General features: G+C 45.8%; 52 protein-coding genes and 1 pseudogene (2 of these 53 running past the window's edge). 21 read left to right on the forward strand and 32 right to left on the reverse strand.

Annotation, left to right across the window (positions count from 1 at the left end):
• A protein-coding gene (locus V6668_RS29195) for an SDR family NAD(P)-dependent oxidoreductase (protein ID WP_036671654.1) crosses the window boundary here: on the forward strand, positions 1–718 show its 3' portion. 50 nt of this gene lie to the left of the window's left edge; the window shows 718 of its 768 coding nt (coding positions 51–768); its start codon lies beyond the left edge, outside the window; its stop codon occupies positions 716–718.
• A gap of 471 nt (positions 719–1189) precedes the next feature.
• Here the strand turns inward: V6668_RS29195 and V6668_RS29200 are convergent, their stop codons facing one another.
• From V6668_RS29200 to V6668_RS29210, 3 genes are all read right to left on the reverse strand, one after another.
• Positions 1190–1477: a hypothetical protein gene (locus V6668_RS29200; protein ID WP_390925617.1), complete on the reverse strand. Its 288-nt coding sequence runs from the start codon at positions 1475–1477 to the stop codon at positions 1190–1192.
• A gap of 167 nt (positions 1478–1644) precedes the next feature.
• Positions 1645–2994: a HAMP domain-containing sensor histidine kinase gene (locus tag V6668_RS29205; RefSeq protein WP_338707320.1), complete on the reverse strand. Its 1350-nt coding sequence runs from the start codon at positions 2992–2994 to the stop codon at positions 1645–1647.
• Positions 2994–3671, reverse strand: a complete 678-nt coding sequence (locus tag V6668_RS29210) for a response regulator transcription factor (RefSeq protein ID WP_036612327.1) — start codon at positions 3669–3671, stop codon at positions 2994–2996. The genes V6668_RS29205 and V6668_RS29210 overlap by 1 nt, the downstream gene beginning before the upstream one ends.
• A 253-nt stretch (positions 3672–3924) precedes the next feature.
• On the opposite strand from V6668_RS29210, the gene V6668_RS29215 reads away from it, so the two are divergent.
• From V6668_RS29215 to V6668_RS29225, 3 genes are read left to right on the forward strand one after another with little or no spacing between them, the layout of a single operon-like run.
• Entirely contained in the window at positions 3925–4743 is an 819-nt protein-coding gene (locus V6668_RS29215) for a polyphosphate polymerase domain-containing protein (RefSeq protein ID WP_338709013.1), read from the forward strand.
• The gene (locus V6668_RS29220) at positions 4736–5416 is read left to right on the forward strand and encodes a DUF4956 domain-containing protein (protein WP_100528189.1); all 681 of its coding nucleotides are present in this window, start codon (positions 4736–4738) and stop codon (positions 5414–5416) included. Before V6668_RS29215 ends, V6668_RS29220 begins: the two co-directional genes overlap by 8 nt.
• 27 nt (positions 5417–5443) lie before the next feature.
• The gene (locus V6668_RS29225; RefSeq protein WP_338707322.1) at positions 5444–7747 is read left to right on the forward strand and encodes a carbohydrate-binding domain-containing protein; all 2304 of its coding nucleotides are present in this window, start codon (positions 5444–5446) and stop codon (positions 7745–7747) included.
• A 229-nt stretch (positions 7748–7976) separates the two neighbouring features.
• Here the strand turns inward: V6668_RS29225 and V6668_RS29230 are convergent, their stop codons facing one another.
• Entirely contained in the window at positions 7977–8555 is a 579-nt protein-coding gene (locus V6668_RS29230; protein WP_338707323.1) for a class I SAM-dependent methyltransferase, read from the reverse strand.
• 26 nt (positions 8556–8581) lie between these two features.
• Positions 8582–9253, reverse strand: a complete 672-nt coding sequence (locus tag V6668_RS29235; protein WP_338707324.1) for an FHA domain-containing protein — start codon at positions 9251–9253, stop codon at positions 8582–8584.
• Positions 9254–9486: 233 nt separating this feature from the next.
• Between V6668_RS29235 and V6668_RS29240 the strand changes: the two genes are divergently transcribed.
• Positions 9487–9642 carry a hypothetical protein gene (locus tag V6668_RS29240; RefSeq protein WP_165980318.1) on the forward strand — a complete coding sequence of 52 codons (156 nt, stop codon included), beginning with the start codon at positions 9487–9489 and terminating at the stop codon, positions 9640–9642.
• 414 nt (positions 9643–10056) lie between these two features.
• Here V6668_RS29240 and V6668_RS29245 read toward each other — a convergent pair whose 3' ends face one another.
• Both V6668_RS29245 and V6668_RS29250 read right to left on the reverse strand, forming a co-directional pair.
• On the reverse strand, positions 10057–12645 hold the full coding sequence (locus V6668_RS29245) for a DUF2339 domain-containing protein (RefSeq protein WP_338707326.1): 2589 nt from the start codon (positions 12643–12645) through the stop codon (positions 10057–10059).
• A gap of 189 nt (positions 12646–12834) precedes the next feature.
• Positions 12835–13878: an LCP family protein gene (locus tag V6668_RS29250; protein ID WP_338707327.1), complete on the reverse strand. Its 1044-nt coding sequence runs from the start codon at positions 13876–13878 to the stop codon at positions 12835–12837.
• A gap of 112 nt (positions 13879–13990) precedes the next feature.
• On the opposite strand from V6668_RS29250, the gene V6668_RS29255 reads away from it, so the two are divergent.
• Complete coding sequence (locus V6668_RS29255) at positions 13991–14965, forward strand: aldo/keto reductase (RefSeq protein WP_338709014.1); 975 nt, start codon at positions 13991–13993, stop codon at positions 14963–14965.
• Positions 14966–15109: 144 nt separating this feature from the next.
• Here V6668_RS29255 and V6668_RS29260 read toward each other — a convergent pair whose 3' ends face one another.
• The 3 genes from V6668_RS29260 to V6668_RS29270 all read right to left on the reverse strand — a co-directional run bounded on the left by V6668_RS29260 (position 15110) and on the right by V6668_RS29270 (position 16773).
• Positions 15110–15571: a MarR family winged helix-turn-helix transcriptional regulator gene (locus V6668_RS29260; RefSeq protein WP_036612197.1), complete on the reverse strand. Its 462-nt coding sequence runs from the start codon at positions 15569–15571 to the stop codon at positions 15110–15112.
• A 132-nt stretch (positions 15572–15703) separates the two neighbouring features.
• Positions 15704–16381 carry a TIGR00266 family protein gene (locus V6668_RS29265; protein ID WP_017691614.1) on the reverse strand — a complete coding sequence of 226 codons (678 nt, stop codon included), beginning with the start codon at positions 16379–16381 and terminating at the stop codon, positions 15704–15706.
• The gene (locus V6668_RS29270; protein ID WP_017691613.1) at positions 16378–16773 is read right to left on the reverse strand and encodes a winged helix-turn-helix transcriptional regulator; all 396 of its coding nucleotides are present in this window, start codon (positions 16771–16773) and stop codon (positions 16378–16380) included. Before V6668_RS29270 ends, V6668_RS29265 begins: the two co-directional genes overlap by 4 nt.
• 164 nt (positions 16774–16937) lie before the next feature.
• Here V6668_RS29270 and V6668_RS29275 point away from each other — a divergent pair, with 164 nt between their 5' ends.
• From V6668_RS29275 to V6668_RS29290, 4 genes are all read left to right on the forward strand, one after another.
• A complete protein-coding gene (locus tag V6668_RS29275; protein WP_338707328.1) occupies positions 16938–18152 on the forward strand; it encodes an MFS transporter in 1215 nt (404 codons plus the stop codon).
• 195 nt (positions 18153–18347) lie between these two features.
• A complete protein-coding gene (locus tag V6668_RS29280) occupies positions 18348–19205 on the forward strand; it encodes an aldo/keto reductase (RefSeq protein WP_338707330.1) in 858 nt (285 codons plus the stop codon).
• 613 nt (positions 19206–19818) lie between these two features.
• Complete coding sequence (locus tag V6668_RS29285; protein ID WP_051447254.1) at positions 19819–20349, forward strand: hypothetical protein; 531 nt, start codon at positions 19819–19821, stop codon at positions 20347–20349.
• Positions 20350–20375: 26 nt separating this feature from the next.
• The gene (locus V6668_RS29290) at positions 20376–20993 is read left to right on the forward strand and encodes a hypothetical protein (protein WP_036612205.1); all 618 of its coding nucleotides are present in this window, start codon (positions 20376–20378) and stop codon (positions 20991–20993) included.
• A gap of 754 nt (positions 20994–21747) precedes the next feature.
• Here V6668_RS29290 and V6668_RS29295 read toward each other — a convergent pair.
• The 11 genes and pseudogenes from V6668_RS29295 to V6668_RS29345 all read right to left on the reverse strand — a co-directional run bounded on the left by V6668_RS29295 (position 21748) and on the right by V6668_RS29345 (position 35627).
• Positions 21748–22062, reverse strand: a complete 315-nt coding sequence (locus tag V6668_RS29295) for a pectinesterase family protein (RefSeq protein ID WP_162158981.1) — start codon at positions 22060–22062, stop codon at positions 21748–21750.
• Between the two features lie 228 nt (positions 22063–22290).
• Positions 22291–23509, reverse strand: a pseudogene (locus V6668_RS29300) (IS3 family transposase).
• A 152-nt stretch (positions 23510–23661) separates the two neighbouring features.
• The gene (locus V6668_RS29305; RefSeq protein WP_338707331.1) at positions 23662–25761 is read right to left on the reverse strand and encodes a glycosyl hydrolase family 18 protein; all 2100 of its coding nucleotides are present in this window, start codon (positions 25759–25761) and stop codon (positions 23662–23664) included.
• A complete protein-coding gene (locus V6668_RS29310; protein WP_076320129.1) occupies positions 25762–27333 on the reverse strand; it encodes a chitinase in 1572 nt (523 codons plus the stop codon).
• 384 nt (positions 27334–27717) lie between these two features.
• The gene (locus V6668_RS29315) at positions 27718–28773 is read right to left on the reverse strand and encodes a pectinesterase family protein (RefSeq protein ID WP_338707332.1); all 1056 of its coding nucleotides are present in this window, start codon (positions 28771–28773) and stop codon (positions 27718–27720) included.
• Positions 28770–29882, reverse strand: coding sequence for a glycoside hydrolase family 88/105 protein (locus tag V6668_RS29320; RefSeq protein WP_338707333.1), 1113 nt, complete (start codon positions 29880–29882; stop codon positions 28770–28772). Before V6668_RS29320 ends, V6668_RS29315 begins: the two co-directional genes overlap by 4 nt.
• Before the next feature lie 84 nt (positions 29883–29966).
• Entirely contained in the window at positions 29967–30935 is a 969-nt protein-coding gene (locus V6668_RS29325) for a LacI family DNA-binding transcriptional regulator (protein ID WP_338707334.1), read from the reverse strand.
• 39 nt (positions 30936–30974) lie between these two features.
• The gene (locus tag V6668_RS29330) at positions 30975–32570 is read right to left on the reverse strand and encodes an extracellular solute-binding protein (RefSeq protein ID WP_076251950.1); all 1596 of its coding nucleotides are present in this window, start codon (positions 32568–32570) and stop codon (positions 30975–30977) included.
• Between the two features lie 68 nt (positions 32571–32638).
• Positions 32639–33520 (reverse strand): carbohydrate ABC transporter permease, encoded by an 882-nt coding sequence (locus V6668_RS29335; protein ID WP_036612222.1) that lies wholly within the window; start codon positions 33518–33520, stop codon positions 32639–32641.
• A gap of 29 nt (positions 33521–33549) precedes the next feature.
• Positions 33550–34467, reverse strand: coding sequence for an ABC transporter permease (locus V6668_RS29340; protein WP_422395234.1), 918 nt, complete (start codon positions 34465–34467; stop codon positions 33550–33552).
• A 356-nt stretch (positions 34468–34823) separates the two neighbouring features.
• Positions 34824–35627: an AraC family transcriptional regulator gene (locus V6668_RS29345; RefSeq protein ID WP_338707335.1), complete on the reverse strand. Its 804-nt coding sequence runs from the start codon at positions 35625–35627 to the stop codon at positions 34824–34826.
• Positions 35628–35744: 117 nt separating this feature from the next.
• Here V6668_RS29345 and V6668_RS29350 point away from each other — a divergent pair, with 117 nt between their 5' ends.
• Together V6668_RS29350 and V6668_RS29355 are read left to right on the forward strand one after the other, a co-directional pair.
• Positions 35745–36968 (forward strand): MFS transporter, encoded by a 1224-nt coding sequence (locus tag V6668_RS29350; protein WP_338707336.1) that lies wholly within the window; start codon positions 35745–35747, stop codon positions 36966–36968.
• A gap of 78 nt (positions 36969–37046) precedes the next feature.
• A complete protein-coding gene (locus V6668_RS29355) occupies positions 37047–37829 on the forward strand; it encodes an ABC transporter ATP-binding protein (protein ID WP_036671717.1) in 783 nt (260 codons plus the stop codon).
• Between the two features lie 198 nt (positions 37830–38027).
• Here the strand turns inward: V6668_RS29355 and V6668_RS29360 are convergent, their stop codons facing one another.
• From V6668_RS29360 to V6668_RS29380, 5 genes are all read right to left on the reverse strand, one after another.
• Positions 38028–38756: a class I SAM-dependent DNA methyltransferase gene (locus V6668_RS29360; protein WP_036671718.1), complete on the reverse strand. Its 729-nt coding sequence runs from the start codon at positions 38754–38756 to the stop codon at positions 38028–38030.
• Between the two features lie 146 nt (positions 38757–38902).
• Positions 38903–40198 (reverse strand): glycosyltransferase family 2 protein, encoded by a 1296-nt coding sequence (locus tag V6668_RS29365; protein ID WP_036612238.1) that lies wholly within the window; start codon positions 40196–40198, stop codon positions 38903–38905.
• A gap of 160 nt (positions 40199–40358) precedes the next feature.
• Positions 40359–41234, reverse strand: coding sequence for a diguanylate cyclase domain-containing protein (locus tag V6668_RS29370; protein ID WP_036612242.1), 876 nt, complete (start codon positions 41232–41234; stop codon positions 40359–40361).
• Positions 41235–41346: 112 nt separating this feature from the next.
• Entirely contained in the window at positions 41347–42456 is a 1110-nt protein-coding gene (locus tag V6668_RS29375; protein WP_338707337.1) for a glycosyl hydrolase family 8, read from the reverse strand.
• A gap of 104 nt (positions 42457–42560) precedes the next feature.
• Positions 42561–43001, reverse strand: a complete 441-nt coding sequence (locus V6668_RS29380) for a MarR family winged helix-turn-helix transcriptional regulator (RefSeq protein ID WP_036612335.1) — start codon at positions 42999–43001, stop codon at positions 42561–42563.
• 212 nt (positions 43002–43213) lie between these two features.
• Between V6668_RS29380 and V6668_RS29385 the strand changes: the two genes are divergently transcribed.
• On the forward strand, positions 43214–43654 hold the full coding sequence (locus tag V6668_RS29385; RefSeq protein ID WP_338707338.1) for a GNAT family N-acetyltransferase: 441 nt from the start codon (positions 43214–43216) through the stop codon (positions 43652–43654).
• A gap of 173 nt (positions 43655–43827) precedes the next feature.
• Here the strand turns inward: V6668_RS29385 and rlmN are convergent, their stop codons facing one another.
• The 3 genes from rlmN to greA all read right to left on the reverse strand — a co-directional run bounded on the left by rlmN (position 43828) and on the right by greA (position 47217).
• A complete protein-coding gene (gene rlmN / locus V6668_RS29390; protein ID WP_338707339.1) occupies positions 43828–44922 on the reverse strand; it encodes a 23S rRNA (adenine(2503)-C(2))-methyltransferase RlmN in 1095 nt (364 codons plus the stop codon).
• 179 nt (positions 44923–45101) lie between these two features.
• The gene (locus V6668_RS29395; RefSeq protein ID WP_338707340.1) at positions 45102–46457 is read right to left on the reverse strand and encodes a sodium-dependent transporter; all 1356 of its coding nucleotides are present in this window, start codon (positions 46455–46457) and stop codon (positions 45102–45104) included.
• A gap of 283 nt (positions 46458–46740) precedes the next feature.
• A complete protein-coding gene (gene greA, locus V6668_RS29400; RefSeq protein WP_047840913.1) occupies positions 46741–47217 on the reverse strand; it encodes a transcription elongation factor GreA in 477 nt (158 codons plus the stop codon).
• A 290-nt stretch (positions 47218–47507) separates the two neighbouring features.
• Between greA and V6668_RS29405 the strand changes: the two genes are divergently transcribed.
• The 5 genes from V6668_RS29405 (at position 47508) to V6668_RS29425 (ending at position 52475) form a co-directional block, all read left to right on the forward strand.
• Complete coding sequence (locus tag V6668_RS29405) at positions 47508–48380, forward strand: arylamine N-acetyltransferase family protein (protein WP_047840914.1); 873 nt, start codon at positions 47508–47510, stop codon at positions 48378–48380.
• Positions 48381–48541: 161 nt separating this feature from the next.
• The gene (locus V6668_RS29410) at positions 48542–49228 is read left to right on the forward strand and encodes a 4'-phosphopantetheinyl transferase family protein (RefSeq protein ID WP_338707341.1); all 687 of its coding nucleotides are present in this window, start codon (positions 48542–48544) and stop codon (positions 49226–49228) included.
• A gap of 817 nt (positions 49229–50045) precedes the next feature.
• Positions 50046–50633: a matrixin family metalloprotease gene (locus tag V6668_RS29415; protein ID WP_051447258.1), complete on the forward strand. Its 588-nt coding sequence runs from the start codon at positions 50046–50048 to the stop codon at positions 50631–50633.
• Positions 50634–50686: 53 nt separating this feature from the next.
• Positions 50687–51313 (forward strand): hypothetical protein, encoded by a 627-nt coding sequence (locus V6668_RS29420; RefSeq protein WP_036612263.1) that lies wholly within the window; start codon positions 50687–50689, stop codon positions 51311–51313.
• Between the two features lie 256 nt (positions 51314–51569).
• Entirely contained in the window at positions 51570–52475 is a 906-nt protein-coding gene (locus tag V6668_RS29425; RefSeq protein ID WP_143781481.1) for a hypothetical protein, read from the forward strand.
• Between the two features lie 206 nt (positions 52476–52681).
• Here the strand turns inward: V6668_RS29425 and V6668_RS29430 are convergent, their stop codons facing one another.
• The 3 genes from V6668_RS29430 to V6668_RS29440 form a co-directional block, all read right to left on the reverse strand.
• The gene (locus V6668_RS29430) at positions 52682–52813 is read right to left on the reverse strand and encodes a hypothetical protein (protein WP_338707342.1); all 132 of its coding nucleotides are present in this window, start codon (positions 52811–52813) and stop codon (positions 52682–52684) included.
• Between the two features lie 143 nt (positions 52814–52956).
• Positions 52957–53703 carry a Bax inhibitor-1/YccA family protein gene (locus tag V6668_RS29435; RefSeq protein ID WP_036612268.1) on the reverse strand — a complete coding sequence of 249 codons (747 nt, stop codon included), beginning with the start codon at positions 53701–53703 and terminating at the stop codon, positions 52957–52959.
• A 208-nt stretch (positions 53704–53911) separates the two neighbouring features.
• The gene (locus tag V6668_RS29440; protein ID WP_036612270.1) at positions 53912–54268 is read right to left on the reverse strand and encodes a nucleotide excision repair endonuclease; all 357 of its coding nucleotides are present in this window, start codon (positions 54266–54268) and stop codon (positions 53912–53914) included.
• A 673-nt stretch (positions 54269–54941) separates the two neighbouring features.
• On the opposite strand from V6668_RS29440, the gene V6668_RS29445 reads away from it, so the two are divergent.
• The 3 genes in view from V6668_RS29445 to V6668_RS29455 are tightly spaced (at most 12 nt apart) and all read left to right on the forward strand, a layout consistent with a single transcriptional unit that may run on beyond the window.
• Positions 54942–56393, forward strand: coding sequence for a PLP-dependent aminotransferase family protein (locus V6668_RS29445; protein WP_047840916.1), 1452 nt, complete (start codon positions 54942–54944; stop codon positions 56391–56393).
• Positions 56394–56405: 12 nt separating this feature from the next.
• A complete protein-coding gene (locus tag V6668_RS29450; protein WP_047840917.1) occupies positions 56406–57326 on the forward strand; it encodes a D-alanine--D-alanine ligase in 921 nt (306 codons plus the stop codon).
• Positions 57323–57671, forward strand: partial view of a GNAT family N-acetyltransferase gene (locus tag V6668_RS29455; RefSeq protein WP_235193849.1) — the 5' portion only. Its footprint extends 110 nt past the window's final position; the window shows 349 of its 459 coding nt (coding positions 1–349); the start codon lies at positions 57323–57325; the stop codon falls past the right edge of the window. Before V6668_RS29450 ends, V6668_RS29455 begins: the two co-directional genes overlap by 4 nt.

Below are 57671 nucleotides of genomic sequence, written 5' to 3' on the forward strand. Positions count from 1 at the left end.
CATTGGTAAAGAATTGGCACGCCGCCTTGCTGAGCGCAAAATTAACTTGGTTCTGGTGGACCTGAATGAAGAAGCTATCCAACAGACGATTACTGATCTGAACCTCGACAAAGAGCACGTCATCGCCGTAAAAGCGAACGTATCCCAAGAAGCAGACGTGAAAAACTATGTGCAAAAAGCATTAGATGCTTTTGGTCGAATCGATTATTTTGCCAACAATGCCGGAATTGAAGGTCCAACAGGGCTGATCGAAGACCTGAGTGTTGAAGCACTCGACACCGTATATAACGTCAACATTCGTGGAGTATTCCTGGGTCTGCAAAATGTCATTCCAGTGATGAAAAAACAAAAATCCGGTGCGATTCTTAATACCTCTTCCCTCGCGGGTCTGATGGGTGCACCTGCTGTATCTCCATATATTATGTCCAAACATGCCGTAGTTGGTCTCACGCGTACCGCTGCAAATGAATTGGCACCTTATAATATCCGGGTTAACGCTGTATTGCCAGGCACAATCAACACACGTATGATGCGCCAGATCGAAGCTAATTCCGGTAACGTGGAAGATTATCAATCAGCAACCGTGTCCAGCATTCCAATGGGCCGTTACGGTGAACCGGAAGAAGTGGCTGCGGTAATGAACTTCCTGTTGTCCGAAGAAGCATCCTATGTAACAGCTTCCCTTTACACCGTAGATGGCGGTATGGTGGGTCAATAAGAAGCTATAAACGGTGGGATTGATAGGGATTGGGTCGATAGAACTTCAAGTCCATCCTTAAAAAAGTTATACCGACAGGTGTTCCCGAAGGGATGCCTGGTCACTACAATCTAAAAAAGGCCTCAACACCACAGTATTGTGGAGTTGAGGTCTTTTTGACAGTACAACACTTGCCATGCATTAGGCTGCATCTGTGAGATTTCACTTTTGAAACAGCCATTTAATGTCTCGTTGCACCATGTGATCACTCTAAGTTACTCTAACGAACCTAGGGCACCTTATTTCGGCAAAAAGCGCTTATTTCCCGAACTAACGAATCTCAGACACGCTAATTCCGCGGAAATGCTTTAACTGCATGGGAAAGTTCTAAAATCCATAGAATAACGTGTCTGAGATTCGTTACATTCCCAAACGAGCGAGAAATACTCGAATAGCGCGTGTGAGATTCGTTAGATTTTGCCCACGCTTAACTTAATCGACGTATCCCGCATGACCCTTGTCCATCAAGTAGTCCATCTCCGCATCCAGGATGCTTTCCACGGTCAACTCATCCAGCTTCACATCTTTACGACTAAGGATATAGTCAGCCAGATCATCGCCGTCAATATCCACATCGTTACCTTTGGAATTTTCGTGCGCCTTGTTGATGTACGCTTGCTCATGCTTCAACACAAGGGCGATATTCTCCTGGCTTGCCTTCGTTTTATCTGCAATATATTGCATCATTTCTTGTTCATTAATTGCGTTTGCTTCTGCCACGTTCAGTCATCTCCTTGATTCATACATACTGTTGCCATTGTAGCATAGGTTAACCCATTACAGGCAGAACTTATGCCTGAAGAACAATTATAGAGCGGGAGCGAAGAATTAGTGTTGAGCCGAAACGTAGGTAGCATTTTTTCATACGCTGGCTCATCACTCTGCCCCTACGACAACCGCACGTAAAATGTAGCACCCTCTCCAACTACACTTCGAGCGTATAGCTCTCCTTTGTGCTGATCCACAATGGAACGAGCAATCGCCAGACCCAGACCATGCCCACCATGCTTGCGGGCTCTTGAAGAATCCGTACGATAGAATCGATCGAAGATCCGATCCAGATGTTCGGGTGCAATGCCTTCACCTGTATTGGACACGGCCAGCATGACATCATTATTCTGTTTCTGGAGCGTGACGTTTACGGCGCCTTTTGGACCGGAATACTTCACCGCATTATCGAGCAGGATCAGAATGACCTGTTTGATCTGCTCACTGTTCCCATGAACCGTAAGATTCGGCTCAATGTTGTAGTCGAGGGAAATGTTTTTCTCAAAAATAACGGCCTCCATCGGCAAAATAATACTCTCCACCGCATCGCTCATATTGAACTTCGCATGAATCATCGTGGAGCGTGAGTCATCCATCTGTGTCAGATAGAGCAGATCATTCGTAAGTCCCGTCATGCGCTCGGTTTCCGACTTGATATAGTGTAGCCACTTCGCCTGGTTTGCTATGGTATCCTCCTGATTTGCAAGCAGTACGTCAGCATTGGTATTGATGATCGCCAGAGGTGTCTTCAGCTCATGTGAAGCATCCCCGATGAATTGTTTTTGCTTCTCAAACGCTTCTCTGACTGGTGCAATGGAGCGATTCGCAAAATAACGGCTCAGGAAGTAGATCACAATCAACATCACCAGTCCGACAACAGCAAAGGTATAAATCAAATTCGTAAGAATACCTTGTTGCGCCGTCACATCAATGAATACGATCATGTGCCCGGCACCGCTCGGATCAACCACATAGGCCCAGTCCGTTCCATCCAGCGCAAATTGCCCCGTCTGCCGTTCCGAATCACCAACTTTATTCTGGTCAACCTTTTGTAACGCCTCGGTGTAGAACGTATCTTCCATATCAAATCGGGAATGTGTATCCGTAATCTTCCACTGATCATCCGTCTTAATCATGAACGAAACGGAACGTGCCGGAGGTGAGTTGGGATCCCCTCCCGGGCCTCCATTATCACCACCCATGGCATCGGAGGGAAACGAATCTGAACCGGAACTTGAACCTGAGCCTGTACTACCCCCTGTACCGGAACCCTGCCCTTCCCCGCGCGGTATCTTGGATGAATTATAAGGACTGTGATAGAAATCAGACACCTTGTACAACTCCATATTTGTCTCACGTTGCACATTCTGATAAGTAATCGTATAGATCGTCGCAAATGCCACCAGCATCATAATGGAGATGGACACCAGATTCACGATCAAGAATCGATTTCGAAGTTTCTTGAACATCAGGACGTCACCTCAAGTACATACCCGACACCCCGAATCGTGTTAATGCGGACGGCAGAGTTCAGGAAGGTTAATTTTTTGCGTAAAAAAGAGATATATACTTCCACATTGTTATACTCCACTTCCGAATCAAATCCCCATAACTTCTCAATAATCTGCTCTTTGGAGGTAATCGCCTGTTTGCGGGCAATCAACAGCTCCAGCAGTTCATTCTCCTTCAGATTCAGCTTGATCTCCTTCCCCTGAACGCTCAGCTTCAACTGAGTTGTATTCAGCTCAATATCACCGAATTTCAGTCCATCCTCGGGAACCACTTCGCCCTTCCGTCGTAAGGCTGCACGAATCCGGGCCAGCAATTCCTCTGTGGCAAAAGGCTTGGCGATATAATCATCGGCACCATAATCGAGGCCTGTGACTTTGTCCGATAGTTCACCTTTCGCAGTAAGCAGAATGACAGGCGTATGATTGCCTTCACTGCGAAGTTTCTTCAGGACGGTGATCCCGTCCATCTCCGGCATCATGATGTCGAGTAGTAACAGGTCGTAGATACCGCTCTGCGCATAATCCAATCCTGATCTGCCGTCGTGGACCATGTCCACGGAGTAGTTGTTTTTTTTCAAAATCTGCGATACAGCCTCTGCCAAATGAACCTCATCTTCCGCAATTAATATTCTCATCATCTATTCATTCCTCTGCTTGAATTATTTCTCTCAATGGACTTGTTTTATATGTTCTTATTCTATCAATCAAACCTTGAATCAATCTTAATTCATTTTGTGTATGCGCACTATTATAGGAAGGTAAAAAAATGTTAACGCAATGTAAAACCATTTAAGATTCATTCAAGGTTGGGGCTCTAAGATACAGACATGGAAGCAATACACGATGCAACAAAACATACAACCCACCGACGAAAGGAATGAGTCCCACATGGCGATTGAAGTATTCAACCGATATGAGAGCAAGTATCTTCTGACGGATGAGCAGTACGCACATTTCTACAATGACCTGCTGAAATACATGGAGCTGGATGCCTACAACAAGAAACATGAGTACTACTCCATCAGCAACCTGTACTTCGACACTCCGCAGGATTCACTGATTCGAGCCAGTCTCTCCAAACCAAAATACAAGGAGAAGTTGAGACTGCGGGCTTATGGAATCCCTGAAGAGAACGCCAAAGTGTATCTGGAGATCAAAAAGAAAGTATTTGGCCTGGTGAACAAACGCAGAACAGCCTTGAAGCTGGATGAAGCTTACGAATTCGTCCGTTCGGGACAGGCGCCAGAGCTCGCGGATTACATGAACAGACAAGTTGTCGAAGAGATCAAATATTTCCTTCGGGTATACGATCTGGAACCGAAAGTGTATCTGGCGTATGAACGCAAAGCACTCTTCGACAAGAACAGCCGCGATCTCCGCATTACCTTTGACACCAACATTCGTAGCCGCAGATACGATCTGAAGCTGGAACAGGGAGATTACGGTGAACCGCTGGTGAAGGACGGTCGATGGCTGATGGAAGTAAAAGCCGAGAAAACCGTTCCGCTGTGGCTGTCACAACTGCTTTGTGAGCATGGTCTATACCGTACCGGATTCTCCAAATACGGCAACGAGTACAGACATCTGGCGAGAACAACGAACCTGAATTACCAAACGAAACGCATTCTTGTGCCAGGTACCGATTTCAACCCATCCATAGAACAAGATAAAACGATTATAGAAAGAGAGCGTGTCCTATATGCTTGATTCATTGTTCAGTTCAGCCCTAACCGATACTAACCTGACGTTTAACAACGCAGTCATAACCATTGGTCTTGCCATTATTCTGGGATTAATCATCAGCCTCACGTACATGAAGACTAACCAAAGCACATACTCCCAGAGCTTCACCTTAACGATGGTTGTTCTGCCCGTTATTGTCGCCATTATCATCCTGCTCATCGGCAGCAACATCGCTCGAGCATTCAGCTTGGCAGGTGCCTTCTCGATCATCCGATTCCGAAGTGCCCCTGGTGATCCAAAAGACATTGCTTACGTATTGTTCACGATGGCTTCCGGTCTTGCCTGCGGTGTAGGCGCTTTTGGATACGCGGTGCTGTTCACCATTATCCTGTGTGTACTGATGTTTGTCCTGAGTCGCTTCAACTTTGGTGGCAAGAAAAGTCAGCTGAAAACGCTGAAAGTTACCATCCCTGAGAACTTGAGTTATGAAGAAGCACTTAATGAAGTGTTCCATACATTCAACGTACCTTTTGATCTGAAAAAAATCAGAACCACTGAACTCGGCAGTCTGTATGAGCTGGTCTACAGTGTAACCATTCATGAAAGTGTTAGCCAAAAGGAATTCCTCGATGCGATCCGCACCCGGAACGGCAACCTGGATATCTCATTAACCATGAGTCCAACAACGGAATATTAATTTATAATTCGAAGGGAACGATCTAATATGAAGAAAAACATGATAACAGGTAGCAAACTTTGGTCCATCGCCATGATTACCAGCCTACTCGCAGCATGCAGTTCACCAGCAACCACAAGCACAACGGCCAATGCCGCAACGTCAACGACAGGAACAACCAAAACGGTATCTGTCAGCGAGCAAACTTCAGTGAAATATGCAGATCTGGTCTCTCTGGATGCTGACGATACCAATATTAGCTGGAGTGAGGCAGATTCTACAGCGATTAAGCTGAACGGAACAACTGCAACGGTGACCGGTTCGGGTGCTAAAGCCGCGAATGGTTCGGTAACCATCTCGGAAGCAGGCACTTATGTACTTAGCGGTGAGCTAACGGATGGCCAGATCGTGGTTAACGTTGCCGATAAGGGTACTGTGCATCTCGTATTAAACGGAGCAACCATTCATGATAACGACAGTGCCGCAATCTACATTCAGAAGGCTGGTAAAGCGGTAATTACGCTCGAAAAAGGAACCAAAAACACCGTATCGGATGGTAAAACGTATGTGTACGCTGACGCTACGACAGACGAGCCGGATGCTGCAATCTTCAGCAAAGCAGATCTTACATTCAATGGTGCAGGTCAATTGACCGTCACAGGTAACTATAATGAAGGTATTACGAGCAAGGATGATCTGAAAATCATTAGTGGTAACATCCGTGTCAAAGCAGCCGATGACGGCATCAAAGGTAAAGATATGGTCGCTATCCAAGCGGGTACGATTACCATTGAAGCCGAAGGCGACGGTATTAAATCAACCAATGACACAGATACCACTAAAGGCTATGTTGCTATTGCAGGAGGTTCCTTTGATATCCAAAGTGGCAATGATGGCATTCAGGCCGAAACCGCACTTGTTACGGATGGCGGCACATACAACATTGTAACGGGCGGCGGTAGCGCCAATGCACCAGCCAAAGTAGAAGAAGGTCCATTTGGCGGCGGCGGTGGATGGGGTGGCGGCACACCTCCTACGGATATGGGCACACCACCGGATGGCGAACCTCCTGCAGATATGCCGGAGATGCCTAATAACAGCGGTACGAATGCAGGTGCTAATACAAACGGCGCAGCAGCATCCAACTCTGCCAACACAACAACAACAACAACAACGGATAACAATGCCGATGCTGACACAGCTACAACAGCAACGGAGTCCACAAGTGCCAAAGCGCTCAAAGCAGGTACAGATCTTACGGTTAATGGCGGTACGTATACCATTGATTCCATGGATGACTCCCTGCACAGCAACAATAACGTGACCGTCAATGACGGAACATTCAACATTGAATCTGGTGATGACGGCATTCATGCCGATCAGGCCCTGACGATTAACGGCGGAACCATCACGATTGCGAAGAGCTATGAAGGACTTGAAGGTGCAATCATCACCCTGAACGATGGGGATGTGGATGTAACGGCATCCGATGATGGGGTAAATGCTGCAGGTGGCGAGACGGAGACAGCTACGAATACAGCGGCAAGTACAGATAGCGCGACTACAGCAACCGATGCAGCCACGACATCCAACATCTCTGTAACCGAAACGACAGGTACAACATCGACTACCGATCAGGCATCCCAAGGTACAGCTGCTAATCAGCAAGGACGTGGACCAGGCGGTATGGGAGCAGTGAGCAATAACGAGTTCCACATTAACGGCGGCTCCCTCACCGTGAACGCAGGTGGTGACGGACTGGATTCCAATGGTTCCATTAACATGACTGGCGGAACGGTTATTGTGAACGGACCGACGGATAGCGGCAACGGAGCATTGGATTATGACGGTACATTTGAAATCAGCGGTGGATACCTCGTGGCTGCCGGAAGCTCTGGTATGGCACAAGGAACATCCGATGCGTCTACGCAAAATACCATTGTGATGACATTCCCTGCAACGCAAAAAGCTGGAACACTTGTACATGTACAAGATAGCGAAGGCAACAACATTCTGACATTCGCTCCGGCAAAAGATTATCAAACCGTGGTTGTCAGCTCACCAGATCTTGTGAAAGATGGCTCCTATGTAATCTACTCTGGTGGTACGTCTACAGGTAAAGCCGTGGATGGACTCTACACAGGTGGTACCTATAGTGGCGGAACTCAAGTGGTTGCATTCCAATCGACCAGTAATGTGACTTGGGTGAATGAATCTGGTGTAACTACAGCCAATACAGGTATGGGCGGTCCTCGTGGCGGCGGTGGACAAGGCGGATTCGGAGGCGGCAGAAACAGATCCCAATCCGGTACAACCACGGACACAACAGGTACTACCGATTCTGCAAAATAATACGTGCGGTAAGCAATAATCAAGCAATCTCTTGCCCCAACTCAAAGGCGAGACAAAAAGGCCCCGATTCACTTCATAGTGAGTTCGGGGCCTTATTCGTATCCTCATTCTTACGTGGTATCTGCATTACTATGATATGGAGCACACTCTTTCATCCATTAACGTTATGGCAGAAGGTTTACAGCACTCCAGCCGAGCAAACCTGGTGATCACTTTCCTGTTCTTTTCTTTAAAAGGAATACACATACACCTTGGTGCGCAAGGCATCCCGGCATGTAATGGTGCGTAGCGGTTCCTTACCCGGCAGCGCAAAACAGACACTAATCACCTTGGCACCCGGCGGAAGCTCTCGACTGAACTTGTCCAGAAGCTTAGTCATAGCACCCGGGAACAGATAACAGATCACACAATCCGCATGTTCATAGGAACTGGTGTAGATATCCCCGCGCATGAAGCGCAGCCTGCTCTTGAGAGAGTGCTGTTTTCCCTTGGCTCGACGTAAGCGAACACTGAGATAGGCAATCAGTTGGGAAGACCATAAGGGAACGATAGAATTCTCAATCCCGGTCAGCCTTTTGCCAGGGCAATGCCTTACAACATCCAGTCCCAATGTGCCCCATCCAGAGCCTGCTTCAAGCACATCCCCGTACCCCGGAATACGGTTTACCTCTTGAATGACCACCTTCCTGACACGGCCGGATGTGGGCATCGGCGAAATCCCGTTTTTCCAACTGACAAGTACGATGGATATGACACCTATCAATGTAACCACGGCAATCAGCCATGGAATCAGGTAAATGATGAACATGAACTCATCCCTTTGTTATCACTCATTCATTCCGGCACATGAGACTTCATATATACACCCTTTTTGTAAACGGACTTGATGGTAAAATGTACACCCAGCTTGCGATTCGTCCGATAGATTAGCGAGTTAATCTCGTCGATCCCTACCGCTTCACTCTCCAGCATACTACGCTCTGGCCACACCTGAGCCACAATCTGTTCCCTTGTCACAAAGTGGTCCAGTTGACTATACAGCAACTTGAACAGCTGATACTCCTTCTTGGACAGCGGAATCTCCACTTCACCGATCTGTACGGTTTGCAGGTGATCCAGTAAACGTACGCCCTCACCCAGCAGATCCGACACACGATATTCCCTCGTCTCTCCAAGATCCCCTTCAACGCGAAGCTGGATCAGGCCGTTGACCAACGTCAGGCTGTCTCCTTCGCCAAACGGATATTTCTCATAGGGAACGAGGCGCTGCCCGTTCAGTTCGGTTCCATTTTTGCTATCCAGATCTTCGATCCATAACTGTTGCTGTACATCATAATGAATGCGGCAATGCCGCTTTGATATCATCTGATTATAAACAGACAAGTCCAATTCACTACCGCCTGTGTAACGTCCCACCGTAATGGAGCGACCTTGGCTTACATAAGCGAATGAGCCGTCACTTTCCTGTCCTGGCGTACGAATGACGATTTTTGCCGTCTCCCGCATGTTATTCTCCCACCTTCAATGATCACTCACTCGATCTCTATAAACATTTCATAACAATAATGATAAATTCATCAGATTTGTTCCATTGTTTGCACCGCTATAGTTCAATATAGTGGTATACAGGAACGATTTATGTTCGGTTCTACTTACTCTACTATACCAGACGTTGTGCTTTTTTTCTCATGACGGCCGGATGTCTACTTTAGCTCATTCAACAAGAGAGGTACCTTCTAATGAACAAAAAAAACATTTTCATATACGTATTGCTCGCCTTTGCCCTGTCCATGACATTAACCGTGCTCTCCCGTATGAATGATGATGGCGGAGAATCACTGAAAGGCACATCGGCTTCCGAAACCTCATGGTTACAAATGAAGATCCAACCCTAAGTCTACTCTATTATAACGTGATCTCCGCGCAAAACGTTTCACGAATGTCATATTAGGCTAAGCCATAGACTCAAATCAATAAGGCCCCAGATTGCTGTTCACAGCAGCCCGGAGCCTCATTTTAATCCAAAAAATCTATACTACACAAAAGATCATCTATCCGTTGATCAACAGAGATAACGACTTATTTCCCAAAGCGAAGTGAAGTGGACAGCGGACATTCCCACCATCTTACCCACATTCATGTCATTGCCGATTCTTTCTCGCGCCGAATTTCCTCCAGCCATACACGACAAGAGCTACAGGGCCAGCGAACCATAACAACTGCCAAAGCATAATTTTCAGGTCGAATCCCATTTCAAGAATCCCTCCTCCGATAATCGCAAAGGTAAATACAATCGTTCAAAACCCAAATCAATCTTGGTCTTCCTCCGGTACAGTCGGCTCGTCGTCAGGCTTCGCTGTCACTCTGGACTGTACTTCCTCTATCCGGCTGGACACCTTCTGATACAGGTAAGAGATCCCCAGCAATAGTACGCCGAAGCTGAAATAGGCAAAGATTTTGCTACCCGAGGTAAGCATCCCCACATCATAGAACACCATCTTCCCCGTAGCGAACAACGTTAGGCCAAGGCCGAGGCGCCGAATCATGACATATTTTCTACGGAATCCATAGGCAATATAGAGAATCGCCAGCAGCAGATAGATCAGGCTGAACATCAGCCCCACATCACCCCACTGGAACTGAATCGTCAGGAATACGGTGATGACACCGAGCAGATACACCCCTGCGATAACCGGGTACCATTCAATGCTCTTGAACTGCCCGCGGATGCCTGCAATCAGCAGATCCCTTCCTGCAAAGAATACCCCTACGTTAAAGATAATTAACACCAGCAAACCAACAATCTCTGCCGCTGTATGCTGTTGAACTTCCGGCTGAAGCGCTGGCATGGTTAAGGTTACGGCCAGTGCAATACAGCAGCCAATAGCATGCAAGAAAGTGGTATACACCTGCACGTATCGATCACGCAGCAGCTTCACCTTGTTCAGTCCATAGGCCAACGCAATGGTGAGCGCTGCGAACATGAGTAACTTGTAGAACATGTATAACAGGAACGTCCCATCGACAGCTCTGGTATACAATTCATTCGACTCATACAGCACGTATAACCACAGATTCGCAAGTGTCACATACTTGAATCCGTTCAGGAAACCCAGCTCCAGCGGGCTGTAATTGAATCTCTCTCTGGAAGATGAGTTGCTGTGAACTGCCCAGGCATAATACAGTGTAATAAGCAAGGTTCCTAGCGTGATGCTGGTGTATTTTAACATAAAGTAAGAACGTTCCCCGATGAAGAATAGCGCCAGCAGATCATAGTACACAAAAGTGATTAGACATAGAAGAACAATGCCCCATCCGGCACGTTCCACCGACTTGAGCCGTTTCAGATGTCCAAGCGTAACCAACAAAACTCCTTCGATCAACCAGCCCATCGATAGCCACTTGGCCCCGAATTGGAACGGAATAATCAGAATGGCAAAGGTCAGGGAAGTGACATAGAAGAGTAATATCGTCTGTTTCTCCTGAGCCATATGGCGCTGGACGAATCGTGCGAGGCCCAGATACACCACGCAGAAGATCAACGCCAGCAAGCCCTGAGCATCATTCCAACCAGCCACATCAAATAATACGTATAACATCAGACAGCTCATGCTCGTATTCATGGCGAGTAGAGCGAAATCCCACCAGGTTAACTTCATCCGGTGTTTGAACGGATATGCCAGCGTAATGCCCAGATATAATGCAAACGTCACAATGGAATACAACATGCCAATTTTCTCACTTGGCGACAGCCATAAGAGGATGAGCATGGATGGTGTGTTAAACAGGAAACTGATATAGTGCACCACCGGCCACCGTTTGCCAAACGAAATGAACACAATAATGCCGTTTAAGAGCAGCAGATAGATCATGGCTACATAGACAGCCGGACCTTCAAGTCCGAACGAGAACATGTAGGAGAATAGCGGAAGATATCCGCCTACCAAACCTAGTGAACAGATGGTCTTCGACTGGTATCTCAAGGACAACAATACGGAGATTGCCGATACCAATACAGACAGGGCAAGTCCCGTATATAACCCAATAATATGCAGTAAAAAGTAACTATAGAAGACGGAGCCGAACAACACGGATATCCCACCGCCGAGCAGCCCCATCGCAAACGTCTGCCTTTTGCGGCGGAACAGCCACTCTCCTCCAGCGAGCATCAGTGCACCGAGCATGAAAAATGCTCCGCTCTTCATCTCGTCATTGAACCAGGTCGAGTACGAGTATTGAAACGCTGCTCCAACCCCCAGAATGAGGAGCAAGATGGCTACTTTGTTGATCCAGCTGAGTCCAATCTTCATCTCCATGCGATTCTGCTTGATCCGGCGTTGAATAGTCTCTTCGCTCAACCCTTCCTCCGCCATGTGCTCATAACCACGTTCCATGTGCCCACGCAGAGCCTCTTCTCTATCCCGTACGGCTCGTCTGTGCGATTCAATGCGCTCATTCACCTCTGCTGCAAGGTAAGCTATCCTCTCCTTCACCTCGTGGGAATCCTCTTGCAACTCCTGTGCGGCCTGGTTGTACAGCGCGTTTAGATTGGATTTGGTTCGATGTTCAAGGAATGCAATTCGATCATTATGTACTGCTGTTTTCCCTTGAAAATAGGTCTCCATCTTCTCTCGCGATACCCGGATTAGATTCAGCTTCTCATCCAGCATCTGTTCGGATAACGCCATGCGAAGACGTGCATTCTCTTCTTCCATCTTGCGTGAGCGAAGTTCGAGCTGTTGCAGCTTGAGTTTGTGAGCTTCATACTGTTCCTGTAACTGTTCATTCTGAACGATCAGGTCATCGGACTGGTATTCCTGGAGCAAGGCATGATACTCCTTCGCCAGTTGCTTTTGTTGCTCCTGAACCTGTTGAAGCCGATCCTTAAACTCCTTCATGAGCTTCCTCCGTTGGTTGATGTTTAATCTTTTCCCTATATTTTACTATATGTATGCCATAAAAAGAGGTTTAAACATTAGATATATCTGTGCAATATTTCATCCGTAGGATCTCAAACGCAAAAAAGCCGGGAAGCAACTGCTTCGCCGGACTTATATTCATATGAGCATTTGCACAAGAATCGATGCTTATGCCGCATCACTCGTCTCCGATTGGTCCGCTGACTCGGGTTCAATTATCTCGTTCGCATCTGGGTCCAGCCAACTGGCGATCATGCCACGCACATATTGCAGATCGTCCTCAGACAGATCGTAGTACCATGTGCCACTGCGCGTTGCACCCTCACCCTTCAGCATGTAATTGCTGATCGTTGGTATGCTATCTTTCATATATAAGGACTCGGCAAATTTCACGATAAAGTCCGAGGTCATGTTGGTTGTAAAATTCGATCCGGCAATCTGGATTACGTCCGGGATCTTGGTCAGATTTTTGACTTCCAGCGCACGATTCATGAAGGCACTTAGGAAAATCCGGTGACGCATCGTCCGATTGAAATCGGAATCTTCCCGGTAACGCACATATCCAAGCGCTTCTTCACCGCTATAGATTGGTTTATTCGCTTCAACAAACAGCTTCTCATGAATTTTGAGCTTGTTCTCGATGTTCTTCTTGATCGGCAGTTCCACACCACCAACCGCATCAACAATATCCTTGAGCCCGTTGAAATTAATCGCGGCATAGAAATTCACTTTGTTCCCCAGCAAATTCTCCACCGTATCCATTGCCATCTTGGCTTCACCATGGGCATACGCTGAGTTAATCTTTGACTTCACATCCCGGCCGACAATCTCGGTATAGGAATCACGTGGAATGGACAGCAGCAGCACTTTATTGTCTTCTGGACGCACGACGGAATAGATGATGGTATCCGAACGACTTGGTTCGTTATCCCGTTGGTCAATCCCTAGCAGTAACAACGAGAATGGGTCCGTATGTTCCACAACAGGGGCATCCTTATCGCCAGCTGGTACAAAGGAGTCATCCAAGGCTTCCCTCACCGTAGCTGAAGCGAACAAATTAAAGGCAAACACGACGAGTTGCTTTCGATAGATAAATCCGAGTCCTCCCAACACAAGCAGCACACTTAGGGTGATGATCAATGGTTTCTTCCATTTCTTCTTCGGGTTCTTCGGCTTCCGTCTTGTTAAATGTGCAGCACTGTTTTCCATCATATCTCCTTTAATAACGGGTTCTTAGATTCATTTAACTATATTAATAACACGTTTTCAATAGATTACGTTATAATCTGCATTACATAAATGAATAGAGAAGGAGCGATGAATGATGGAGTATCGACGTTTGGGCAATAGTGGTTTACGTGTGTCGGCACTGGGGCTTGGCACCAATGCGTTTGGCAAACGCGCGGATGAAGCAGCTTCTACCCGCATTATTCATGCAGCGATGGATCAAGGCATCAACTTTATCGATACCGCCAACATCTACGCAGGCACGGAATCGGAACGCATTATTGGACAGGCTCTCACAGGTCGACGGGAAAACGCGGTGCTTGCTACCAAGGCCGGATTACCCCGGCATGATGGTCCTCATGGGCGGGGTTCCTCCCGCTACCATCTGCAACAAGAGCTGGAACATAGCCTGCGGCGCCTGCAAACGGATTATGTGGATCTGTACCAGATCCATACTTTTGATCCGCATACACCGCTGGATGAGACACTGCGCACACTGGATGATATGGTTACTTCCGGCAAAGTCCGCTACATCGGAGCCTCCAACTACGCAGCTTGGGAGCTGATGAAAGCTCTGGGCATCAGTGAACAGAAAGGTTATGTGCGCTACATCTCCACCCAAACCAGCTACTCCCTGGCAGACCGTACACCCGAGCTTGAACTGGTACCGATGTGTCTCGATCAGGGTGTAGGCATTATCCCGTATTTCCCGCTGGCAGGTGGTATTCTGACCGGTAAATATAACGGACAGACCCGTGTGCCTTCTGGTTCCAGAGCAGACACCGATCCGTCCTTCAACCGTTTCCTGCTGGAGCATAATATCCAACTGAGTGAACAAGTGAGTGCTAAAGCTGCCTCATATGGATGCTCCCCGAGTGTGCTGTCACTCGCATGGCTACTGACACGTCCAGCTGTATGCACAGTGATTGTGGGCGCTACACGCACCGAACAGCTGGAACATAATCTGGCTAGTCTGGACATGTCACTGCCCGATGAGCTGTTGGCCGATCTGGACCAGATTAGTGACTCTTTCCGTCGCCGCGAGCCGTTTGCGTCCTATCGAATCGATTGAGCAACCCAAATAGACCTTCCGACAAGATGAAGTCAGGAGGTCTATTTGTATTTTACAGAGTTGTTACAATTATTAATAATCAGAAAATTTTCCAGTTCCACTACATTCTGTAGTTTAATACATTAAAAAAAGATATATTACGGATCAACTCTCTGTTTTTTGGCGAAGAAACTCCTGCATGATCTCCAAATACTCTCCCTTACGTTCATCCAAAGTTTCGAAAAATGCCTTGTCCGATTCCTCGACCAGATGGATTCCCTCCACAGCCAATCGGGTTCCTTCTTCCGTTGTTGTGATAATATTGGCACGCGTATCTGTCTGATGACGAGCGCGGGTAATTAATCCCCTTTTTTCAAGCGCACGTAGAACCTGAGAAGTCACGTTAACATCCACCTTGGCAAACTGAGCAATTTGAACCTGAGTCACTCCCTTGCCTTCCTCATCGTGTTCATTGAGCCATAAACAGGCGTGCAATAATACAAATTGAGGTTGTGTCAGTTCGAGGGGCTCCAGCACCCTGCGTACTTCCTTTTGCCACATGGCTGTTACCTGCCATAACAGATATCCCGGACTTTCTTGTGCGTTTTTATACCGTGAGCTTGTCATCTCATACCTCCATGATGTGCGACCTTATGCAACAGAATATATACCCGTCAGTCAATGAAGTAAATCCATTATTCATATAACGATGATGGAAACATATCCGTTGCAACTCTGTGTGTTCTTTCTTAAAAAAAATTAGCGCGCAGGTATAAACTGCTTCACCCATTGTCCGAATCCTTGCGGATTGCGGCTCTGTATAAGAATAGTTCCTTCTCCCCGGAACCGACATACCAGTCCTTCTCCACTTGTTACACTGGATAACCAGCCCTGTGAAGCTTTCTCAATACGGTAATCTACATAATGAGGCCATGCCACCAAATGGGCGTTATCCACGATCATTTCTTCACCTGCTGCCAGATTAATCGCATGGATTGCACCATAGGAAGACAGAAATACAGTGCCACGTCCACTGATCTCAATAATGAAGAAACCTTCTCCCGAAAAGAGACCTTTTTTCAGGTTTTGCATTTTGGTATTCACCTGAATGCCCTCGGTTCCTGCCAGAAATCCGTCTTTCTGCACATAAAGTGAATAGGAACCGTCCAATTCAACAGCTTCTACATCGCCCATGCTTGAAGGTGAGAGCAGAATCTCTGCCGATCCGCCCGCAGCCGTCAGTTCCTGAAAGAAAAACTTCTCCCCGCTCAACATCCGACCGAACCCGGCAAACATCCCACCTTCTGCTGAACCCTTCAGTTCAACCGTAGGAGTCATAGATACCATCGCACCACTCTCGGCCTTGAACCGCTCTCCCCGCTGCAAATGTACCTTGAGCATCGCAAAAGCACCATCATATAAAATCTCATAGTTCACGGTTGCACCAGCTCCCTATTGTCAGAGTTAAAATCATTGAGTCCATTATCTTCCAGAACTGCTGATTTGTCTCCGTATTCCTTCACAATATGTTGATCTCCCCAATTACAGAGCGCATTGAGAATCGGTTCAAGACTTCTCCCGTAATCACTCAATTCGTATTCTACTTTGGGAGGGACCTGATTATATACGATGCGGTTTACGATTCCGTCGTTTTCAAGCTCTCTCAGCTGCTGTGTTAACATTTTCTGTGTAATTGCGGGCATAATACGCTTGAGATCACTGGTTCGTCTTTTCCCATGTGTCAGATGACAGAGAATCACGCATTTCCACTTGCCACCGATCACCTCTAGGGTAGCTTCAACCGAGATGTTATATTTTTTTCTAACCATAACTTGCTTCCTCCCTGATGAATTGAATTACATCCGTCGCATGCTGTATAGGCACCAAAAAGTACGTAGGGTACTAAAAAGTACGTACTATTCAATCTATACCGAATAACTCATAATAGCATTTGCCGGTACGTAAATCTACATTCGGGGGAGTGGAGCAAGAAATGTTACAAGATTCAAAACGCAGCACATGGGCATTGCTTGCGCTGGCCATTAGTGCATTCGCGATCGGTACCACAGAGTTTATCAGCGTTGGGCTACTGCCCCTCATTGCAGATAACCTGGGCATTTCCGTAACTACAGCGGGACTGACCGTTACTTTATATGCATTAGGCGTTACCTTTGGGGCTCCTGTTCTGACCTCACTGACGTCTACCATATCACGCAAAACGCTATTGCTTGCCATCATGATTGTCTTCATTGCGGGTAACACGATGGCTGCACTATCGACGGGCATCACCATGTTACTCATTGCACGAGTAGTATCCGCTCTGGCACACGGGGTGTTCATGTCCATTGGCTCCACGATTGCAGCCGATCTGGTGCCTGTCAACCGTAGGGCGAGTGCTATTGCCATCATGTTCTCCGGTCTTACCATTGCCACAGTAACCGGTGTACCTCTCGGTACACTCATCGGCCAACATTGGGGCTGGCGCGCTGCCTTTATCCTGATTGTTGGGGTTGGCATCATTGCAATGATCGGGAACCTGATACTCCTGCCATCCACGTTGAAGCGAGGAACACGGACGGCATTTCGGGATCAGCTGAAGCTCGTTACAGGTGGACGCTTGCTGCTTGCTTTTGCCATCACGGCTGTTGGGTACGGAGGAACATTTGTTGTCTTTACGTATCTGTCCCCGTTGTTGCATGATATTAGCGGATATTCCGAGAAAACAGTAGCGTTCATTCTGTTGTTGTACGGAATAGCCATCGCTATTGGCAACATCATCGGCGGCAGAGCAGCCAATCGCAACCCGCTCAGGGCGCTCTTCTACATGTTCATCATTCAGACCATCATTCTCGGCGTGATGTACTTCACCGTCCCGTTTAAGTTGGCAGCACTGCTCACCATTATGGGTATGGGCCTGCTCGCTTTCATGAATGTGCCTGGTCTTCAGATGTACGTTGTAACCTTGGCTGAACGATATGCACCACAGGCCAAGGATGTAGCCTCAGCCTTTAACATCGCCGCATTTAATGCAGGGATCGCTATAGGTGCCTATTTGGGTGGAGTGATCAATGATTCCATCGGTTTGATTCACACGACATGGGTCGGTGCCTTGATGGTTCTCGTAGCTGTAATTCTGACCGCTTGGGCTAAAATGCTGGAAAGCAAGGATCAACATGCATCAGTCGAAATGGAGAAAGCTTCGTGCTAATTTCCATCCGACCATAGGTCTCACTCTTATATATATCAGTTCCAGCCTTCGAGGGGAACCGGTTTCACAATGTATTTTATTATACTATAATACGTTGAACCCAATTTGATCTACTATGATTTAATTTTGTATGATAAAACAACAAAAATTCAGCTTAATATAACTGATTTTTACACAATTTAAGGAGGAAATCTCATGACAACAGCTCAAACTGCACAACATTTACAATCCACAGTAACTCTGCATAACGGTGTTTCTATGCCTTGGTTCGGACTTGGTGTATTTAAGGTAGAAGAAGGATCTGAACTGATTGAAGCCGTGAAAAATGCGATTAAACATGGATACCGCAGCATTGATACTGCTGCAATATACGGCAATGAAGCCGGTGTTGGTCAAGCGATTGCAGAAGCTTTGCAAGAAAACAACCTGAAACGCGAAGAACTGTTTGTTACATCTAAAGTATGGAATGCAGACCTTGGATATGAAGAGACACTTGCCGCTTTTGATACCACCTTGAACAAACTGGGACTGGAATACCTGGACCTGTATCTGATTCACTGGCCTAAGGCAGGCAAGTACAAAGCAGCCTGGAAAGCAATCGAGGAACTGTACGCGGCTGGTCGCATTAAAGCTATTGGTGTAAGCAACTTCCAGATTCATCATCTTGAAGACCTGATGCAGGATGCCAAAGTGAAACCGATGGTCAATCAGGTGGAATACCACCCTCGCCTGACTCAGGTTGAGCTTAAGGCTTTCTGTGAGAAGCATGGTATCCAGCTTGAAGCTTGGTCGCCTCTAATGCAAGGTCAGCTGTTGGACAACCCAGTCCTCACGGCGATTGCTTCAGACAAAGGCAAATCGGTTGCACAAGTCATCCTGCGTTGGGATCTGCAAAATGGAGTCATTACGATTCCGAAGTCCACCAAGGAAAACCGGATTATCGAAAACTCCTCCATCTTCGACTTTGAACTTTCAAATGAAGAGATGGATCAGATCAGTGCTCTGAACGAAGATGTACGCGTTGGACCTGATCCGGACAACTTCGATTTCTAAATTGAATCGAATTGCTGTTATTCTGTGCTGATTTGCAGGTAAAATAAAACAGTGAAAAGCCTCCAGACTTCTCGTTACGTACGAGAGTTGGAGGTTTTTCACTGTTTTTTGTTTCTCAACAGATGACATTGTCACTTCTAAAATTCTGAAACCTCAATCTCTATAATCAATCAGCTTGACTTTCAATTTGATCCGCAACAAATTCATTCTCGCATTGTCAAATTTATAAGTGACATTGAATTCACACACATATGTGGTGGTAGACCGGCCCACAGATCCCCTGAGGTTCAATTTCTTCCGAAAAAATAAATGTATACACCACCAAACCCAAGGCTATCTTGCTCGTGATAATCTGGAACTGGATCAAATTCATAAAGTTGAATTCTTTTCCTTGCACTTTAACCGAAAGATGTTTTTGTTTGACTGCTAGTGGATTTAAAAGAGTAAAATAGCACCTACTTTTTCGTTTAGTTTTTTAATTTTCAAAATTATTCCTTTTTTTCTAGTAGATCGCAACCTTTTGTTGAAGTATGACGTTAAATATATGTGGAATAATTTCCCAAACCACTCAGAAAAAAAAGCAAGAATAAAAAAAACTATGAGGTGATAATGAATGAAGGTTAATTACGTAAAAAATGGTATTATCACATTAGCTCTCGCTGTACCACTTATGTTCAGTTTTAACCTTACAACAAGCGCAGAACTTACTAACTCCGGTAGTCCAGACGCAGGAATTAGCGTAAAGTCTCCAGATAACCTGAATGATACCTGGAAGACACCAATCAATGAAGGAATTATTGCTTGGAACGGTACTCCTACTCCAGTTACAATCGGATACTTGAGTTCATCAACCAACACAATTACAGCGGCTTCTTATCCAGATACCTGGTATGGCCTAAATTCACAGTGGTTTTCCCCAAAGTATAGATACACAATTCAATTAAACTCAAGAACAATTGTCAGAGACGCCACTAATTTCTCCAATTTCGTTAAAGGAGCGACCGTTCATGAATTTGGGCATTCCTTCTTCTTGAAAGATAACCCGAATACAACTAAGGCGTCTATTATGAAATATAGCAATGATTTTAACACAGTCACTACCCCTAGACAGTATGATATTGACGATGTAAATACTGCTTACTAATTTAAAAGGATTGGGAGGAAGATAGCATGAAGAATTTTACATCTGTAGCTTCAGCATTTTGTATTACTGCAATGTTACTCGCCGGATGTGGAACAGCAGAGCCATCAAAAGAAGGATCCGCTGCAACAGAAACAGCAAAAAAAGAAGTGGTGCTGATGGATGCCTCTTTTCCAACTTACAACAACATTGATGAGTTGGCTAACCAGGCGGATTTAATTATTGAAGGAAAGATTTTAAAATCATCTTTTAAACTTATAAATATCGCAGAAGAACCTGCTGATCCTAATGATGAAAAATTAAACCCAGGTGGGGATATATCAGACAGCCCCGCTATTCCATATACGATCTATGATGTTGAAGTACAAAAAAACTATAAAGGGGAAGCAGCCGAAAAAGAAATCATTCAAGTCAAACAAGTAGGGGGAGAGGATCAAGAACATACATTTAAGGTAGAAGATTCTGAAGAACTCAAAACGAATGAAAACTACGTTATGTTCCTAGCGACGTTTGAAAATTCACCGGCATCACTGTTAAATCCAGTTCAAGGTTCATACACGGTAGAAGATGATGGTACGATTAAAGGGAATGAAAAAAACCAAATCAAAATTGAAATGAACAATTTGTTGAAGTTAGAACAACAGTAAATACTCGAAAGAAGGCACTGACTGGATTAATTTCAGCGCCTTCTTTTTATCCCTCTACTAGCCATTATTTTTCGAAAAACAATAATGGCGTATAGCGCTTGAACAACATTATAATCATCATGATCGGCAATAATGCGAACTTCCGGATTTTGCTCTTAATGAGTTTGGACGTACTGGTATACCTCCGCTACCGTTTCTAATGGATCTGGCGGAAGATACTTTCGCCACGCTTTAAAAATCTGTACGCCTTAAACATCAAATTTCCCCAATTTAACAAAACCATGATGTGAAAGATACACTTCTATAAATCTAACTTCCATTTTGGAATCATTATTATATGAATCGTTCTTGAATCCCCTCTCTAGAAATAGATCGGTAGTATAATCATTGCTCATTATGAAAAAGCCATCTTCGGCACTACTTTTAAGCAGTTCCACATTCAAATTCTCCCACAAAAATTTTTACGATTAATACAACTAGTGTTACCTGAGCGCCAATGTAAGACGTTATAACCTGTAACGCCTACATTAACGTTGAAGCAATCTAGGCCAGCGTCACCGAGTCTACTGTTACGCCTGTAGAACAATCGCGTTGGAGGCGTTACAGCGATAAGGCCCCTTGGCAAGTATCGTTCCAGTACCCCGTGTATCAGTTTTTGTTAATGTAAGCCCACAAAAAAGGCCATCCACCAAGTCCATAAGAGATTCGAAAGACAACCTTTCATTATAAATATCGCAAAGTAAATATACTTGGCTTAATGCCGATTAATCCCTCTCTCCCCAAAAGGCTGCCACCCGTCCTCACCAGACAAAATAAGCGGCAACGCATATTCGGCGGCTTCCTGTTCGCTCAGCACTTTTGCCCATGAAACTCTCGTTGTCGCTTTTCCCGCCCCAGGCCCGAAACTGTTATATTCCACATACTGAACGGTCTGCTCTGCATCTGTCTTGTTCCAGTTGTGCCATCCCTCCCGCTTCACATGAGCGCCGATCCAGCAGTTCACTTGTCCATCCGCATCCTCCGCTTCAGTCAGGCGATGCTTCGTAACGATCTCGTAGCCCTTAAACACCACCGTAGCCGAGCCAAGAATAAAATCGATATCACCTTCGATGTAACAGTCCTCGAAATACTACCGAAGTTTGCGCCGCACTGAACGAAGATGTATGCATTGGACCTGATCCGGACAACTTCGATTTTTAATGAATAGCCTTTTTGGAGCCTGCTTTGTTTGACATAGCATAACGAAAAACCACCGGACCAGGTGAAGTGACCCCGTAAAGTTAGACAGATTATAACGTTAAACAACTTGTTGGGCATTAGTCCGGTACCGTACCGGACTAATGCCTTTTAGTTTTGCCTTGATGCGTTTGTTGATGTAATAATCGATGTATTTGGATAGCTCTTGTTTAATATGTGAGATATTTTCAAATTTCTTTAAAAACAAGAACTCGGATTAATGATGCCAAAGAAGTTCTCCATGACGGCGTTATCGTAACAGTTACCTTTCCGGGACATACTTGCGTGATGCCAACTTCTTTAAGGGTATGACGATATGTTCTCATCTAGTAGTGCCAGCTTGGTCCGAATGAATAAGGAGTTTATCTTCATTTGTTAAACTGCAAAATGGTCGGTCTAACATCGTGGAAACAAGCGAGTAGACCGGTCTTGAACCAATCGTATATGTAATGATTTCTACGTTATACAGATCAAGTATGGGAGATAAATATAGTTTTTCTCCGAACAATTTAAACTCTGTAATGTCCGTTAACCCACTTCTCGTTTGGCCTTTCAGCGCGGAAATTGCGTTCTAATAGGTTCGGTGCAATCTTGCCAATCGAATCTTTATACGAACGATATTTCTTCATATGTACCAAATACTTTAATCCCAATACTTTCATCAAACGCTGTACCTTTTTATGATTCACATGGTGTCCACGATTGATTAACTCATCGCGATTACGACGATAACCATAGCGTCCCTTATGCTCCTCATAAATCGCTTGTATCATGTCTTTTAGCTCTAATTCTTGTCTACCGTACCAAATGCTTTTACCACGTAATAATACGTGCTACGAGGGATATCTGCTAGTTGTAGAAGTGCTTTCACCGAAAATTCGTTCCTTAGTTCATAGACTACTTGCGCTTTGTCTTATTTGGTGAGTTTTCCTTGTTTCGAACTAAGGCATTCAACTTTTTTTTAAATAAGCATTCTCCATTTTCTAACGCTCTACCTCTGCTTGTAAAGCCTCTACAGATCCTTCTGTGCTTTATATCCTTTTTTCATGGATGGGCGCCCCTTTTTCTTTGGTTGAAGGGCGTCTAGTTTAATCTGTGTAGGATATGATGTATAGCCCTTTATAAAAAACTTTTTCCCTATGATGCTCATATTGTCTAATCCAGTTTAAAAAGACAGAATCGTGAAGCCCGCTCGATTTTGCAATGCTTTTCAAGCTTTCTGATCCCTTTTCATAACGCATAACGGCTTGTATTTTTTCATCTGAACTGAATTTAGTCATAAAAAAACTGCACCTCCAATTGGTAGTTGTGTCTAACAATTGGGGTGCAGTTCAACCAGAAACCGGTGTTTTTTCGTTATGTTCTCTTCCCTATAACCAAGCCTCGCTAAAACTACATGTTTCAATTCAAAATGTGGTAATCCATTTTTTAACTATTGAACCTGCCACAATGCAGGGACATTGGATGGTTCCCACCCAGACAAGGATGTGTGGGATTGCAAACATTTATACGTCTTACCGCTATAGGTGACCAGCTGTCCTACAGTATAGGCTGTATTCGCCTGCCAGGCGGAAACGCCCGGATTTGTCGTTCCTGCTGCCGTTTTCACAGTCACCGCATTGCTCGCAGCAGAACCATTCCCCGCCGCATCCTTTGCTTTTACCGTAAATGTATACGAGGTATCCGCTGCAAGCCCGCTGATCGTTGCTGTCGTTCCGGTCACGGATGTCGCCAGAGCCGCTCCATTGTACACATCATAACCCGTTACACCCACGTTATCCGTGGATGCCGCCCAGCTCAGCGTTATACTGGATGTTGTTTGCGCGGTTGATGCGAGGTTCGTTGGTGCAGTTGGCGCCTGCGTATCTCCACCCGGCTGAGCTGTCGTGCTTACAGTTACAGCATTACTGGCTGCAGACAGATTACCTGCCGCATCCTTTGCTTTTACCGTAAAGCTATAGGATGTACCCGCTGACAGTCCGCTGATTGTTGCGGTCGTCCCGTTGACGGAGGTCACAAGATTGGCACCATTGTAGACGTTATAACCGGTAACACCCACATTATCTGTTGAAGCATTCCAAGCTAGCGTAACCGAGTTGGCCGTCACGCCTGTCGAACGGGCATTACCGGGTACGCTTGGCGCCGTCGTATCTGCTGGAGGCACTGTACCTCCGGTAGGCAGATCGGCTTTCAGTTTATTTTGAAGTGTTTTGTTCCGGTCACCGCTAAGTTCCCAGAACATCGCTCCGCCGAGTCCTTTGCTTTTGATATAAGCGGTTTTATATCCAATAGACTCCGCATCGTCATAGCTAATAAATCGCTTGTTGGTCGCATTATAGAGATATGGCACCTTGGCTGTGTCATTCCAGTAACGCGTGTACCCGTTTTTGTTAATGTAGTTGGTCTCCAGATCATACAAATCAAAGGAGCCTGCTTCCCATGTTCCAACGGAAGAACCTCCCGCACAGGTCTGATACTGACCATTGCCCGCCTGTGCGCATCCATCCCAGCCGCGGCCATAGAACGGAACACCAAGCACAAGTTTAGCGGCTGGTACGCCTGCATTCAAATGCCCTTGTGCTCCGGCAGCCACATTAAATGTATTGGCATCCGGCACCCCAGCAGCCGAAGCCGCAGGGTCATAGTTCAACGGCGCGTTATGCGCGCTGACTTTTTGCCAAGCCCCGTTAAAATCGTATGTCATAATATTAATCCAGTCGACGATGGCAGCTATATTGGCAAGCTCAGTATTCGCAGCATAGGTCGTCGATGCACCGCTTGCAATCGTAAGCAGATACTTCTTGCCGTCCACAGCTCCGGCAGCATCCAGCTTCTCACGGATTTTGCTCAGAAGCAGTGTGTAATTTTGCTTATCCTCAGGACGTTTGCTGTTACCATCAAGTCCGCCTGATACCGGGTACTCCCAGTCCAGATCTACCCCGTCAAAATTGTATTTCCGCAGGAAGTCGACGGCAGAGTTTGCAAATACCTCTCTCGTTGCAGCAGTCGCAGCTACATCGGAGAAGCGGTTGGACCATGTCCATCCTCCCACGGAGATGATTGTCTTCAGATTAGAATTGATCTGTTTCAGCTTGTTAAGCTGATTGATATTGCCTGCAATGGGCTGATCCCACGTATCGCCTGCAAATGTCTTGCCGGTATCAATCCATGGATCGCCAAGCACGATCGTTCCATTGGGTACATTGATTGTCTGGCTCTTCTCATTCTGACACGACCAGGTCACCGGGTTAGGGCCCGAAGGGTCCGGATTTCCATGAATACCGTTCCAGCAAATATCGGCAAACGCATAGTTGATATGCGTGACTTTGGTTGGGTCGATGTCCGTTACATTATAGTTTCTCCCATACGCAGCCCAGGACGGGTAGTAACCAACAATTTTATAAGAATCTGCAGCTGCTGCCGTAGCGGGTTGGAGCACAAAAGAAGGAATAATGACGGATAAGAGCAGGGATAGACCCAGGAGAAACTTCGCGGTTTTCTTGACAGCAGTGTGTTTATTTAAATGTATCATCTAATATACAACCTCCTTTGTCGTTTGCGTACTCAGCCTGGTCAGGAACGGACGATGTGCGCTCGAAAACTGGTTATTCGTATATACATCCCAGTTGATTGACCAGGTCATAATCCCTTTTATCCCCGCATAGCCCGCAGGCTGGAGCAAGGTATAGGAACCGCCGTATGACACACCTTTGATTAGGTAATTCAGTGCCTTTTGCAGCTCGGCTGGCGTTGTATAACCACCTCCAGCAGCCTGCTGGGAAGCCGGTACACCGATGGCAATCTGATCCGGTCGTAAGGGACTAAAGAAAGGGCCTGTGCTGCCGCCTACATGAAAGCCTTGAAGCAACATCTCCGCCATGGCCACATGGAAATCAGCTGTTCCTTGGGCGTAAGAGCGCCCATCCAGCCCCACCATGGAGCCCGTGTTATAGTGTTGCACATGAAGCAGGGTCAGGTCATTACGCAAGGCATGGATGACTGGCAAGTATGCTCCCCAAGGACCGCCGTAGCTCAGATATCCACCCTGTACATAGGCCGTCTCCGGCGCAGCCGTCAGGATGAAATTGGCGCCGAAGTGTGACTTAACCGCTTTCACGCCTTGGATGAGGTTAACAATTTTCGGTGTAGTTGGACTACGGAAATCGGTATCCCCTGCATTCAGAGACAGGGAGCTTCCTTCCAGATCGATATCTAAACCATTGAAACCATACGTGGAAATGATTGATTTTAACGAATCTTCGAACTGCTGTCTCTTGTTCGCGTCGGTAAGCTCAATGGTACCGTTGGCTCCCCCCATGGAAAGAAGTACTTTTTTCCCCTGGCTTTGCAGATAGGCAATATCGGATTTGAATTCGGCTACCGTCGCATTGTATGGAGTAAAAGCAAGCGTTCCGCTGCCATGTGAAATCGGTTCGGCAAAGGAGACATTAATGACGTCATAGGCGGTTGATACGTTACGAAGTCTGATATTCGTTGAACCATTGTCGAAGTTATGCCAGTAGCCGATCAGCCATTTGCCGCCGGTTGGCCCCGGATTGGATGATCCATTGGAAGTTGTCACACTGAGGGAGGTACTCGCAGCGGATATATTGCCTGCGGCATCTTTGGCTTTTACCGTAAAAGCATAAGTCGTGCTGGCTGTCAGTCCCGTGACTACAGCTGTTGTAGTTGAAGTACTTGTCACAAGAACGCCGTTCCGGTACACCTCATACCCCGCTACGCCCACATTATCCGTGGATGCATTCCAGGAAAGACTCACAGAGGTGTTCGTGACGGAGGATGAAGTCAGACCCGCAGGAACAGAAGGTGGTGCCGTATCTGGCGTCGGCGTTTCCCCTCCCGAACCTTCCCCGACGTATTTCCACAACGCGGGCACAACAGAGGGCTCCCATCCGGTCAAAGCTGTGTGTGCCTGAATACACTCATAATCTTTATTTTGATATGTTACGAGGTCTCCTTTCTTGTATGCAGTGCCTGCCTGCCACTGGGCAGCGGCATCGGCCCTCGGTGCAAACCACGAAATAAGTAGAAGAAATGCCAAAGCAAATGTAATGACCGGGCGGAATCGAACAGCTTGATTCAAGCAAAATCCCTCCTGTACTAAGGATACGTTCACCTTGCAAACAAAACTTCAATTGTCCACCTGCATCTGATCTGTGATCGATTAGAGCCAGCCCCATTCAGCCATCTGATGTTGCGTGTCACTTCACTCCCTTCCCTTACCAAAATGGATCTTCCCTCTCGTGTTCTTTTTTTGCAGGCACCATCCAAATTTTACAGGGAATTTACAGATCCTCACCCTGTATTTAATCAGTAAAATGCAAAAGAGATAAGGGATAAAATAGTTCTATTGGGGGCGAAAAATGTAATATAGCGCACAAAAAAGGTTTTCTTTCAACTCCTTAGGAGACTTGAAAGAAAACCTGTGTTAGATATTTCGCAGAGAAGAGGGCGTATCTTACTGCCGCTACTCCCCTCTCCTTTCCAAAGGCTGCCATCCATCCACGCCGGACAGAATCAGAGGTACAGTGTACTCGGCCGCTTCCTGTTCGGTCAGTATTTTGGCCCAAGGCACACGATCAGCAGCACTTCCGGCACCAGGTCCGGCGCTGTTATATTCAGCATACTGAACGGTCTGCTCTGCATCTGTCTTGTTCCAGTTGTGCCATCCCTCCCGCTTCACATGAGCGCCGATCCAGCAGTTCAGAAAACAGACTTTGGCATGATGACGCCACGGTCTGCCCAGATACACCGACTGCGGAGGAGCATTGCTGGTCAGATCACAGTCCAGAAACACATAGCCGTAACGCACATCCTCCGGCGTAGAGGCTGCGGTAATCCAACCGTTCACTTGTCCATCCGTAGCCTCCGCTTCAGTCAGGCGATTCTTCGTAAAGATCTCGCAGCCCTTAAACACCACCGTAGCCGAACCAAAAATAAAATCGATATCACCTTCGATGTAACAGTCCTCGAAATACTGCCGCAGTTTGCGCCGCTCGGCACCATCGCGTGGCCCGCCAAAATAACTGCGATCCATGGGCTGCTCCGGCAGCGGGCCGGTGAAGATCGTATCCTGGTGACCGATCAAACGACAGCGGCGAAAGACCGCCCGGTCTCCATCCACATAAACGGCCAGGGCCTGACCAACCTGCTTGCCCGGCCCGGCAGCATTTACGAAGGAAATCCCCTCTGCCGTGAAATCATCGGCACCAACGAAAGCCGTATAGGAATGAAACGTATGATATGGCGACCCGTCCGGAAACTTCTTGAGTGCATGATCATCATACGTAATGATCGTCTGCTCCGCCCCCTCACCAATCAGGTGGATGCCCGGCTTCTCCATATGCAGCTTCTCATGATAGACACCAGCCTTCACTCGAATTGGAACGATTCCGATGCCATTCTCCGGCAGCGCATCAACTGCGGCCTGAATCGTCACATAATCCCCTGTCCCATCTGAAGCAACAGTCAGACAGGGAGCTGATGATTCCAATGCTGTATTTGGCAATCTCTGCTGCGTCATGGCAGTCGCTCCATTTCCAGTGCTGCCAGCAGAAGCGGAGCCACACCCATAAAGGAATCGCTTACAACCGCTTCGGTTACATAGTAGTTGTACGAGCCATCCCGATCCAGGCTTAGTCCTGCGCCATGACAGATCCCGTTTAACCGAACGCCGTCAGCCGTCTCCTCCACCAATCTGGAGGACAGTCCCTGCCATCCCTTCTCCGCCGCAGCTCTGAAATGCGGCTCCAGATACCTTAGTCGCACACCCTTCGCAAGTGCATATACAAACATGCTTGACCCGGATGCTTCCAGATAGTTGCCTTTGCGGAAGCCCTGATCCAGCACCTGGAACCATAACCCGCTCTCCTGCTCCTGCACGCGTACCAGAGCATGACACATCCGTTCGAAGATGCCGATGATGGTTCCGCGCTTTGGATGATTCACGGGGAAATGCTCCACGCTGTCTACAATCGCCATGGCATACCAGCCCATCGCCCGGCTCCAGAAGTGTGGTGAGCACCCTGTCGATGAATCTGCCCAGACCTGCTCCTTCGATTCATCCCAGCCATGATAGAGCAGCCCGGTCCGCGGATCACGGGTCTGGCGTTCGATCAGCAGAATCTGATGTGCCACTTCGTCCCACAGCTCAGGTAGATCAAACGTCTTGGCATACTCTGCAAGGAAAGGCGACGACATATACAATCCATCCAGCCACATCTGGAATGGATAGATTTTTTTGTGCCAGAAACCGCCCTCCGACGTGCGGGGTTGCCCTGCGAGCTGTGCTGCCAGGAGATGCGCCGCTTCTGCGTAACGCTGATCTTCAGCACCATCCAGTAATGCAAACAGGTTTTTCCCCTGATTAATCTGATCCAGATTATATTCTTCCAAAGTATAGGTGCCAATAGAGCCATCCGGCTGGATATACAGGTCCATATGTTTTTTCATAAAATCAGCATACTCTTGTTTGCCATAATACTGCCCGGTTCGTGCCATTGCCATCAAGGTCATGCCTTCCACGTATGCCCATCGTCCCGAAGGGAACGCATGATAACCGTCCCCGTCACATTGCTGGATGATCGTTGCTGCAATTCGCTCAGACCAGGATAACTGTGTCTGTACCTGCATAAGCAATTCCTCCTTGAATGTTGTACTCACCTAATACATGTATGATTAAAGGATAACCGCTTCACTCTTCATAGGTTGCTGTCCTTATTGCCGGCACATTGCCGTTGAATTGCGAAGGTTCAGCTTGGGCTGAATAACCACCGGAACATCGACCTGTTCATCACGGATCAACGAGACAATCAACTCTGCTGCCTGCACGGCCAGTTCATCCAGAGGCGGGCCAATTGTAGTCAAGGCCACTTCGGCATATTGCATATCCGGCAGATCATCATACCCGATTAACGAGATATCGCTTGGAACGCTGTAACCTGCCTCAAGCAAAGCCCGGAGCGCACCTCGGGTGACTAGGTTGTTCAGTCCAATAAAAGCTGTTGGCGAATCCGCCCCAAACGCATGATTACGTATGGAAAAATACCCGTCTTCCCAGGAGGAATACGCTGGCAGCACATGGTCTTCGTTAAAAGCCAGACCCGTACGCTGCAACGCTTCCCGGTAACCCTCCAACTTGACGTGCTGGGAGTTGCCGATGAATCCGATTCGGCTGTGGCCCAGCGATTTCAGATGCTCCACTGCTTTGAACAGCCCTTCTTTGCGATCAATCTTGATGTAAGGAGAGTTCGGCGCTTCATCTGTACCCAGCACAAAACATGGCATGTTGAGTGTTGCGAACTTTTTCCAGAACATCTCCCGATTGTCCAGTGCATAGTCCCACAGAATACATCCGTCCACGCGCAGCTGGCTGAAGACATCCACGCCATCATCCGCCACAACCAGGATCATCTGATATCCCCGCTTCTTCAGCTCGGTGTGCAGACGGCCGGAGATGTTCGAGAATAACGGATTGCTCAGCTCATCCAGCACAAAACCGATGATGTTGCTCCTGCCGGTGGAGAGCTGCCGAGCCAGCATGTTTTTCCGATATTGATGTTTCTCCGCGACCGCAAGCACCTTCTGCTTTGTTGCCGGTTTGATTCGGGGATCATCATTCAGCGCCTTCGATACCGTGCTATAGCTCACCCCCGCCAGTTTGGCAATGTCTTTAATGGTTATCAAAATCAATCAACACCTCTCATACGCCTGAAGCCCTATTTCCTATTTCTGTGCAGATTTATAACGATCATATTGTGCCTGTCTGCCCGCAATAACCTGCTCTATATTCATCTTTTTCAACGTCTCAATATAACTGTCAAACTGGTCCAGACTGGCGTCCCCGCTAATAAACTTAAAGTTCATCTCTTCCACATATGTCGTGATGTCAGGCATCGCCATGCTTTCCACACTCGCTTCATCCGGCAGGGCATAGACAAACGGGAACGGTTCGCGCACATACGGCTCCAGTTCTTTATCCATCTTCGCATGCCAAGGGGCTACGACGGAATCAGCAGAATCGGTGGATTGGATGTTCGGCAGATTCACCGGACCAATGCCAAGCTTCTGGATGTATTCATTGTCCTTGCCTTTATCCGTAAATGTCTTCACGCCATTCTCTTCCGTATACGTGTCATCCTTGATGCCCCACGTATAATACGTCTGTGCTTCCTCACTTACGGCATAGTCCAGGAAACGGAAAGCAAGTTCGGGATTTTTACTATCACGTGTAATGCCAAAGATGCCACTCACTGGTGTACGTCCTACATAGAACTGATCCCCATGCGGTCCTTTCAGTGGTAAAATGCCTTTGATGATTGGCTCTTCCGGGTTGTAATCCTTGAACAACGGACTGTAGACCATCGACATATACCAGCTAAAATTAAACGTTGCTCCCGTCACATCCTGAGAGATGCGCGACGTGACCTGATCACTCGTGGTACTCGCATAATCCACCCCAAGCAGACCTTCCTTGTACAGTCCGTTCAGATAGGTCAAGTACTCCTTGTAGGTAGGCTCATAATAGCTGAAATGTACCTTGCCCTGATCGTCTGCATAGAACTGGTTGGACAGATCGAGACCAAACGCGGGGCCAAAGGCCATGGATACAAATTTTGCTTCCATGGACAGTGGAATCTCATCGGCTTTTCCGTTGCCGTTCGGATCCTCTGTCTTGAATTTGCGCAGCATCGCCGTGAATTCATCCAGCGTGGTCGGCTCGCTTAATCCCAGTTTATCAAGCCAGCGCACATTGACCATAAATACCGGCATGTAGTTGCGTGTTAACGTCTGCTGCGGGATATAATACATTTTACCATCTGGCGTTGTTAAACTGGCTTTGACCGAAGGCGACTTTTCATATATTTTTTTGAGATTCACGCCGTACTTCTCTACCAGTTCATTAATCGGAATGAATAGACCGCTGTTAATGTACTTCATCAGCTGATCCTGATCCGGCAGGTACACGATATCGGGCAAGCCGGTACCAGCAGCCAGCCTCGGATTGACGGCATCCGCATAGTTCTGCGGCGGAATCAGATCCCAATCCACCGTCACACCAGCGTTGCTCTCAATTTTCTTCACGATGGCTGCGGTGGACAAGTCCACATTGGTCGTCCAAGCGTTGGTGCCGAGAATAGACAGCTTGGCATCCGGTTGATCCGTCACCGGCCCTGCTCCGGTATAATTGAAGGCTGGCTCCGAACTGGACGGGGTGCTACCCGCATCGGTTCCCGCCCCTGTTCCGCCGCTACATCCCGCCAGGCTGATTGCCAGTATCGCTGCGATTACACTTTTTCTTCCTGCCCCTTTAAATCTCATCCATCATTCCTCCTTGGTATGAACCATTTTGAACTCCCTTGAATGACATGACACTTAAGTAAGTAAAGCTATCCTTTCACGGCTCCGAGGGTAATTCCCTTAACGAAGTACCGTTGGATAAACGGGTAGATCGTAACAATAGGCAGAATGCTGACCACAATGGATACATAACGAACCTGAAGGGAGGAGACCGCCAGCGCACCGGATGTCATCGTACCGCCCATCTTCTGCATCACTTCCGGCGAAGCCATGATCAGCACTCTTCGCAGGAACATCTGTAAGGGCTGCATATCCTGTTTGCCCAGATATAATAGGGCCGTGAAAAAGTTGTTCCAGTGGAATACCGCATAGTACAGCGTGAGCACAGCCAGTGTTGGCTTAATGATCGGAACCGCCAAACGATAAAGCATCGTCATCTCGTTGGCCCCGTCTATACTGGCACTTTCGAAAATTTCATTCGGAATACCTTCGAAAGCTGAGCGGCAGATCATGACGTTAAACGTAATCACCAGCACAGGCAGCACCATAACCCAGCGAGTGTTGTACAGCCCAAGCGAGGTAATCAGCATGTAGACCGGAATGAGTCCACCCGAGAAATACATGGTGAAGGCGATGAAGAAATTCAGCTTGCGACGTAAGAAAAACTGCTGTCTGGATAATGGAAACGCCGCAAGACATGTTGCCACGATGTTCAACAGTGTGCCTACCACGGTGTACCAGAGGGTGTTGTAGAACGAAACCCACAACTCCTTGTATTGCAGTACCATTTGGTAACCTGACAGGGTAAACCCAACGGGCCACAATACAACTTTTTGTTTGTCGATGGCATCCACCGAGCTGAATGAAATACTAATGACGTACAGAAAGGGATACAACGTGACAACAACCGCCAGTATGGTCAGCAGGTAGACACATCCGTAGAACAAACGGTCACTTCTCGATTTTTGCATACAGGTCTCCTTTGGTCCGGGTTATAGTCTTACCAGAGTGACATCTTGGTCAGGCGGCGGGTCATGGAATTGGCAGCAAAAACAAGGATAAAGGTGATGATGGAGTTGAACAGGCCGACCGCTGTGGCGAAGCCGTAATTCTGGCCCTCAATCCCCATCCGGTATACATAGGTGGACAAGACATCAGCCGTTTCGTAGGTGGCTCCGTTGTAGAGCAGATATACTTTCTCGAAACCTACACTCATAATGCCGCCAAGCGACAGAAGCAGAAGAATGACAATGGTTGGTTTGATACTGGGTAGGGTCAGGTGCCATAGCTCCTGGAATTTGTTGACGCCATCAATTTTGCCGGAATCATACATCTCGGGGTCGATCCCCATAATGGCTGCAATGTAGATGATGGAGCTGAAGCCAAAACTTTGCCAGATGTCGGAACTTGTGAAGATGGTACGGAACCAACTCGCATCCATCATGAAGTTCACTTTTTCCATGCCAAGACTCGCGATGAGGGTGTTCACGATACCGTCTGTTGGTGACAGGAAGTTAATAATCATGCCAGCTACAACAACAGTGGAGATGAAGTGAGGAAGGTACGTAACGGTCTGGGCAAATCGCTTGAATGTCCGGTTCTTGATCTCCACGATGCAGACAGCGAATAAAATCGGAATGGAGAAACCAAACAGGAGCGGCAGGAAGGCGAGCAGAAATGTGTTACGCAGCAGTCGCCAGAAGTAGATGGAATTCACGAATTGTTCGAACCAGCGCAGTCCCACCCACTCCCCGCTGAGCATGCCCTGCCCCGGCAAGAAATTACGAAATGCCAACAGCACGCCAGGCATCGGAAGGTACATGAAGATGAGATAATACAGAAAGATAGGCGAAAACATCAGTAGCAAATATTTATCCCGTCTGATCAGGCTGAACAGCGTGAACATGCGTTTTTTCAACGTGAAACACTCCCCTTCGATACATAATTACAACGTTTGAATTTTTGAATAAAAATGAACTGTCATTTCACTGACGTATTTGTTATTCATCTCATTCACATTTTGTAACAACCTATATTATTATACGTACTAACGAGATAATTACTTGAAATAGTCCTCCTCACACCGTATTTCCGTCTTTTCAATACTTGTCATAACCATAATTACAACGTTGTAATTTTAATCTAAATGTATACGCTTACATAAACTTTTTCCCATCTTAGCAAAGTCTTCAATGTTTGGCAACAAAAAAAATCAGTGGCATGCTGTAACGTACTAAAATACAGTCTCGCATATGCGAGACTGCCCGTTAAAATCTACACATGATTCCGATATTCCATCGGTGTCATAACATACACTCGCTGAAAGGCTCTGTAAAACTGACTGACGCTGGAAAATCCCAGTTCATAACTGATTGTGGTTACTGAATCCGTCGTATGGCGGAGCCTCTTGGACGCTTCTTCTACGCGCAAATTCAGCAGATATTGATACGGTGTTGTTCCCGTAAGAGCCTTGAAAGAACGCATAAAATGATACCGGCTCTGATGTGCAACCATCGCCATCGAATCAATATCCATTGGGCCTGTATAGGCACTGTGAATGTAATCCAACACTCGTTGGAGATGAGGATCAATGAATGTACCGGGATTTACAGTCCTTTTTCCATTTTCCTGCCCCGTCAACATACGCCTTAGATACGTTTCAACCGCCAGTTCTGTTTCCTGCACTTGCAACATTTCGGGCACATCATCTAACAAAATGGAATTCCAGCCTCGAAACAGACTGCTGATCTCAGCAGGATCAAATGTCTGGGTAGGTCGAAACTCAGCTCGCCCCCCACTTAACTCCGCACCTTCGAAACTGCCTAATGGCGGTTTACGGAACTTAATCACAATGACAGCCGAATCCGACCCTATCTCAAAATAATGCTCAGTCTGGGGATGAGCAATAATCCCTATGCCTGCTCTTAGCGGGTATGCATGCCGCTCCTGTACCAGATGACATTGACCTCTGACCGGCAGCGTTAGCTGATACCAGTCGTCATGTACATGCGGCTCATTCGCAAACCCTCCGGTAGCTTTCCATAATTCCAACCCATTTAGCGTCATGTTTAATTCCATCGTTTGCTCACCTGCTGACATTATAGCAAATCGTGCTCACTTTCCAAGCACTTTTCACAAAGACATGATCTGCCCCCATCTTTTATCATTGAAAAAAATAATTCGAGGTGATCTCCCATGGCTCAGGCCACTTTAAGCAAAATGCAAATCAACTCTTCCGCCAATTGGGCACTTGCCGGAGTCAGCTTCGCCCATCTGCTGAATGATGCGATGCAGACAGTGGTTCCGTCTGCATTTCCACTATTCCAGCAGACCATGCAGCTCAGTTTCGCCCAGATGGGCTGGATTGCCTTCACCCTGAATATTACCGCATCCGTCCTTCAGCCACTGGTCGGTTATATGTCAGACCGCAAGCCAATGCCGATCCTGCTTCCCGGAGGTATGCTATTCTCCCTGATCGGTGTTCTCGGTTTAGCTTTGTCTTCCGAGTTATGGATGCTGCTTGTTTCGGCAGCATTAATTGGCATAGGCTCATCCATCCTCCACCCCGAATCCTCACGCGTGGCTCATATGGCAGCCGGCCGTGGACGAGGAATGGCACAGTCGATCTTCCAGGTGGGAGGCAACACAGGACAGGCTATTGCTCCATTACTGGTCGCCTTCATCCTGCTGCCACATGGGCAGCGTAGTTTTCTATGGCTGATGGGCTTTGCCCTGATCGGCATCTTCATTCAGTCTTTTGTCAGTCGTTGGTACAGAGACAAGCTTGCCGAGAATCGCATTCGTCAGCAACGCCCTCTAAAATCAAGCGGCGCAGAGCCAGCAGCTCGACCTGTGAGCAGGGGATTCATCGCTTTTACAATGGGAATTCTCATCCTGCTGCTGTTCTCCAAATTCGTATATATTGCAGGCATGACCGGGTACTACGCCTTCTATTACGCCGATGCATATGACTTGCCTCTCTCCCAGGCACAGATCTGTCTGTTTATTTTGCAATTTGCAGGTATGGTCGGGACCTTGCTCGGTGGCCCACTCGCTGACCGCTACGGACGCAAACCGATGATCTGGTTCTCCATTGCAGGCACTGCACCGTTTTCCCTACTACTACCTTATGCGGGCCCCGTCCTGTCGATGGTGTTGTGCGGAATGATTGGACTCATCCTGATGTCCGGCTTCAGCGTCATCATTGTTTATGCCCAGGAATTGCTTCCTCGTCATATTGGAACGGTATCCGGATTGTTTTTTGGCCTGTCGTTTGGCATGGCTGGACTTGGCTCGGTTGTGTTAGGTTCCTTAATTGACGTGACCAGCATTGCGTTTGTTATCAAGTTATGTTCGTTTTTGCCACTGCTTGGTGTGTGTGCTGTATTTCTGCGCAAGGACCAACCAAGAACAGCGTGATAACCGTTGAAACCTCTTTCGTTTTGTGACTACAATACACCTAGGAGAATTGAGGATAACAGAAGGAAGGAATAACGCATGATTATTGATGTACAGCATGTCACTTGGAAAAGGGGACCACTTACCCTGCTGAACGATGTAAGCTGGCAAGTTAACGACGGTGAACACTGGGCGTTGCTTGGCCTGAATGGCTCCGGAAAAACAACACTCCTGAACATGATCACCGGATATCTCTGGCCGACCGAAGGTAAGATATCCGTGTTAGGCCATGAATATGGTGATGTGGATCTGAGACAGCTTCGCAAATCCATTGGCTGGGTCAGTTCATCCCTGCAAGAGAAATTGCATGGCACAGACCGCACGCAGTATGTCGTGATCAGCGGCAAACACGCCACCATTGGCCTATATGACAAGCTGTCAGATGATGATCTGGATCAGGCACAGGAATTGATGCAAACGCTGGGTTGTCAGCACCTGTGGGATCGCGAATATCGTACCTGCTCTCAAGGCGAGAAACAGAAACTTCTCATTGCCCGAGCACTGATGGCCAATCCGCGCGTACTCATTCTGGACGAGCCTTGCAATGGACTGGATCTTTTCTCAAGAGAGCGACTGCTGGAGAGCATCCGTGAATTATCACAGCGCCCAGATACCCCTTCACTCATCTATGTCACCCATCATACCGAAGAAATATTGCCTGTCTTTAGTCACAGCCTTCTGCTTCGCCGGGGCAAAGTCGTCCGTAGCGGATTAACTGGCGATCTGATGAATACGGAAGTGCTTAGCGACTTCTTCGAGGCACCTGTGGAAGTTGATCAGCATGGAGAACGTGTCTATGTCAGAGCTGCGGCGGATTCATAATTGCGGGGTTATACACAGCAAACGTAACATAGGTGAAGAAACTTAACAGTAAAAGCCCAATATCTTATCCACATGTGGATAGATTTCGGGCTTTTTACTCCTATATCTAGTGTTATCCACCGTTTTCTGTGTAGAACTTTCTAATTAATGAGTATAACTTTACGGTTTCATCTATTTATCTATACGTTTACCAATATCCTATTTCCGCACACCTAGAAACAGAAATAGTGGAATGCGTTGCCTGCGCAGATAGGTTTCCTCGTTTACAAAATAGGCACGTTGTGGTGCCGACTCGCGTAAATGCTCTACACGGAACCCTGCACGCTGCAATGCCATAAAGTATGATTCAATGGAACGATGCATCTTTTTCACACAACCACCCAGCCACTGCTGCTCCCGATATCCTTCTACAAAATACTGATCAACCACCCAATCCGTTCGAGTCCCGGAGGGTTGCAGCGTAGACGTGATCACAGGATGTTCTACCGAAAATATGAATGTGCCATTTTCATTTAACGTGTTATATATCTTGTGGAATAGGCTCTCCACATCCTCGATGTAGTGAACAGCCAGTCGGGATATAACCAGATCGTATGTACCTACCGGATAGGTCCAGTCTTCCATGAATGCCTGTTCAATCTGTGCATTCGTGCCTTTAACCGATTCGTTAGCTGCCCGCACCATATTCAGTGAACCTTCAACTCCCGTGTAAGTTATACCCTCTTGACCAGAACGGAGCAATTCTACGCCAAACCTCGCATCCCCGCAGCCAAGATCCAGTATGCTCTTGCCCGCAACGTCTCCGATCAGCTCTAGCATAACGGGTTTCTCTAACGTATCATTGGCATTCTCCTGCCACTGGCGGCGTTCCATATACTTCTCAAAGTTTTCCTCATTATCGTAAAACTCAGGTCCCCTGTAGCCCATTCCACATGCCTCCGTTTCCTTTATGCAACGTTCAATATGTACAGCCTGAAAGAGTATACATAATGCCAACCAATCTTTCCATAGTAAAAAAGACTGCCTTCTGAACGAATCCAGAAAACAGCCCTTCATTTATAAGTTGATGTTTCTCAGCCAAAACGCTGCGTTTTGTACCATTTGGTTTCTCTCCGGAATAGCTTATCTCCAATAAGCGAGATAAATGCTTTGACGGATATGACCAGAAATAACTGGGCATATGTGAAATAGGAGAGGCAGGCCACAATAAAATTCTGCGTATTGCTTTGCCCAATATCTGCTGAGAGTGCGAGATTAATTTGTAGTACATAAATGTAGTACATTAATGCCCATGCTATTACGAGATACACGTAAACATCCCCTGAGAACTGGAAGGGAGAAATGACATTCGGATTAAATAATGCAATAACCTGATACACTAGATTCGAGACAAAAATAATATCCGATACAATAATAGCGATCATAAACCAGAAATAACTTGCAGCATAGTACAGAACATGCAGTTTAATTCTCCAGCTAGTACGGTCAAATAAATGCTTCACATTGTCGATAACAACCTGGTAATTTCCCTTGGACCAGCGCTGGCGCTGTTTCATATATACCGATAATTGCTCAGGTTCCTGCTGGTAAGCCTCTGCTTGTGGCGCTAATGCAATAAGCTGACCCCGAGTAAGAATATCAAACGACACGGCCGTATCTTCCGTGATCGCATCAGGGTCCCATCCACCAATCTCACGGATCAGTGCTGCCTTGATAATATAGTTCGTACCAGGAATCGTGCCCAGTTTGAATAACTCCCATAGCCCCGTATGGTGAACACGTTGGACCGTTACAAGTTCCAGATTAATGCAACGGGAGAGAAAATTCTGACCCCGATTACGAGCTTTGTTTCGACCAAATACAGCACCATACTTCTCCGGGTTTTCCAATGCTTTTTGTGTCAAAAACATCAATGCATTCCGCTCAGGCGCCGCATCTGCGTCATAGATACATATCCATTCTCCCCACGCCAGTTCAAGGCCATCATTCAAAGCTCCCGACTTCCCACCTGTACCGGTACGCTCCAGAATGGTAAAGTCACGATCTGCATAACTCGTCTTGGCCTTGAGTTCCTTCAGGCGCTCTGCTGTATTATCTGTACAATTATCTGCAATAACAATAACTTGAACTTTATGCTCAGGGTAGTTCAGACGCAATATATGCTCAACGGTAGACACGATAACTACCCCTTCATTATGCGCAGGCACCATGACAGTCACAGTGGGGTAATCATCCATACTTTCAGGAATTTGAATTCCCTTTTTTTCTTGTTTGTTAATGAAACGAATAGCTCCAGCCATAATGACAATCGACTCGGTGACGGATATCCAAATACTGAGGATGGACATCAACAGCAGGAAATCAGCCATTCAATTTCCTCCGATCATATTTCCTGTTAATTTTCCCTCGAAAACGAAGAGTCGCAAAGGTTAATATAAGAATCGTAATGGCAAAGAAACTGCTAACTACAATACATAATGGAACAAACCATGTTAAATAATTCACAGAAATACTCCTCCCCCATAGCATCTAGATGTATTCACCAATGAGATCTGTCTCTGTGTTCCGTTCCAGTGCCGCAATAACAGCATCGATATCCTCATACTTACTGAATTGTTCCTTCTGAAATACCAGTGCACCCGATCGAATAACCGTCTGCAACTCATTTCCCTTTTTATCGATGATTTGCAGATCCATCATGGCTTTTTTGATCCGTTGTGTCAGGATGGGCAAGTACTCCACATTGGTCATTGGACAGATAATCACAAAACGTCCTCGATCCACAAAAAATTTATAATCCTCAAACCGAATCTGCTTCTGTATGGTAGTGGATAGTTCAAGAAGGAACTGTGCATAACGTACGGAACCGAGTGATTCCAGTACCAACGGCAAAAACTCGATCTTGAACATCGCCATGCTGAATCCATATTGCTCCGAATAACGTCTGGCTAGATTACTTTGCTTAACAAGCGTATCCGCAAGTGCATCCTTATTGCCCAGAGAGGTATCCAGGTCAATCTCCGGATTACGCTCCTGAAGCTCCTGCAGACGCTCCATGACACGCGCATTGCGCACAAGACTTGCCTTGATAAAAGCAGCCACAGCCACATTGGCTGGAATGAGCAGCCACCAAGAGAACGTAAGTACACTTACATCCGCGTAGGTAACAAGCCATACAAAATAAGAGACCAGATAGATAAATCCGGCGACGACAGATACCCCGACAGGTATCACAAAACCCAGGATCAGCGCTCCAAGCGACACAATGCTAAACACCACATCCAGTGTAGTATAACTCTGATTCATATAAATCTTAAGATAGACAACGAGCTGCTGGATTACGGCTAATCCAATCAAACTCGCATATCCCCATGCAATACGAAGGATGGGTGCTTTATTCCTCATAGGTTTCTTCTCTCCAGTAGATTGGTTAGTGATATTTCGAGTAAACAATATATGACATGAATAGACAAACATCATGTTAACACATTGTTGAATATATTAAATGACATTTTTATTACTTTTTAAGTAACTTTTGTAATTCAGTCTCCCCAAGCAAAGGAAACAGGTTATCAAACATATGTGTGTTTCCACTAAATACATATCCGCCTGGATAACTGGCGTCCAGACTACGCATGCTGATCATATGCTTATACAGCTGTTTCGCCCATTTTGGATCACCTGACTGAACCGCAAGCAGCATCGCGAGTCCATATACGGATGGAGATTGGTAAGATACCGCAGGTGTGCGAGTACTACGCTTATATTGTCCCGGCAGCTGATGACGGGTATTGAATTCTTTTTTCAAAAAAGCAATGAGCTTGTCCGGTTTGCGGCTGGTCGCAGTTAGATGGTTCGCTACGATCAGCTGATCAATCAGATTCACTGTGTCATCATATGTATACTCTTTCGTCCCCACATTGAATGTTTTCGGATAAAATATCCCGTCATCCGGCATACTCTTCAACATGGATTCGTACTTGGCATATGTGCCCGGCTCCAGCATTTCATGCTTCTCCATTAATTGGAGAGACGGTAGATCCACATAAACCAGGCTTAACATTTCCGCGGAGTAACCATTGCCAAAATCGTGAAAATCAACATAATATCCTTTATTCTGAACCGACTGCGTCAGTGTACGGGAAATATCCGAGGCCGTTGCCAGTTTGGCTTCTCTTCCCTGTTGCCATTGATCTGCTGCCTTTAATAAGACACCGACAATTCGGAAATCATCACCGAGCGCGTTGGTGGTCACGTGAGATTTCCCCTCAGCATCCAGCTTCCAGGCAATATATTTTTGCGGCATGAGGAAATAGGTCGTCAGCAGCTCATAGCTTTGCTCAAATAACGCCTGATCGTTCTTGGCTACAGCATATTGCATCCAAAGACCAAGTGATTCAGATAAAACCTCTCTGCCTGCTACGATATCCGCTTTTTCGGATGTGGCATCCTGCAAATAGGACGCAAGTAAACCATTGGGATTGGTCATATGATCTTGGACAAAGGATACTGTAGGGGATAATTCATTCATCACGAACCGCTCCTTCATGAAAATAATGAACGCTGCTGCAATACTGACCACCAATATGACCAACCACGTTACTGTTTTCCGGTTCATTCTCTTCATGATTCCCTCCTGTACTTTTGCTATTGTGAGATAATGACTACTCTGCTCCTTGAGATCGGTTCGGCTAGGGTCTGGGATGTAGGGGTCAAGTATAGAGGTATTGTTCATTCTGAGATATCCATGTAGGACCGCCGTCCGCCCTTTTTGACAAATTTCCAGTCTACCTCGATGTTGTGGCGCATTCGGCGGAGAAGCTTAACCGCGGTCTCTATCTCTTCATCCGTAAAGCCGTCCAGCGTCACCTGGTCGGAATGCTCGCCCTCTTTACGAATGAATTCCCATGCTTTCAGGCCAGCTTCTGTCGGATATAACAACTTGTTCTTCTTATTGTCTATTGCCGACTGTTTGACAATAAATCCATCGGATTCGAGTTTGCTAATCGCTCTGGCCGCTGTCGTTCGATCTACTTTGATTAGTTCAGCCAGCTGGTTGGGAATAATTCCCGGATTCTCACATATGCGATAAAGATACAGATATTGGCCTCGGGACAAGTTCAGATGTTGAAATTCGACATTGCTGATCGAATCCAGACAGCGGGCAATCATGCCAATTTCACGCAACACTTCTTTTTTCTCAGTCAATGCGCTCACGCCCTTTTATAAAATTGTTGCATTCACAACATAAATAGTGATATAACTACAGTTAAATTGGATTAAATTTTAACCATGATACTCACATCGAACGGCTGCAATGATTATGCTATATACCAGTTTATCATGCCCGGATATGATTACTATCGTCCAAAGGAGAAACATTCATGAATACAACGATTGTTGAAGTTAATAATCAGGAATTGCTCGATGCCTGCTTCGCCATTCGTACGGCTATTTTCGTCGAAGAACAAGGCGTACCCGCAGCGGATGAATTCGATGCTTATGATACATTAGACGCGGAGGCACGCCACATTCTGCTCTACGTAGACGGTGTACCTGCTGCTTCCTCCAGACTGCGCATTGTGGAACAGGTCGCCAAATTGGAACGGATCTGTGTCATGCTTGATTACCGCAAACACGGCCTGGGCCGTGTGCTGATCGACAAGCTGGAGCAGATGGCTATTGCTGATGGTCTTGAGAAAGCCAAGCTGCACGCACAGGTACAAGCTTCCGGGTTCTACGAACGTCTCGGATATGCACCCGCTTCGGAAGTATTTATGGAAGATGGCATTCCCCATCTGCTGATGACCAAAAAACTGAAATAATGACATTCCAAAAAACGCCTCCGTTATCACTTCTCAGTGATATACAGAGGCGTTTTGCATTCAGGCAACGCATTCGCGAATCCAACAGCGATAAATGGCACGTACATACAAAGTGCAGGCACTGATTATAACAACCAAGTATCCTAACTTACTTGCCAGATCCGCGTTGTATCTTATCCCAGTGCCAGACGGTCTGGCTCGGATTCGGCAGCGTTGTTCTTCATTTGTTTACTGCGCAACTGTCCGCAAGCAGCATCGATATCCGTGCCATGTTCCATACGTACAGTGGAGTTGATGTTGTTCTTTTTGAGTGTATCATAGAAGCCCAGAATCGATTCTTCTGTACTCCGTTGATACTGACTGTGCTCATCCACCGGGTTGTATGGGATTAGATTCACACTGACCATACTTCTGCGACTGGACAACAGTTCAGCGAGCTCCGCGGCATGCTCACGTTGATCGTTAACATCACGTAGCAGGATGTACTCAAACATGATACGTTTGTTCGTTGTAGCCAGATAATAATCCACCGCATCCATCAATTGCTCAATCGGGAAAGCCCGGTTGATCTTCATGATGTGTGTACGCAGTTCATTATTCGGTGCATGCAGAGAGATCGCCAGGTTAACCTGCAGACTGCTGTCTGCAAATTCCTTGATTTTGTCCGGAAGGCCACTCGTGGACACAGTAATCCGTTTGGCGGCAAGTGCCAGTCCTTTGCGATCCTTGATGACTTCGATGAAATCACTCATGTGCTGGAAGTTGTCGAATGGTTCACCAATCCCCATCACAACCACGTTGGTTACCCGCTCATCTTGACCTGCTGCATCTAGATGTCGCTGCACATGCATAATCTGTTCCACAATCTCTCCAGCGGTCAGGTCTCGGCTCTTCTTGATCAGACCGCTCGCACAGAAGCTACAGCCAATGTTACAGCCCACTTGTGTGGTCACACAGACGGTAAGTCCGTATTTCTGCCGCATCAATACTGTCTCAATCAGGTTGCCGTCCTGCATCCGAAGCAGAAACTTCACGGTACCATCTGCCGATTCCTGCTTCACATGTTCGCTAAGAGAGTTCATTGTGAAGTGCTCAGAAAGAACAGCCAAACATTCTTGACGGACATCGGACATTGCGGGGAAATCGTGTACACGCTCTTGATATAACCATTCCCAAATCCGGGATGCACGGGATTTTTTCTGCCCATGCTCCGGTAGCCAGGAACGTAATTGCTCTAATGTTAATCCATATATGGATGATTTGTTCATTGTATAATCCTCTTTTCGCAAAAAAGCATATGGCTTATCGGTCCTACCCAAAAAACCTCTACTCCGTATTGTCCCAAAATTGACGAGGGAAAACAAGGGCTTTTGCATTTCTTCCAAGAGGTTTTATCCATGGTAAATCTGCACAACAGACCATATTTCACCCTATCGGGCCTTCACCATTAGAAGTGAATGATACCGGATGTGTGCAGTAGAACCAGCAAAACCAGGATCGGAGCTACGTAACGCAACATGAACAGCCACACCCGGAACCATCCGGAACGCAGGCCGGAAGCTTCCGCAGCCGTTTTCCAGAAGTATCCGGCAAAAATCGTTACAAGCAGTCCACCTACAGGCAGCAGGATGTTGGATGCTACAAAGTCCATCCAGTCGAACACACTCTTCGATCCAATCGTCCATTCAGGCAGCAAGCCGAGCGACAATACCGAAGGAAGTCCCACGATGAAGACCGCTAGCGAAATAACCCATACCGCACGACTGCGGCTCCAGGACAAACGTTCCATGAAATATTTCACCGGAACTTCCAGCAAGGATACTGCTGACGTCAATGCCGCAATAGCCAGCAGGATGAAGAACAGTCCGCCAAACAAGAAGCCAAGTGGCATCGCCGAGAAGGCCGCCGGAAGTGCCACAAAGATCAGTGACGGTCCTTGGTCCGGTGCAATACCAAACGAGAATGTTGTTGGGAAGATGATCAGACCCGCAATGAATGCATAGATCAGGTCACCTGCACCAACGGCGACGGTTGCCGCACCGAGCGATTGATTTTTATCGACATACGAACCGTAGGTTACAAGAATACCCATCCCAAGTGACAGGGAGAAGAAGGCATGTCCAAGCGCCACCAGTGCAGATTCCGTTGTAAGCTGCGAGAAGTCCGGATTCAGGAAGAAGGAAACCCCAGCTCCTGCACCCGGCAATGTAACTGCACGAATCATCAGGATAATGAGCAGTACCAACATCGCTGGAATCAGAACTTTGTTGAATTTCTCGATTCCGTTGGATACCCCTTTGGCTACAATCCAGCCTGTAATTAGAACCGCGACCAGTTGCCATACAATCGGCATATAACCGCCTATGAAGGAATTGAATTGTCCCGCATAATCCGGATTGTTAAACAATGTTCCACTGAATGACGTAATTGCATATTGCAAGGTCCAGCCAGCAATAATGACATAAAAAGAAAGGATGATAAAAGGTGTCAGTACTTGCAGTAAACCGGCTGCGAGCCAACCTTTATGTCCACCGGCTTTGATAAAAGCAGTAGCTGCACTACCTCTGCCACTGCGACCAATCGCAAGTTCCGCCAGTAGCACCGGCAGACCAATCAGCAGCAAACAGACGATGAAGAGCAGGAAAAACGCAGCCCCTCCGTTCTCCCCCGTAATGTACGGGAATTTCCACATGTTGCCCAGACCAACCGAACTACCAATCGCTGCCAGGATAAATCCAGCTTGGGAGAAACGTTCTCCTTTGCCAGCATTGTCTTGATCTAGATTAGGCTTACTAAAATTCATCGTATCTACTCCATCACTTTAAAGTTTTCCCGTAATTATATACTACTCACCTTGTCAGGTCATTCGAAATTCGAAATTTGTCGAAATGTTATTTTTTTACATATAAACCACACGGAAATCTTCATCTCATAAGTTCCTTAAACACAGTATGTGATAAAGTCCGTTAGTCCAACCGTATGAAATTTCAACAGATCCGTATTCCCAACCGTTCAAAGCCCAATAGAATCAAAAAGAGGTGTCCCCTCAGCCATTTGGATGACTGCGGAGCACCTCTCTTTTTGAATTACACTTTAATTTGAAGTAACTCGTACTTGATAACGCCCATCGGAGCATTGACATGAATGACGCTGCCCACTTCTTTGCCCATTATCTCTTTGCCCAGCGGGCTCTCGTACGAAATTTTATTATTCGCAACATCGGCCTCGGCAGGGCCAACCACTTTATATTCAATCTTCTCGGCGAACTCAATGTCATTAAGCAACACCGTCGATCCAATGCTCACTTTGTTGGAGTCTATATTGTCTGAAGAAATGACTCTTGCTTTTGTCAGCATCTTCTCCAAGATCAAAATTCGGGTCTCCATAAAGGCCTGATCATCTTTGGCTGAATGATACTCACTATTTTCCTTCAGGTCACCGTAACTGATCGCGAGTTTCAGACGAGCTGCCAATTCCTTACGCTTCACCGTCTTCAAATCCTTCAGTTCGTCCTCCAGCTTTTCCAAGCCTTCCTGTGTCAAAATCACTTCATCATTAGCCATTTTTCCATCTCCTAATCCTGCTATCTATCTATATTCTAACCTATATCCACTCCAAAGGGTTAGCATACCCCGGAAAAAGAAATAGCTCATCCATATATTGTATTCCAATGAAATCAGAACCATGTCCATCTCTTGAGATGAATTTCAAGGCTTTGTTCAATAATTGTACCGTTACAATCTGCACAACTGATGATGTTGTTTTCATCCGTTCACTTTTACAATGAACTCAGGGCAGCAGAAGTTTATAAAAATTTGGGCTGCAGCCCACTATATGACGTGAGGTGATCTGAATGACTGAACTATTGAATACAGCTGAAATACAGGCCTATCTGAAATGGATCGGCATAGATGATATAAAGGAACCTACACTGGAATTCTTATTTGAACTCCAGCGAGCACATGTACAATATTTATCTTGGCAAACGGTCGATATTTTTGCAGGTCGTCCTGCGGAAATCAGTCTTCAAGATTCAATTCAGCTTATATTACAGGGACGTAGCGGCTACTGCTTTCATCTAAATGGTGCATTTAGTGTTCTTCTCCGCTCGCTGGGTTATACGGTTGATTGGCATCGCGGGGGAGTACAGCCTCATGGGGAACAACCCCGTGTGAACTCATTCCATCTCGGTCTATCTGTGCTTCTGCCAGATGCTGACCCGACAGTTGAACGCTGGATTGTAGATGTAGGTCTCGGCGGAATGCCCTTTGAACCTCTGCCACTTCGTTATGGAACCTATGGTTCAGCTCCGTTCACGTACCAATTGATGCCATCATCTGTTGTGGCTGGGGGATGGCGGCTTGAGTACGAGCCGAATGGGCCAAGTGAAGGTGTGGACTATGCTCCTGAAGCAATTACCAGCCTGGAAGAGTTCATTCCCAAACATGAATTCTACAGTCGGGCAGTCGAATCACCTTGGCATAACGTATTTTTGCTTCGTCAGCGGGATGAGAATCGCAGTCATGAACTACGTGGATGTATGCTCCGAACACATGATACCGAAGGAATCCAGAAAACGGAGATCCGGAATTATACCGAGTGGCGTGACGTATTAACTGAAATATTTCATGAACCCTTGGTGAATTACAGCGAACTGGAATGCCAAGACATGTGGGATGGAATACAGGCTGCGCATACAGAATGGAAACGAGTACAGGAAGCATGAAGAGGAAGATGCAGAACCTGAGGCCTTAACATGAAAAACGAGACAACCGGCTTGCTTGTTAGGGGCATCCGTATAGTGATGATTTGGGAGGAAGAGTTGAGGGGTACGTTCCATATAAAGGAAAGTTACTGATCCACGCCGAATACGTATTCAGGTGATTAATGATGATAACTATTCGTGTACTCCAAGTTCCAGAAGTATTGCCCGAGGCGAACTGGAACCAATTGCTGTCGCAAGTTTCTGCGGAGCGACGTGCTCAAGCTTCGCGTTTTGTGCATCAGGCTGACGCGTATCGTTCCGTGCTGGGAGAGATATTGACCCGTGTGACTTTGAGCAAGTTAACTGGACTGAGACCTGCTGAGCTTTCTTTTACCCGTAATTCCTACGGCAAACCTTCACTCAGTCACCATTCGGATGTACAATTCAACGTCTCCCATTCTGGTGATTGGATTGCTCTGATCTCCGGCAGTACAGATGAACTGGGCGTGGATGTAGAAAAAATAGCTCCAATTGACATGCAGATTGCAGAGCGTTTCTTCTCTCCTAAGGAGAGCCAGTTCTTGGCCGCCGAGCCTGACGATCGGCGGCTGGAGACCTTCTACCGTCTATGGACGCTGAAGGAAAGTTATATCAAGGCAGTCGGTATGGGGTTGTCCATACCACTGGACTCCTTCGCCCTAATTCGTAATGTGGACGGAGACTGGCACTCGCCAGAAGCGACTTCTTATCAATTCCTAAGTCTACGGCTTGATCACGGACATATGTTGGCAGCTTGTTCCGCAGGAGAAGATTTGCCTGCTCAGCCGGATTTCATCACAACTGAAGAAATGTATCAAGTTTTATTATGAAGGCAGGGTATAAACCAATGTTATTAATTTAAGCTCAAAGATAAGACCAGGATAAAAAAATTGAAGTATAACGGCATGGGAAAAACCCTGTGCCGTTTGTTTTTTTTGTGCAGGCAAGAAAAAAGTAAAGAGCAAACCAAGCGAAAAAAAATGCTAAAAAATGTTCTTATGAAAAAATTATGCTGTTATTTAGACGAACATACCAAATCTTGAAGTTGACTTGGTGAGAATAGTAAAAACCATCTCCTTTTACATTACCTTAGGACGTTTATTCGTATATTCACACCGAAACTGCGCCTGTGTTTCAATTTCTATCAATTTAATTTGAAAGATATCTTAGATTTCGCTCTACTAATCAACTTAACGATATAAGCTAAAATATTAATTCACTGGTTATTTTTTAGACTTAATTTATAACTTATTAAAATTAATAAATAAAAGAGTATTGATATTCATTGGTTAAATATGTATTATAAAGAATATAAAATCAAAATATATATTTTTATAACTTAAATGGGATATATTAATTTATTGTAATCAAAATATGTTATCTCAAGTATCCGAATTTTTAAAGAAATAGTCAGGGTATGTTATTAAAAATATAATTAGAATTTTTGATTTAATCTTTTTGAAAGGGGATTTTGATATGTAACATTAGGCTCTCTTTTTTTAATATAGATATGAGTGGTTTATATTTTCAATTCGTGCCTGCCAAATAATTCTCTTAACAAAGAAATAAAGATACTCATTATCTTTTGAAGACATGAGCAATTAGGGATTTTTTTGAATTATAGAATATACTGAGAGGAAGAAAATTATGAAAAGAAAAAAAATTGCTGTTGCCCTTACTGTTTTAAGTTCAGTAGTATTGTTTTCAAGTTTTGTATCGGCGGATGTTTTCTCAAAAAAAAGGCTTGAGGGCAAGTACTCGGCCTGGTATGACTCTTCCGTAAGTTCATACGGTTATACGGGCTCTGTTGATGCAGGTAGACAAAGCTGGAACGGGATATCCTCAAAGGTTAATATAGGTAAAACTACTGTTAAAACCGGGAATAGCACGGATGAAGTTTATGTTGGAACTACTACAGACGCTGAGACTCTGGGTCAAGCAATGCCATATATGATATCTTGGCCTGCTAATATTATTGCACCACCTGACCTATTTAACTGGGATTACTCTGTAATATCGCTTTATCATAACACTATATCTGCCGGCAAAATGAATACTAGTGACCTTCGTAAGTCAATTGTATCGCACGAATTCGGACACGCACTTGGCTTGGCCCATACAACAGGTAGCAATGCCTCTAAATCAATAATGAAACCAAAGTCTAATTCTCAAGAGACTATTTTTGGACCACAAACGTATGATAAAGCTGAATTAAAGAGTAAATGGGGAAATTAAATCAGTATTACCTTTATTTTAATAATCATCTAATTTAATTGGAGGTTTTGAGAATGTTGATAAATCATAAGAAAAAGTGGATTACAGGCTTTGCTATAGTCCTTGGACTTTTTGCTGCTTATTACTTTTTCATATTTAACAGCTATAAAAGTGGAATAGTGGATGTAGATTCAACCTACATATCATATGATAACGCAGATAGTTTGGTCAGTTCAGCAGAACTGGTTGTCATCGCGAGTCCTGTTGCAGATTTTGATGATCGTGAACATGATGTTACTACTTATTTAACCGGAGCAGTTCAAGATTTTTCTACTAAAACAGAGCTGAGAGTGGAGAATATTCTAAAGGGGGACTGGAACGAAGAGTTTTTAACAGTTATTGAACCCGTCTCTTATGTCCAAAGTTTGGATGGCAAACAAAAAATCACACGTGATGGCTACGTTGAAATGCAGAAAGGGCACACTTACATTATTGCGTTAAAGAAAAACACTTTTGGAGATTATAGTATTATTAATAGGGAAAATGGAGTGTTTGATTTAAATGATAAGATTTCAACACCAAATTCATTCTCCGCTGAACAGAATAATACATCTGATATAATTTCAGTTGAAGGAGAGAACGAAGAACTTTTTGAACATGAACGAATTAAGAATGAGATTTTAGACATGTTTAATATGTAAGAAATCTGATACAGATATAAATGAGGTTAATATTTTTTAATTTACTTTACTTAAATAGTTTTATGTTTTCGGTGAATTCAAAAAATATAAAAAATCTAACAACCAGCCCACTTTAATGATATGGAGGCAGGTTGTTAGATTTTATTTTAGAAATATTATCCATAATGATCAAAATCAATCTCCAAATTGCAAAAAGAATCATTGTATTATATCGCTTTTCACAAAGTTCAGTAAACAGTTAATAAACATATTGGAGATGACAAAACTGATTATGAATAAAGATGTTGCAATAATTCAAGAGTTCTTTAATAAGATTAATCAATTCGAACTTCCATCAACTTGGGACTCACATCGAAATGAGTTAAAAAAGATTATTGGCATTTCCGAGTTTTTTGGTGAAAACTTTGATAACAGCGTAATAATTGGTGCAGGAAATTTATACGATCTTCCATTCAATGAAATCGTTGAAAACTATGAACAAACTGATTTACTAGATGTAGATTCTGCAACCTTAATTAAGGCTAAGGATAGAGTAGATACGGAGTTGCAAAGTAAAGTTAATTTAATTACTAGGGATATAGTAGGTTATCCTGAGCAAATTTCCATTTTAGATCTTCAGGACTTAGACAAAAATTCTGTTGCAGTTAAGGAATTGTTACAACAACTTTTTAGTGCTGAATTATGTCCAATCAAAATATTTCAAACTCAATATTCGTTAGCTATTTCTTCGACTGTTTCTAGTCAGTTAATCCTTCCTATATCTAAGATAACTGATCATTCTTCAAACGACGAAGTGATAGTTATGACAAAAGAATTAGGAGATATAATCGCTGACAGACATGTAAAGCAAGTTTGGGATTTACTTAAACGAGGTGGTATAGGAATAATATCTTCAGAACAATATGCGTGGGGTTCTATAGATAACTCCCCTCTACCTCTTACCAAAGTTATAAACGATCCAGCTTTAATGATGGATGAAAACATTCAAAGTCAAATTGAATTAATAAAAGGGGGATTGGTCATTAATGGACGAGTAACATCTGAGTCTATTTTACATCATATACCTCAAAGCAATATTCTGAAGGAATCTGAATGGATTTGGCAGTTTGATAATGAACTATTTTATTTGGTTAAGTGCTGGGTAATTATTAAAGATAGATAATAAATTTGAAAATAAACTACACCTTATGTAAAGGACATTTCTTACAAAATATCTATACGGCTTCTAGAAGATGATCTCCGTATTTAACAAAGATCATTCATTTTTAAGTTCCACCGGTGTCTGTAGTTGTTCTAAGTCATGTATACTTTGACTTAGTCCAGCATGCTGCAGATTACATCCTTAAAATGACCAAAGAACGACTCTTGTTAAGCGTTATCCCCGCCAAATTCCTCTTCTAAACATAGTTTGCCAACCCCATACGTTTCACTCTCTTCTAAAATCGAGATGAGTGTGGTGGATGCCTCGATCGGAATGAAGGCATTTTCTGTGCACTTCATTTTCCAGTAACATGAGGCTACTCCTTTCGATCTGGTATTAGACTCATTCATAGACAACAACAAAAAGCCAACGGCGTATTTCTACACCCATCAACTTTTTGGGGAATGCGATTCTGAGTCAGAGGAAGAAGGATTTTATGAAACTAGTCCCGGCTACGCAATTTGCCCAGCAGACGGATGATCTCAATGTACAACCATACCAGCGTCACCATCAATCCAAATGCACCGTACCACTCCATGTACTTGGGCGCACCACGTTCAGCACCACCCTCGATGAAGTCGAAATCAAGGACCAGATTGAGGGCAGCCACAATGACGATAACGACCGAAATACCAATGCCGATCAAGCTGTTATCATGCAGATAAGGAATCGAAATGCCGAAGAAACCCAGTACAAAGCTCAACAGATACATGATCATGATACCGCCAGTTGCAGCAACAACGCCCAACTTGAAGTTCTCCGTAGCTTTGATCAATCTGGTTTTGTATGCCACCAGCAGAGCGATGAATACAGCCATGGTCAACAGAGCCGCCTGCAAGGTAATTCCGTTATACAGTGACTCATAGGTTGCGGAGAGTGCTCCCAGGAACAGGCCTTCTGCCACGGCATAGACCGGTACGAGATAAGGTGCCGCTACTGGTTTGAACGAAATCACAAGTGCCAGAATGAAACCAACAATTAATCCACCATAAGCGAGCGGCATCACTTGTTGTCCGTTAAAGAACATCATCCATGTTGCAAACGCACTGCCCAGCAGAATCACAAGCGTAATAAACGCTTTGTTCACCGTGCCGTTGATTGTCATGTAATTCTGATACCGATCTTCTCCATATCCTCTGTTTTCAAACGTGCTGTCTTTAAGTGTAGGGTTTCCGCTACGACCGATCAACACAATCACCTCTTCATATGTATTTGATATATCTGTGATACTAAGTTTGGGCGTACTACGTTTCAAAATCTACAAGCTACTCCCTCAAAAAGATCGGGATGGCACCAGAAGGAATCGGATGCAATCCTTCGATTACATCCTTACCCACTGGCGCACCACTTAGGACATATGTCCCAGACATTGCATGTTCATGTGCTTTTTAAGCGTCTTATTTGTACAAGACTTTATCTACATTGTATTTCGCACGCATCGTGTTGATGATATACGTCTCGTAAATTTCACGATCTACCGGATCTTCAACCAGGCATACTTCAATCTTCGTTACTTCTTCGCGGTGATTCTTAATTGGTGATACTGTATCTTCAAAATGCTTTTTGATACGTGGTCTTAATTTTCGTGCTTTCCCGACAAATAACAATTCTCCAGCGGCATTGTAAAACATGAAAATCCCGCCTAGTTCCCGGGTAATCAGGTGAAAATCAGTAAATCCATAAATGTGGCTAAGCTGTGGATCAGCCTGCTTTGTGATGGTTACATCCGGTGTTGGCACGGTAATATTAATCAATAGGCTCACTTCCTCATTATCTATAGGTTTACATCCTATCACATATTATAAAGGGACACCATTTCAATCTATATGAAGTACAATTCACGCAATTTTCGCTATTACGACAAATATTTCAAAAAAAAGGTTAACTTCCCTGATTCAAAGTGGTACTATAGGGGTATGAGGAAGAAATTGGGCACTGAGACATACGTCTTTATATCTACCTCCGTCTATTGTACCCTATGATTGAATATCTTTTTCATGCTGAATTCTGTTACGTGATCACGACAAGAGTACAGTTAGCAAGAACCCTAGCTTATAGATTGTGGATTCATCATCTAATCGACCCTTGCAGCAAGCAAACCTAGAAAGACCTAGATTCATGATTCACTGTAGATTTTAAGTATCACCTAGAAAGCCTGCAATTATAGTCGTACTGAAGTTAATAGACACACGTAGAAGGTCAGATAGCTATCGATCCTAGAGAGACTAGTCATGCAATACAACTGTAGAAATTATAGCAGCAGTACTATAGAAAATGGATCAAGTTTCACCACCAGGCCCCGGCATACTGCCAGGGCTTTTTTGCGTTTGTGCGAACAACCAACCACACGCTCAGGGAAACAGAGGTATCGTGGTTCTTTCTGCGGGGTTTATAATATGGCAAGATACCAGTAGAGGGAGTGATGGGATGTATTCCGATCTGCAACTGACGGAGGACCGCCCTGTATATATACAAGTCAAAGATTATATGAAGCGATTGATGCTCAAAGGCGGCCTGCAAGCCAAACAAAAGCTGCCCTCCACCCGTGAACTCAGTACACTCATGAAGGTCAGTCGCAGTACGGTCCTGCTCGCTTATGCCGAGCTTGAAGATGAAGGTCTGATCTATGCAGTCAAAGGCAAGGGCAATTACGTCAGTGCCTCCATCGAGACACCTGAGGCAGCAGCGAACTGGGAACTGGACTGGACGACAGAGGTAAGCGAGTATGCAATTCAGGCAGAGCAGTACGATCTGATGAAGCATGGCTCCGGAGCAGAGCGCGGTGAGATATCGTTTACCAGCATAGCGCCGGATGAAAGGCTGTTTGATCTGCACAACGTAAAGCGGGCTTTTCTGGATCGCATGTCACTTGAAGGCGAAGTACTGCTGAATTACGGATATGCGCAAGGATACAGACCGCTGATGAATTATTTACTACGTTATATGGAGAACAAAGGTGTCGACCTCCGTGGCAAGGACATCCTGATCACCAACGGATTCACGGAAGGTTTCGATCTGGTGCTTGGAGCGTTGCGCAAAAAAAGCGGAAAAGCGCTCTGCGAGAATCCAACGCACCACACGGCGATCAAAAATCTAAAGTTGCACCAGTTCCACCTGACCGGTGTGAACATGGAGCCGGATGGCTTGGACTTGAAGCAACTGGAACATGAACTTGAGGCAAGTCCATATGATCTGGCGTATCTCGTGCCATCCTATCACAATCCAACCGGGATTGTGACGTCCCCTGCGAAACGGGTAGAGATCATCCGGTTGATGAACAAGTATCAGGTACCGATTATTGAAGACGGTTTTAACGAAGAATTGCGATATTCCGGTTCGCATGTCTCTCCCCTGATCGCCAGCATGGGCAAAGGCAATGGACTGGTGTATCTGGGCAGCTTCTCCAAAGTCCTGTTCCCAGGTCTGCGGGTGGGTTGGATTATTGCGGATGCGGCGCTGATTGATTATCTGGAGAGTATGAAACGGGCACGCAGCATCCATACCTCCACGCTGGACCAATCGTTATTGTATCAATATCTGAGCAACGGTAATTTCGAGAAATATTTGAAGCGAGCTCGCACCGAATATAAGCGAAAATATGAATTGGTTGTGCGCTGCCTGAAGCAGCATCTGCCAATGTGCCGGATTTCCGGTGCGGGTGGTCTGCATCTGTTCGTACAGTTCCCGTCTGAATACAGAACGCGTGAACTGCTGGCGGCCTGTAAAGTGAAAGGTGTGACGTTCACACCAGGGGATACTTTTTATCTGGAACCCGGTCAAGGTGTAAACACGATGCGTCTGGGTTTCTCCAGAGTCAGCGATGAGAATATACGTAAAGGCATTCGCATCATTGGCGAGACAGCAGCTCAAATGAGATAAGGAGGATTTCACATGAAAGTTGGCGTGATTATGGGCGGTACATCTTCAGAGCGGGATATTTCCCTGCTCACCGGACAGGAGATGATTGCAAACCTGAATAAAGACAAATACGAGGTTGTACCCATTGAGCTGAATACCAAGCGCGATCTAATCGACAAGTCAGCGGGGATCGATGTGGCACTGCTTGCCCTGCATGGCAAATACGGCGAAGACGGTACGGTCCAAGGCACATTGGAATCTCTGGGTATTCCCTACACAGGCTGTGGTGTGCTGGCAAGTAGTGTATGTATGGATAAAGACATGTCCAAACAACTCATGCAGCATGCAGGTGTACTTACTGGAGAATGGCTGCGAGTGAGCCATATGGAGGAACTGTCCTCTATTGCTGTTCAACAATTAACGTACCCCGTGGTGGTCAAACCCAATTCAGGCGGTTCCAGCATCGGTACCCAAGTGGTGAAGGAAGCTTCCGCCCTGCCAACTGCTGTAGAGGCTGCCCTCGCCTGGGATGATACGGTCATGATTGAACAGTATATCGAAGGTGAAGAAATTACCTGTGCCATTCTGGATGGTAAGATGCTGCCGGTGATCTCCATTCGTTCGAACGCGGAGTTTTTCGATTATTCTTCCAAATATGATGACCACGGGGCCGATGAGCAGGTTGTGCAATTGCCTTTGGACCTTCACAATCGCGTCGAAGCCGCGGCCTTGGCCTGTTATCAGGTGCTCAAATGCAGCGTCTACGCTCGCGTGGATATGATGATTCGGGAGGGCATGCCGTATGTGCTTGAAGTGAACACGCTGCCGGGTCTTACCCGTAACAGTCTGCTGCCCAAAAGTGCAGCTGCTGCAGGCATTTCTTTTGCAGAGCTGCTGGATACCATTATTGAACTTTCGTTGAAGGAAAGACCCAAGGAGGATACAACATTATGAGCCTGGATGTGACGATTAGACATAGCTCCACTACCGATCTGCAAGATATGGTCATTCTGATGGACCAACTTGGTTATCCCACCACGTACGCCGAGATGGAAGAGCGCTATACCCATATCTCTGCGGACGCAAACTTTACTACACTCGTTGCTGAAGCACGAGGCCGCGTAGTTGGACTGATCGGATTACAGACTTCTTATATGTATGAAAAAAACGGAAGACACTGCCGCATCTTGGCATTGGTTGTACACGACCAGTTCAGGGGCTCAGGCATCGGCCGTCAGCTCATTCTTGAAGCTGAGCAATGGGCAGCCACGCATAACGTGGATTCCTTGTCTCTGAACA

Source organism: Paenibacillus amylolyticus, assembly GCF_036894225.1.
Lineage (GTDB): Bacteria > Bacillota > Bacilli > Paenibacillales > Paenibacillaceae > Paenibacillus > Paenibacillus amylolyticus.

Excerpts from the sequence above, each read along its gene's own strand:
- V6668_RS29240 (WP_165980318.1), top strand. The coding sequence starts at position 9,487 with ATGAACAAAAAAAACATTTTCATATACGTATTGCTCGCCTTTGCCCTG.
- V6668_RS29230 (WP_338707323.1), bottom strand. The coding sequence starts at position 8,555 with ATGTTCATCATTTACCTGATTCCATGGCTGATTGCCGTGGTTACATTG.
- V6668_RS29355 (WP_036671717.1), top strand. The coding sequence starts at position 37,047 with ATGATTATTGATGTACAGCATGTCACTTGGAAAAGGGGACCACTTACC.
- V6668_RS29360 (WP_036671718.1), bottom strand. The coding sequence starts at position 38,756 with ATGGGCTACAGGGGACCTGAGTTTTACGATAATGAGGAAAACTTTGAG.
- V6668_RS29345 (WP_338707335.1), bottom strand. The coding sequence starts at position 35,627 with ATGGAATTAAACATGACGCTAAATGGGTTGGAATTATGGAAAGCTACC.
- V6668_RS29205 (WP_338707320.1), bottom strand. The coding sequence starts at position 2,994 with ATGTTCAAGAAACTTCGAAATCGATTCTTGATCGTGAATCTGGTGTCC.
- V6668_RS29220 (WP_100528189.1), top strand. The coding sequence starts at position 4,736 with ATGCTTGATTCATTGTTCAGTTCAGCCCTAACCGATACTAACCTGACG.
- V6668_RS29315 (WP_338707332.1), bottom strand. The coding sequence starts at position 28,773 with ATGACGCAGCAGAGATTGCCAAATACAGCATTGGAATCATCAGCTCCC.
- V6668_RS29375 (WP_338707337.1), bottom strand. The coding sequence starts at position 42,456 with ATGAAGAGAATGAACCGGAAAACAGTAACGTGGTTGGTCATATTGGTG.
- V6668_RS29330 (WP_076251950.1), bottom strand. The coding sequence starts at position 32,570 with ATGAGATTTAAAGGGGCAGGAAGAAAAAGTGTAATCGCAGCGATACTG.
- V6668_RS29275 (WP_338707328.1), top strand. The coding sequence starts at position 16,938 with ATGTTACAAGATTCAAAACGCAGCACATGGGCATTGCTTGCGCTGGCC.
- V6668_RS29225 (WP_338707322.1), top strand. The coding sequence starts at position 5,444 with ATGAAGAAAAACATGATAACAGGTAGCAAACTTTGGTCCATCGCCATG.
- V6668_RS29245 (WP_338707326.1), bottom strand. The coding sequence starts at position 12,645 with ATGAAGGAGTTTAAGGATCGGCTTCAACAGGTTCAGGAGCAACAAAAG.
- V6668_RS29385 (WP_338707338.1), top strand. The coding sequence starts at position 43,214 with ATGAATACAACGATTGTTGAAGTTAATAATCAGGAATTGCTCGATGCC.
- V6668_RS29290 (WP_036612205.1), top strand. The coding sequence starts at position 20,376 with ATGAAGAATTTTACATCTGTAGCTTCAGCATTTTGTATTACTGCAATG.
- V6668_RS29250 (WP_338707327.1), bottom strand. The coding sequence starts at position 13,878 with ATGATGGAAAACAGTGCTGCACATTTAACAAGACGGAAGCCGAAGAAC.
- V6668_RS29280 (WP_338707330.1), top strand. The coding sequence starts at position 18,348 with ATGACAACAGCTCAAACTGCACAACATTTACAATCCACAGTAACTCTG.
- V6668_RS29370 (WP_036612242.1), bottom strand. The coding sequence starts at position 41,234 with ATGAGGAATAAAGCACCCATCCTTCGTATTGCATGGGGATATGCGAGT.
- V6668_RS29210 (WP_036612327.1), bottom strand. The coding sequence starts at position 3,671 with ATGAGAATATTAATTGCGGAAGATGAGGTTCATTTGGCAGAGGCTGTA.
- V6668_RS29320 (WP_338707333.1), bottom strand. The coding sequence starts at position 29,882 with ATGCAGGTACAGACACAGTTATCCTGGTCTGAGCGAATTGCAGCAACG.
- V6668_RS29395 (WP_338707340.1), bottom strand. The coding sequence starts at position 46,457 with ATGAATTTTAGTAAGCCTAATCTAGATCAAGACAATGCTGGCAAAGGA.
- V6668_RS29365 (WP_036612238.1), bottom strand. The coding sequence starts at position 40,198 with ATGGCTGATTTCCTGCTGTTGATGTCCATCCTCAGTATTTGGATATCC.
- V6668_RS29380 (WP_036612335.1), bottom strand. The coding sequence starts at position 43,001 with ATGATTGCCCGCTGTCTGGATTCGATCAGCAATGTCGAATTTCAACAT.
- V6668_RS29260 (WP_036612197.1), bottom strand. The coding sequence starts at position 15,571 with ATGACAAGCTCACGGTATAAAAACGCACAAGAAAGTCCGGGATATCTG.
- V6668_RS29445 (WP_047840916.1), top strand. The coding sequence starts at position 54,942 with ATGTATTCCGATCTGCAACTGACGGAGGACCGCCCTGTATATATACAA.
- V6668_RS29285 (WP_051447254.1), top strand. The coding sequence starts at position 19,819 with ATGAAGGTTAATTACGTAAAAAATGGTATTATCACATTAGCTCTCGCT.
- rlmN (WP_338707339.1), bottom strand. The coding sequence starts at position 44,922 with ATGAACAAATCATCCATATATGGATTAACATTAGAGCAATTACGTTCC.
- V6668_RS29405 (WP_047840914.1), top strand. The coding sequence starts at position 47,508 with ATGACTGAACTATTGAATACAGCTGAAATACAGGCCTATCTGAAATGG.
- V6668_RS29270 (WP_017691613.1), bottom strand. The coding sequence starts at position 16,773 with ATGGTTAGAAAAAAATATAACATCTCGGTTGAAGCTACCCTAGAGGTG.
- V6668_RS29415 (WP_051447258.1), top strand. The coding sequence starts at position 50,046 with ATGAAAAGAAAAAAAATTGCTGTTGCCCTTACTGTTTTAAGTTCAGTA.
- V6668_RS29350 (WP_338707336.1), top strand. The coding sequence starts at position 35,745 with ATGGCTCAGGCCACTTTAAGCAAAATGCAAATCAACTCTTCCGCCAAT.
- V6668_RS29235 (WP_338707324.1), bottom strand. The coding sequence starts at position 9,253 with ATGCGGGAGACGGCAAAAATCGTCATTCGTACGCCAGGACAGGAAAGT.
- greA (WP_047840913.1), bottom strand. The coding sequence starts at position 47,217 with ATGGCTAATGATGAAGTGATTTTGACACAGGAAGGCTTGGAAAAGCTG.
- V6668_RS29410 (WP_338707341.1), top strand. The coding sequence starts at position 48,542 with ATGATGATAACTATTCGTGTACTCCAAGTTCCAGAAGTATTGCCCGAG.
- V6668_RS29450 (WP_047840917.1), top strand. The coding sequence starts at position 56,406 with ATGAAAGTTGGCGTGATTATGGGCGGTACATCTTCAGAGCGGGATATT.
- V6668_RS29425 (WP_143781481.1), top strand. The coding sequence starts at position 51,570 with ATGACAAAACTGATTATGAATAAAGATGTTGCAATAATTCAAGAGTTC.
- V6668_RS29420 (WP_036612263.1), top strand. The coding sequence starts at position 50,687 with ATGTTGATAAATCATAAGAAAAAGTGGATTACAGGCTTTGCTATAGTC.
- V6668_RS29305 (WP_338707331.1), bottom strand. The coding sequence starts at position 25,761 with ATGATACATTTAAATAAACACACTGCTGTCAAGAAAACCGCGAAGTTT.
- V6668_RS29430 (WP_338707342.1), bottom strand. The coding sequence starts at position 52,813 with ATGAAGTGCACAGAAAATGCCTTCATTCCGATCGAGGCATCCACCACA.
- V6668_RS29255 (WP_338709014.1), top strand. The coding sequence starts at position 13,991 with ATGGAGTATCGACGTTTGGGCAATAGTGGTTTACGTGTGTCGGCACTG.
- V6668_RS29215 (WP_338709013.1), top strand. The coding sequence starts at position 3,925 with ATGGCGATTGAAGTATTCAACCGATATGAGAGCAAGTATCTTCTGACG.
- V6668_RS29335 (WP_036612222.1), bottom strand. The coding sequence starts at position 33,520 with ATGCAAAAATCGAGAAGTGACCGTTTGTTCTACGGATGTGTCTACCTG.